This window comes from bacterium (assembly GCA_021158245.1).
In the GTDB taxonomy this organism is placed as follows: domain Bacteria; phylum Zhuqueibacterota; class QNDG01; order QNDG01; family QNDG01; genus QNDG01.
Genome location: JAGGVB010000176.1, coordinates 1 through 57,671, shown reverse-complemented (window position 1 = coordinate 57,671; position 57,671 = coordinate 1). Strand labels below are relative to the sequence as shown.

The window sequence follows — 57,671 nt, the reverse complement described above, 5'->3', positions numbered from 1 at the left end:
GAATTAAAATCTTTAAATATGCTGCTGCAAATGGCAATACGTGAAGAACGCTACGAAGATGCCGCGCGGTACAGAGATGCCATAAACGAACTCAGGGAAAAACTGGACAAGGAAAACAACGATCAGCAAGAAAATGAATAAATTCTGCTTTTTCGGCAATCCTTCTATATCTTTCCTGTTGTTTATTTAATACTTTAAGTAAAATGTTCTGTATATTGTTTATTCTCTGTATCACAAAATATTTAAAGAATCCCGGCATTCAAAGAAAGGAAGGCTATGCAAGATCACATCCGCCCCATACCCCTTATAGTTGCCCTTATCCCTATAATATTTTTAATTATGACCCTTGTTTATGTAATTGCAATATTAAGGCTTGATGCTCACATACCCCTTATTCTTTCTACGGCTGTTGCGGCAACGATTGCAGCAATATTCGGCATGAAATGGATAGATATAAGGAATGGAATAGTGCACGGAATAACCCTTGCAATGGGGTCAATACTTATCCTGATGATTGTCGGTACAATGATCGGGACATGGATTCTCGGAGGAATCGTACCTTCAATGATTTATTACGGCCTTGAGATATTGTCTCCGAAAATTTTCCTTTTCGCAACCCTTCTTATCTGCTCCATCGTATCTCTCGGTACAGGCTCATCATGGTCCACAGCAGGAACTGTGGGCGTTGCTTTAATAGGAGTAGGGAAAGGCCTTGGAATACCTGTCGCAATGGTTGCAGGAGCAATTATTTCCGGTTCATACTTCGGTGATAAAATGTCTCCCCTCTCAGACACTACAAACCTTGCTCCTGCTGTAGCGGGAACTGATATATTTACTCACATAAGGCACATGGTTTACACAACTGTACCTGCCTATATTATTGCTGCTGTCCTGTACCTCTTGATCGGATTTCATCTTGCAGACGGCCAGATTGATGCCCACGGTATTGAATCAATAAAATCCGCACTTGGATCTAATTACACAATTAATCCTGTTCTCCTGATTCCACCCATACTTGTTATTGTTATGGTTATATTTAAAGTCCCGCCTCTCCCCGCTCTTCTCGGAGGTACTGTTTTAGGCGGAATTTTCGGAATGGCATTTCAATCATCAACCATGCCTCAAATAATTTCTGCCGCATTTCAGGGTACTACATCAGCCACAGGCATTGAGACAGTTGACAGCCTGCTTACAAGAGGCGGCCTGACAAGTATGATGAATACAGTCGCTCTGATTATGTGCGCCCTCTCATTTGGCGGAATTATGGAAAAAACAGGTATGCTGCAGACAATGGCTTTGTCTTTGCTGAAACGTGTAAAACGCCCGGGATCTCTGATTGCCACAACAATATTCAGCTGCATAAGTTCAAACATTATTACATGCGACCAGTATATGTCAATTGTTATTCCGGGAAGAATGTACAAAGACGCTTTTGATGCCTTTCATCTCCATCCGAAAAATCTTTCAAGATGTCTTGAAGACTCCGCAACTCTTTCATCATCGCTGATTCCATGGAACTCAGGCGGAGCTTACATGTACGCAACACTCGGAGTTTATCCCCTGCTCTATCTGCCATATGCTTTTCTTAACTATATAACTCCTATGATATCAATATTCTACGGATACACAGGAATTACAATTGAAAAAACAGACAATAAAGCCGATTCCGGAGTAAAAGAATGAACAGACAGAAAAAAGAAATTCCTCTGATCAGTACACTTATACCTGTACTATTTCTCGTTATAGCGCTTTTCTTTTCAATAGCAATATTCAAACAGCAGTCTCATATTCCCCTTATAATGGCCACTGCTGTTGCCGCAATAGTTGCCATAGCATATGGTTATAACTGGAATGAACTTCAGCGCGGAATGGTGCACAGTATTACCCTTGCACTCAATGCAATATTGATTTTAATGATCATAGGCACAATGATAGGAACTTGGGTAAAAGCGGGAATTGTTCCTTCTATGATATTCTACGGGTTAAAAATATTGTCTCCGAGATACTTTCTGACTGCAACCCTTCTAATCTGTTCTATTGTTTCTCTCGGTACAGGATCATCATGGGCAACTGCAGGAACAGTAGGAGTTGCATTTATAGGTATTGGGAAAGGCCTCGGAATCCCTGTTCAGATTGTTGCAGGAGCAATTATTTCTGGAGCATACTTCGGAGACAAGATGTCCCCTCTTTCAGATACTACAAATCTTGCTCCGGCTGTAGCAGGAACGGATATTTTCAGCCACATACGGCATATGATCTTTACAACAACACCAGGGTACATTATCTCAATTATTTTATACACCATTATCGGATTCAAATTCAGCACAAACGAGCTGGCTTACGGCAACATTGACGTCATGCTCTCTACACTAAAGGGTAATTTTGTCATTCACCCTCTTCTTCTTGCTCCTCCTCTGCTTGTAATAATTATGGTTGTAAAAAAAATACCTGCTCTGCCTGCTCTGTTCACCGGATCAATCCTCGGAGGAATTATTGCCGCATTTGTACAATCTACTCCCCTTCCTGACATAATTACTGCTGCATATTCGGGAGTTGTTTCACAATCCGGCAATGCTATGGTTGATGAACTTTTAAACAGAGGCGGGCTCTTGAGTATGATGCAGACAATCACACTTGTTATGTGTGCGCTGTCTCTCGGCGGTATTATGGAAGTGACAGGTATGCTCGGCACTCTTGCAAATTCAATGTTGAAAAGAGTAAAGCGTACCGGAGGGCTGATAGCTACAACAGTGTTCAGCTGTATAGGAATGAACGCTTTTGCATCTGACCAGTACCTTGCAATTGTAATTCCCGGCAGAATGTATAAAGATGCGTTCAGAAAGAGAGGGCTTCATCCTAAAAACTTATCGCGCTGCCTCGAAGATGCGGGCACTCTCACATCTGCTCTGATTCCATGGAATACAGGCGGAGCATTCATGCATGTAACTCTGACTGTAAGCCCTCTTGCATACCTACCTTATGCTTTTCTGAATTTAATTACTCCACTGGTGTCAATTATCTATGGATATACAGGATTTACCATCACAAAGCTTAAGAAAGCCAACTCTGATATAGAAGAAGATGATATTGAACTTTGATGAACAAGCCTGCTTTTAAAACCTTTATTCTATTTGCCCTTGGAATACTATTAGCCCACTCGGTAAAGCTCCCTTTCTTTCCTGTTCTTTTAACAGTAACAGGACTTGCTATTTTATCAATAATTTTAATAAACAGAAAGAAACCGGCCGGCAAGCTGCTCAATATCATTATATTTTTTTCTATAATACTATCCGGTTCTGCTGCATTTATTATTAAAAGTACCTGCATCCCTGCATCAGATATAGCCTTTAAAAACAATCCCAATACAAGAGTAACTCTTAAAGCGTGGCTGAAAAGGGATCCGGTATATAAATCAGGGCGCAAAGAACTGTATGCAGAAGCAGAAGCAGTGACTGCGGGAGACACAACTTACACTTGTACGGGAACAGTACTGATATCATATTACAGGCATATTACATCAAGAATAAAATACGGCGATGAGTTTCTTGTTGATATCCGGCTTGTACTTCCTGATTCAGGAAGAAATCCCGGAGGATTCGATTACAGGGCATTTCTTGCGGCAAAAAAGATATACACCCTTGGAAAAAGCGGTAATAATCTGCATCTCACAGGAATAAACAGAGGCTCATGGCTGAATTTAAAAATCATATACCCTTCAAGAAGATTTGTAAAACGATCCCTTAAAAAACATATTGAAAAACCTGCTCTGCCCCTTGTACTTGCTCTTCTCACAGGAGACAGGGGTATGCTTTCAGAAGATGTAACAAAACATTTTGCCAATGCCGGAGCCCTGCACATTCTTGCTGTAAGCGGGCTCCATGTAGGGTTTGTACTGCTTTTCCTGGAAATTCTCCTCGGCCTGATGCGTATTCCTGTCAGAATTCGCATACCGGCTGAAATTGCAGGACTGCTGTTTTTCACAATGATCACAGAAACAAGGGCGTCAATTGTCAGAGCATTTGTCATGGCAACACTCTTTCTTACAGGGCGTTTATTTAAAAGGAGAGCAGATGCCGTTAATATTATCGGTATTTCAGGAATTATTCTTCTTGCAGTAAATCCCGGGTGGCTTTTTGATGTGGGATTTTTACTCTCATTCTCTGCAGTCTTTTCCATTGTATATTTCTATCCCAGGTTTAAAAAATTTCTTGTTTATAAACATATTTTCCCGAAAAAGAAATACCTTGCGAATCTTGCTGACGTTATAATCGTATCTATCTGTGCTCAAATAGGCACTCTTCCGATTTCATTAACATCATTTAACAACCTTCCACTGCTCGCCCCTCTTGTTAATATAATCGCAATTCCCGTTGCAGGAATCATCGTGAGCCTTGGGCTCCTGACTATTCTATTCTCTCTTATAAGCTCTTTTATTGCCGATATTTACGGTATCTGCACCAGCTTTGTAATCTACTTCCTGAACTGGTTTACTTCTGCAGTGTCCGGCCTGAAATTTTCTGCTGCTGCAGTCCCTTCTCCTGGAACAGGGCTGATAATAATTTATATAAATATAATATTATCAATCTTCTCTACAGATAAACGGATACGAAAAATTCTAATTTTTACATCTCTGATTATTTCCAGCATTTTTATCTGGGACAAAGCTCTTTTCGGCAGCTTCTCTGATATTACCTATATACAATTCGATGTAGGACAGGGTGATTCGGCACTCATAATCTTTCCGGGAGGGAAAACCATGTTAATTGACGGGGGGAATAAAACTCCGTTTTTTGACAGCGGCAAGAGAATTATCGCCCCGTTTTTATTAAAAAACGGATTTAGAAAAATTGATGCGGTAATTTCAACTAATCCTGATAAGCATTACAGAGGCGGCCTGATATATATTTTAAAGCATTTTTCAATAGGAAGAATTTTTTACACGGGCGCTGATTATAATTCTCCCCTTAATCATGAATTTAATATGATTTTGAAAAATAAAAATATCCCGGGCACAATAATCACTGCACCGGACAGTATTGTCTCTTTTCCCGGAACTAAAATTTACTTTCTCTCTCCGTATTCTCTTTTAAAAAAAGGGACCGCACAAAATATAAACAATACATCACTTATAACGGAAATATGTTTTGGCTTCAAACGCTTTCTCTTTATGAGTGATGCGGAAAGCCCTGCTGAAAAGGTATTGATAGATAAATCTCTCATCTTTAAATCTGATATCTTAAAAGTCGGGCGTCACGGAAGCAAAAATTCCTGTTCGGCTAACTTCCTGAAAAGAATATCCCCTGAAATAGCAGTAATTTCAGCAGGCAGGAAAAATAAATACCGCCATCCTTCTACGCAATGCATATCAAGGCTTAAGAGCAATGCAATTTCCATAATCCGAACTGACTTAAATGGTGCAGTAATTATAAAAACTGACGGAAAGCGCATTTCAGTTCAATGATTTTAGACTCTTGACATTAATAGTGCATATCATTATATTTTTAACCTGAATATTACAGTGAATTAAAAAAACAGGACTTTTTATGACCAGAAAAAAATCCATCATTACAATCATTATCATATTATCTGCAGCACTTTTTATTATATCCGGCACTACAGGTAAAATGTACTCGACAAGTAAATTATTTTATAAAAAAATCGAACTTTTCAGTGCAATATTAAAAAAAATCGAAAATGATTATGTTGAAAAAAAAGACCCTGTTAATCTTGTAGACAGTGCAATAAAAGGTATGGTATCGGATCTGGACCCGCATACAACATATATGACTGCAGAAGAGTATAAAAAATGGAATCAGAGCTTCAGCGGATATTCCGGCATAGGCATAACATTCGATATTGTCCAAAATAAGATAACAGTCATGTCTGTTATTAAAGGCGGGCCGTCGGCCAAGGCAGGGCTTCTGCCGGGAGACAGAATAGTTAAGATTAACAGCTGCCCTGCAACAGGGCTTAAACGTGACGAAGTGCCTTTAAAACTTATGGGCCCAAAGGGGACAAAAGTAAAAGTTTCAGTTGAAAGACACGGTTATAATAAATTATTGGATTTTACGCTAATCCGGAATGAAGTGCACCTTGAGAGCATACCTTATGCTTTCATGATTAAACCGTCAATCGGCTACATTGCAATTATCCGTTTTTCTGCAACAACAGGATCAGAACTGAAAAAGCATCTTGCACAACTTATAAATGATGGAATGAAATATCTGATAATTGATCTCAGGGATAACGGAGGAGGATATCTTGGAGCGGCTTTTGATGTTTCAGAAACCTTTCTTAAGAGAGGTAAATTGGTTGTTTACACAAAGGGCCGGATAAAACGTTCTTTCAGGGAGTTTAAAGCCTCATATCACAGGCCCTTTGACAACCTGCCTGTAACTATAATGATAAATCACAGATCAGCTTCAGCATCTGAAATTGTAGCTGGTGCAATGCAGGACTGGGACAGGGCAGTGATCATAGGCGAAACAAGCTTTGGGAAAGGCCTTGTTCAAAGCCAGTACACATTCAGAGACGGTTCCGCACTGTTAATGACTACAGCTCGTTATTACACTCCTTCAGGCAGATTGATACAGCGCCCTTACGAAAACAAATCAAAATTAGAATATTTTACAGAAGCCGCACCCAAAAAGCCTGATGCTAAAACAACAAACCGGCCTGTTTTCCGGACAAAAATCCTCGGACGGACTGTCTACGGCGGCGGAGGTATCACTCCTGATTATTTCTTAACGGAAAGCCAGGATACTGTAAGTGCAGTCGTGCGGAAACTGGTGCTGTCAAAAGACAGGCTTCTGTTTACATTTACCGAAAAATATGTAAACACACACCCCCAGAAAAAATTGTCATTCTACTCCTTCCTGCATAATTACAATCCGTCACCTTCAGTGCTCCGGGAATTTTTCAGTTACCTGCAGGTCAAAGGGTTTAAAATTACAAAAACCCAATTTAATACCAATAAAAAAGATATCAGTTTCTTTTTAAAACAGAATATAGCAGAAAAACTTTGGGGCGATGAAGCACGTTACAAAGTACAGCTTTTAAGAGACAAATGGTTCCAGCAGTCTTTGAAATATATTGATAAATCAAAAGAAATGCTTGCACGCTCTTCAAGTATAAAAAAAGCGGGGTGATGAAATACCCCGCATATTTTTAACGTGCCAAATTCTATGATGAACAGCAAAATTATTTTATCTACACTTTTTTATTTTTAAATTCTGCAATACGCTTTTTACGCGCAGCAAGCCCCCTCTCAATTAAATCTATTATAACAGGGACATCTACAGGTTTGGAAATGTAGGTAAACCCGTCATCTTCAATAGTTTCAATAATAGTTTCTGCTGTAGGAAAGCCTGTCATCATTATTACTATTGAAGCAGGATCCTCTTTTTTTACTTTATCGAGAAAACCAATGCCATCCATCTCAGGCATATTTACATCAACTAAGCAAATATCTATCTTCTCTTTTTGGTAGATATCCCACGCTACTCTTCCGTTTTCAGCCTCTACAGCTTGATGTTTAATCCTCTTGATAACATCGGACAAAAATGACCTGAACGGAGCTTCATCATCAACCACAAGAATTTTTGCCACGATTAACCTCCCTGATCTCATCTGTTTTTTGTACTATACTATTAATTTAACAGTGAGATACTTGTTATGCAAATACTTTCTTTAATATCTGGTTCTACATACCAGGACATTGTACTGCAACTTCAGGGGCAATATTCTTGTTGCCATATGCTTTTTTAAAATGAGCTGCAAAATCACTTGCAAGTTTTTTTGCCCTTTCCAGATACTTTTCTTCATTGCTCCATGACTGCCTCGGATTAAGAACTCTACTGTCAGACACCCCGGGACAGCTTTTCGGAATTAAAACTTTAAAAATCTCATCCTCTTCATAATCTACATTATCAAGGCCGCCTGTCAGCGCAGCATTAACCATAGCGCGGGTCAAAGTGATATCCATTCTTTTTCCCTCACCATAAGGAGCACCGCTCCATCCTGTATTAATGAGAAACACCTGTGAGTTGTGTTTCTCCATATTTTCTCCCAGCATCCTTGCATAAACATCAGGATTTCTCGGCATAAAGGGCTCTCCGAAAAATCGGCTGAAAGTTGATTTGGGCTCAACGATTCCTGTCTCGGTTCCTGCCAGTTTACTTGTATATCCCATAAGAAACCACAGCATTGCCTGTTCCCGTGTTAATTTCGAAACAGGAGGCAGTACTCCGTTCGCATCTGCAGTCAGGAACAGAATTGTTTTCGGATGAACAGATACAGACTCTTCTTTTATATTTGCCAAATATTTTAAAGGATAACTTGCTCTTGAATTCGGTGTAAACCTGTCATCAAAAAAATCAAAGCTGCCATTAGGATAAATCATGGCATTTTCCACAATTGCCCCATGATTCAAGTATTCATCTTTATGCATCACAGCATTATAAATTTCCGGTTCTTTTTTTGAATCAAGATCAATAAACTTTGCATAACAGCCGTTTTCAAAATTTGCAATACCTCTGTCAGACCATCCGTGCTCATCATCTCCTAATAAAGCCCGTCTCGGATCAGCGGAAAGTGTTGTTTTTCCAGTACCCGAAAGACCGAGAAGTAAAGCACAGTCACCGTCTTTGCCTTCATTTGCAGAACAGTGAAGAGGTAAAATATTTTCTCCGGGAAGGAGATAATTCATAACTGTAAACATCAGTTTTTTTATACTGCCTCCGTAAGCAGAACCTACAATCACACCAAGCATTCTGTCCATATCCATTGCAACAATCATATCCGATGTTGTTCCATCATCTTTTTTGCGAAGCCTTCCTTCGTAGCGTTTGGAATTCAGTTTGTCGTAAGGGACAACAACAATTGTAAAAGGTTTTTCAGCATAAATGCTTTTATGAATATCATTCGGCACAGGACGGAACATGTTATCAGTGAAAAGTACGGAAAGAGCCTTGTCCGTTACAAGTTTAACAGGAAGAGCATAATTGGAATCCGCTCCGATTACCCTGTCTGTAACAAAGATACTCTCTTTGGTTGAAAGTATTGAAAGTGCATCCTCCATTGCCATATCAAATGTGTCTTCAGAAACAGGAATATTGTTCGGGCTGTCCCAGTCAATTGTGTCCTCGCTCTCAGTACGACGTACAATAACTGTATCCTTCGGGCTTCTTCCTGTAGATTCAGGAGGGGTCCATGTTGCAAGTGCCCCGCTTTCAGAAATAATAGCTTCCTTATTCTCAACGCACAGTTTTATCATTTCCTCACGAAGTATATTATCATAACATTTTTTATGCTCTGAAATAAATTTCTCAACTCTATCTTTCCATTCCATTTGACACTCCTATAATTATTATAATCAATTAATTACATTGAATTTAAAGTTTGTAATGCTTTTTTAAATTCAGGGTTAAGTTTCAAAGCTTCCTGATACTCATATCTTGCACTATCTTTCTTATCAAGGTGTTCATACAGTATGAGAAGGAACAAACCCATTCAGCAAAACAGCACAAATAAAAACAAACACAACTGTTTTAAATCTCATATTTTCTCCACAGCAACCTAAAAGGGTTCCGCTTCATCAATAAGCATTACAGGGATGTTATCCTCAACCCTGTATTTCAATCTGCATGAATGGCAATAAAAAGCATCCTCTTTCTGTCTGTATTCCAGTTTGCCCTTACACTTGGGGCAAACCAATATATCCAACAATTTCTGCTCTAACATTGGCTACTCCGTTATTCCATGTTTTCCGGAACTTGAAAAGATTTAAAAAATAATAAAAGGTCCCTCGGCGCTCTTATTGCACGAGCCTGACGATTCATATAGCAATGTACAGTAACGCCTTTTACCCTTGCTGTTTCATCACCTTCACAGTACAGTTCATACTTAATTTTTAATCTTGAACGCGTAACATCTTCAATTTCTGCAATAATATTTACAATATCATCATACTTAAATGCCCTGATGTACCTGCATGAAGCTTCTATTACAGGAAGAGAAATCCCTCGCGCTTCAAGAGTATTGTAGGACATTCCATGAATACGCATAAGTTCAGTACGCGCAGCTTCCAGCCACTCAAAATATCTTCCATGATACACAATTCCCATTTGGTCCGTATCAGCATATATCACTCTGTGAGTATAGATATTAGTATTGTTTTTAACATTCATTCCTTAAAAAATCCCATTTTACCATACTTTTCCAGCCTCTGTTCTATCAATTCATCAGGAGGTATTAAAAGAAGATCATTCAAGGCATCTATTATGTTGATTTTTACAAGCCTTGCTGCTTCATCGTAATTTCTATGAGCACCTCCAACGGGTTCTTTTATTATATCATCAATTACACCGAGTTCAATTAAATCCTGAGCCGCAAGTTTTAAAGCCTCCGCAGCTTTGGAAGCCTTGGCTGAATCCCGCCATAAAATTGCTGCACAGCCTTCAGGTGAAATAACAGAGTACCAGCTGTTTTCCATCATGAGTACTCTGTCGCCTACTCCTATTCCCAAAGCACCTCCGGAAGCTCCCTCTGCGATTATCACAACTATAATAGGAACTTTGAGGCGTGACATCTCAAACAGATTTCTTGCAATTGCTTCTCCCTGTCCCCTCTCTTCCGCTCCTATTCCAGGGTATGCCCCGGGTGTATCTACAAATACGATTATCGGTTTATTAAATTTTGCTGCCAGCCTCATAATACGCATTGCTTTACGATACCCTTCCGGATGCATCATACCAAAATTTCTGTATAATTTCTCCTTTGTTGTACGTCCCTTCTGCTGTCCCAATACAACTACGGACCTTCCGTCAAGCTTTGCCATGCCGCTGACAAGCGCAGGATCATCTCTGAACTGCCTGTCCCCGTGAAGTTCGATAAAATCAGTAAATATTCTCGGGATATAATCAAGCGAATAAGGCCTCAAAGGATGCCTCGCAAGCTGAACCCGCTGCCATCTGTTAAGTTTGGAATATGTATCTTCCATTAATTTATAAAGTTTCAATTCAAGCCGCGAGATTTCATCCGATAAAACGCCATTTTCATTGGCAGAAATGGCCTTCATCTCACCTATCTTTTCCTCCAGCTCAACAATTGGTTTTTCAAAATCAAGAATAAAATCCATAATAAACTACTCCCTTCGCACCACAATATATCAATCAGGAGAAAATTGATTTCAGCATTATTTCTATATCCAATAAAACCGAATAATTCCGAATATAATAAAAATAGTATCTCAGTCTTTCTTCCTGCGTGTCCTGTTCTTCTCCCGAAACCTTAAAAAGGCTTGTTATTCCCGGCCTGCACCATACTGTTTCTTTCAATACATCGGATTCATTATCAAGGCCTACAATACTCATTTTACCCTTCAGAACATATACCATGCTGAAAATTGTACGAAAAATACCGTAAACCTTTTTGTCATGCAAAAAAAGCTCTCTGATCAAAATGTTCCCGCCCGGACAGGGGAATATCACTTTCACTAACTTGTAATCCGGTAAAATAAGGACTATGAACCAAAGAAGCAAGGAAATGGGGGAAAAAATTAATGCAATACTTAAATCAAGCGCTCTTTTTAATACCCGGTTATGCCACAAAAATACTCTGTATTCCAGATCAACAAACGGAATCTCATCAATGGATTCAACAACTGATCTGCCGATTAACACATCAAGGTCCTTTGGTATAATTTTAATATCAAGGCCTGTATCACGAGTACGGCCGACAATCGAAAGCATCTGTTTGTACGACAGAGTTCCGGGAGGAATAATTAATTCATCAATTTTATGAACCTTAACAAGCCGGACTATCTCCTTTATGGTCCCAAGAATCGGTATCTCGCAATCAGCCGCATTATTAAAATCATCTTCTTTTACTGCAAGCCTCCCTGCAATCTCTCCGCTCTTTTCAATCCTTTTATTAAGCCGTGTGATTATGTCTGTTGTTACAGCTCCCGTACCAACAACAATAAGCCTTCGCTTGGCAAGAGTTATCCCAATATTTCTGAGAAATGGAATCTTTTCTATTCTTGGCAAAAACTGTATCAGAATGCGCCAGCCTGATAGAAGTACAAGATTTATGGCCCCGGATACAAGAATAACCTGTCTGGAGTAAGCATACTGTGGAAAAAAGAAAGTCAGCGATGTATTAGCAATCAGCCCTGTTATTACTCCTGTAAATGTTCTTGAGATATTATAATTCTTTTTTCTGTAAAGGCCTGTTATTGCAAGAGATATCAGCCATACAGCAGAATAAACCGGAATTACCAAACTATAAGCGGAAACGTAGAAACCAGCTCTTCCTGCAGCAGAAAATCTTATAAAAATCGAAATTATCATTCCTGCGGAAAGCAGAAGAGCATCAATGATCGGTACAAAAAGCCTCTTTCCCCATTGCGCTGCTATTGATATCGAACCTCTTATCCAGATTCCGAGAATTAGTATCCACTGGGGAATAAGAGACAGGCCTCCACCCATATGTTTCTTTACAAATAGAAGCATTGCATTGTAAAAAACCCTGAGACTGTCAAATGGGGCCTCTTTTGCAGACTGTCCCTTGTAATGAATAATTTCCGTGCCCGGCAGGTAAACTATCTTCCACCCGTTCTTATGAATTCTGTAGCACCAGTCAAGGTCTTCCCCGTACATAAAAAAACGTTCATCAAGCATGCCTGTCTGATCAATAACTTCTCTTTTGACTGCCATAAATGATCCTGATATTGCTTCCACTTCTGTTATTATTTCAGGATCCAGATACGTAAGATTGTATCTTCCGAAAATTTTACTTTTAGGAAAAATTGCGTTCAGGCCGACAATTTTTGTAAAAGCTACCCATGGAGAAGGAAAACTTCGTCTGCATGCTAATTGTAAAGTGCCATCAGGATTGAGAATTTTACACCCAACAGCGCCGACATCGTTATGGGATTCCAAATAATCAAGGCATACATTAAATGTATCTTCTCTTATGAGCGTATCAGGATTAACGAGTGCTATAACTTCACCGTCTGCAATTTTTATTGCCTGATTATTTGCCTTTGCAAATCCCGCATTCTCCTGATTCCGTATGATATTTACATCAGGAAATTCTCTCTGTACAAGCTGCACACTTCCATCGCCTGACCCGTTATCAACAACAATAATCTCGGAATCCATACCTTTTAAAGCCCTGGATACAGAAGCAAGAGCTTGCTGCAAAAAGGGCTTTACATTATAATTAACAATTATAACTGAAAGTTTTTTCATTTTGAGCTGCTGATTGATTTCATTAAATTCTTTTGAAAATTCCCATTATTCTTAATTTCCATACAAGTAATGCAGCTTCATTAATAATACCTGTATTCATTTTGGATATCCCCACACGGCGATCAACAAATACAATCGGAATCTCTTTTATCTTGAATCCTTTTTTCCAAACTCTGTAATGAATCTCTATCTGAAATCCATATCCGTCAGACTGCATATTGCCTAGATCAATATCTTCTATGACTTTTCTGCGAAAACATTTAAAACCGCTTGTAGCATCCTTTAAAGGCAGTCCGGTCACTACTCTTGTATAAACATTTGCAAGCCACGAAAGAAGAAGGCGTGACATAGGCCAATTTATAACATTAACTCCGCTGACATATCTTGACCCCACAACAAGATCATACTCTTTTGACGCTTCGATAAATCGTGGTATCTCATTTGGGTCGTGGGAAAAATCCGCATCCATCTCAAATATTAAATCATAATCATGATCCAATGCATATCTAAAGCCCTCAACATATGCCGTACCGAGGCCCATCTTTTTTTCACGTGAAATCAAATGTACACGGGGATCTGAAGCACATAGTTCCTCAACAGTGTTACCTGTACCGTCCGGAGAATTATCGTCAACAACAAGCACATCAATTGAAGGATATGTGCCGAGTATTTGAGGAATTATAAGACGTATGTTATCGTTCTCATTGTACGTCGGTATTATAACAAGAATTTTCATTAATCCCATTGCATATCCTGTTTAATAATATCATACTAAAAATAAAATTTAAATTTTTGAACCTTTTTTTCTAAACTCTTTAAGTTTCTTATTAACCTCTTTATCTGAAAGAGCAATAATTTCAGCAGCAAGAATTGCTGCATTCTTCGCTCCTGCAGAACCAATTGCTACAGTAGCAACAGGAATTCCTGGAGGCATTTGAACAATTGAATATAACGCATCCTGCCCTCCGAGAGGCGATCCTTCAAGGGGGATTCCTATAACCGGAATGATTGTTCTTGCAGCAATAACTCCAGGTAAAGCTGCTGCCATACCTGCTCCGGCAATAATAACTTTCAGGCCGCGTTCCTCAGCGGTTGACGCATATTTATCAACCTCTTCGGCATTTCGGTGAGCCGAAAGCACATCAATTGTATACGGAATATTAAAATATTTAAGATAATCAATACATTTTCCCATAACCTTTTCATCGGAAGTGCTTCCCATTATTACTCCTGCAAGAGGCAATTGAGCCATAACCTAGTCCTCCATCTCAAATATTGTCTTAAATGTATGAGCAATAATATCAAGCCTTCGTAAATAGGGCATTTTATCTTCACCAGGCGCAAATACCGCAATATCAATCATATAGATTCTTTTGGAAAGCGCATCGTAAAATGTGTAATTTTTAAACGGCCCTCCTGCAACCTTGCTGTCGTTCTCCCACAGCCCTGTAGTTATCTGAGCAGGCCTGCCAAGAAATTGAGACCGCATCGAAAAAAGGTATTTATCTGCTACACTGTCGCCTCCATAATACTTTGAGCCTATCCTGTTTCTCTCTTTTACTACCCAAAGTGGGTCAAGCATTGTAGTATCACCGCCGTCAATCCAGCGTACGAATATCCAGCGTTCAGGATACATTCTTCTGAACCAGATGAACCCATCCTTCGTCAGTTCCTGAGCTAAAAAATAATCATGCTGAACTCTGATTTTAAAACCGTCATTCACAATCATACGTTGCTCCAGATCTTTCTGCTCCCTGTGCTTGTACATTATTTGTAACAAATGTTCCTTCAGGTTAGAAGCAAAGATATCATAAAGAAACGATTGATTTGCAGCAATTTTCTGTTTAAGGGTCGGGATATCTTTACTTACAAGTATAACCATCAATTGGTCCCTGCTCCACTGGTCTCTCTCAATAAACATGTAATTATTACCGCTCTCCACTTTCTTGCGAACAGCAGGGTCAGAGCATACTCTGTTTACAATTTTACCTACCCGCCCTGTAGATTCAAGCGTTGCAGCAAGCACGAGGTATCGAGCTTTTGTATATCTCATAAATTCTTTCTTCGTAACATATCTGATTTCAAATGCTTTTTCCATCTGAGGGGTACGGGTTACTCTTTCAAAAGTCATTCTCAAATCGCCCTGCAGCGGTTCCCAATCTGTTGTATCTGCCATAACACCTATAACAGGCTCCTGCCACCATGATTGTTTTTTCATAGAACAGGATGTTGATAAAAAAGTCAATCCTGTCAAAACAAAAATATAAATACTTAACCTTCTCATTATTATCCTCCCTTGCTTTTTACCATGAACATTCATATTTTGTCAACTCCACGGCGGACTGCAAAAATTACTCCCCCTGGGAGACTTGTTATAACTGCAACTATATACGCAATAAATTCAATTGAAAACGCTCTTATCGCTGATACCCCGATCATACCAAAAAGAATCACTCCTGCCTGCTCTCTTATTCCAATACCTCCAAAACTTACAGGAAGGCTGGCCGCAATTGCAATAACCGGCACAATAAGAAAGAAATTCACAGGTGATACAGATATCCCGAAAGATCTTGCAATCATGTAGTGAGTCAGAATTCTAAGGCTCTGAATTATGCATGAAATTACAAGTATTTTCCCGACAACATCTTTTGCTCTGCCAAAAGAGTGTATTTTTTGATATATCTCCTGAGCCTTTAACGAAAATCTGTCAGGAACTATCTTTGTAAAAACTGCTGCAAAAGGCCGTGCAAAATTCTTATTAAAAAGAATAAAAAGCAGAAGTATCCAGGAGCAGACGAGCATGAAAATTAAAAACGTAAGTTTTGAATGTAATCCTCTCTGAATTATTATCCACGGGCCGGAAATAACCGCAAGAGTCGAAAGCAGGAAAAACCCTGCCAACCTGTCCAGAAATACAGTAGCTACAGCGCCTGAAAAATTTTCCGAATAACGCTTTACATCAGCCATTCTGAACAGATCCCCGCCAAGGCTGCTTAACAAAAAATTGTTTAGAAACAACCCTACAAAATAGAATGAAAGAACTTTCGGCCATTTAATATCAACACCTTCATGTTTAAGCAGAAGGTGCCACTGAACGCTTCCCATTAGATGGCTTGTCAGGAAAAGAACTATTGCAGCAGAAAGCCAGTACAGATCAGCAGATATTAACAGATTTGCAATTTTGTTAATTCCGATCTTGTAGAGCAGGAAACCTATCAGGAAACCGCTGAATAAAATTTTCGATAGCTGAATTAGACCTTTATTTACCAATAATCCACCATAAATTTATAACAATTCAGATGTTGTACGCTTCCCTTTTATAAAATGTTCCTTTACAATACTTCCCCTGAACATCTTATTTCTTATCATTTTATCAGAAACAGACCGAATTGCACTTACCTTTTTTCTCTCTCTTAATATATGAGGAATAAAACCTATAACACTGAATAAACCGTAAAATGCTGCGAAGGAACGCTTGAAATCCAGTAATATTACACCAAAACCAACTGTTATAATCTCCAGCAGCACTCTTACAGGCATTAACCAGACAATAGTTTCCATTTGATAATTTTTCAGCAGCATAACAAGATTATTTCTGTGGTTCAAAATCATCTTCCGTACATTTTCTTTACCAAGAGTAGCGCCTGCACGGTGATATACAACTGCCCGGGGGCAGTTAACTACTTTAAATCCTGCAATATGAAAACGCCATTGAAGGTCTATCTCCTCCATATGAGCAAAAAAAGCCTCATCTAACAGGCCTGTATAATTCAGTACTGACCTGCGAATAACAACAGCAGCTCCCGAAGCCCAAAAAATCTCTCTCTGGGTATCGTACTGGCCAATGTCCTGTTCAATAAATTCAAAAACACGGCCGAGAGTAAACGGGTATCCGAAAATATCAATTTCTCCGCCTGCTCCACCGCTGTAATCAAAAGTATTCCGGTTATAAAACCAGAGCAATTTAGGCTGTACTGCAGCTATCTCAGAATCTTTTTCCAATACATCTACAAGATAAGCAAGCCACATGGGTGTAACCTCAGTGTCATTGTTTAAAAGAGCAACATACTTTGTACTTGCTTCTCTGATGCCAAGATTACATCCTGCAGCAAAGCCCAAATTAATTTCCGAATCAACAACCCTTACTTCAGGAAAATCCCTGTGAACTACTTCGATACTTTTATCAGGCGAATTATTGTTTACAACAATAACATTAAAATTGCTGTATTCTGTGTTCCGCAATGACTCCAGTGTATGACGAAGAATATCCTCCCCTTTCCAGTGGGGAATAACAACAGATACTTCCGGTTTTTTCCCTTCGCCCATTGTGTGCAGCCTTCCATATCAAAATCACAAGTCTTTCCTGTTTAAAAATATATTTTTCAGCTTACACTTATCTGCCATTTGTCGAATCTTTTGCAGCAAGTTTCTTAAGATTATCCAGCTCCTGCTGTGCACCTTTGTCTCCCGGATGCCTCATAATCCAATCCTCAAGAAGTGAGGCAGCTTTATTGTACTGCCCGGACATTTTGTAAACCTGGAAAAGCCCTGCAAAAGCATCTGGAGAGTTGGGGTTATAATTGATTATCTCCTGATAAATTTCCTCTGCTTTTTGCCAATTCTGCATAACCTGTGCATAGTAGCCTGCAAGCCAGGTCTGCTCTGCAATGGAAGGTAAGTGGCCTTTTACTATCCTTTCACTCCGGGCATTAAACGCAGGGTCCAATCCTGCACGTTTGTATATATCTGAAACAATAAGCGCCTGCCTTTTATCAGAATAAGGCACATGAGTATCAGGAATAATCTCCCCCATCTTTGTCAGAATTTCAGCTGCTTTCTTTTTATTGTCATTTTCTATATAGTAACGTGCAAGCTCCATAAAAGTAGACCTGTAATTCTGAAGCAAATTCTGAATATTTGTGTTGTAATACACCTTGGGGTCATTCAGCCCTTTATACTCGAATTTATCAAGCAAATTGTTTTCCAATATTTCAGGATCAACCTCTTCCGCAGGATAGGGCAGAATTTTGAAAGCCAGGCCGTCAAGACGAAGATATCTGTCAAGGCCTATTTTATTCTGCCTGGAAACTGTCATTGCAAAATAAACAGGACGCCTCCATTGAACAGACTGAAGAATTCTTAGAATCATAAGATCCTGAACCCTTACACCTTTCCCGCCTCCTGTATTAAAGGTAGGTCTAAAGTTAAAAATAAAATTGCTTTTTACTTTAGATGCAAGCTCAGGTTTTAAGGAAGCCTTTAATTTCTTAACAACATCAGAAGGAACAGGTATTTCAACCTTCTGTGCTTTCCACGGCATTGCATAAAGAGTGTTTATAACTTCGTCTTTTAAACCAATCGGTATTTTAGGATCATAATCTCTTAGCTGTTTAATATACCAGTGAGTATTTAAAAGAGATAAATTAACTACCCGAACATCCTTTCTGACACCGTAAACTTCCTGTAAAAACCACAAGGGGAACGTGTCATTATCTCCGTTTGTAAAGATAATTGCATTGGGTTCACAAGTCTGCAATATGTTATAGGAATAATCATGAGCAACATAATTGCCGGCTCTTGAATGTTCCCTATGATTAAATGCATACATATTGAGAGGCACTGCAATAAAAAGAACAATTGAAACCGCAACATAGACTATTTTTTTAAGTCGTTTCTTATCCTTTAAGAACTCTGCTATCCACTCCATTATACCAGCAAAACCTATTCCTATCCACAATGCAAAAGCAAAAAAGGAACCAACATATGAGTAATCTCTCTCCCTTGGCTGCGGATCAGGCTGATTTAGATAGATAATAATTGCCAGGCCTGTAAGAAAAAACAGAACGCTTACAGCAAGAGCTCTTTTCCAGTCACGGAAAAAATGGTGCACTGCTCCCCATAATCCGATTAAAAACGGAATACCGTAAAGGCCCCGCAGGCTTATAATTTTGATTATTCTATCGTGGCTGTCAAGCAGTACTCCTTTACCGATAAACTGCCATGCAAAATATCTTGTATACATTTTATTTATCTGGTACGTCCAAAAACTGGCTTTTCGATAAAAGAAGGTGAGGAGCATATCCTCTTCTCCATACTGCTTTCTCTCGAGATAGCTTCGCATCTGCTCCAGAGTGGACGGATTATTTTCATTAATCGGAGGGGCCAGATGGGCTCTTATATAGATCAGCGAGTATGTCGAATAGCCTATAAGAATCAAAGCAGGTACAATCCACCATAGCTTAAATACATCCCTGTCTTTAATATAAACATAGACAAGAGTCACAACTACCCATATCAGGCCGAATATTTTCATAAAACTGCCTGCTTTTGCCTGATGAGCAATCATCTCTCTGTAGTTCATGGTTTCAGGATTATACTGAAAGAATAAAACGTAAAGGATTAGCGGGACTGCTGCCTGAATAGTAAGCAGGAGAAGGAGATTTTTTACCGTCTTATTGTCATGGAAATAGGCAATAAGAAGCATAAACGGAAAAGTAAGTATGTTTAAAAGATGCACTCCTGCTGCCAGGCTGAAAAGATAGAATATAAAAAATACGAGAAGAAGGCCCGAAGTTTGTAACGAATACTCTTCCCACTTAAGAGCAAGCCATACAACCAAAGCAGTAAAAAAAAGAGAAAAAGCATAAACCTCAGCTTCAACGGAATTAAACCATACACTGTCACTGAAAGTTAAGGCAAGTGCACCGAATACAGCTCCTCCGAACATGATAATTCTGTCCTCAAAACTGCGTGGCTCTCCTCTCCATCTTTTAATAAGCTTGATAATAATAAGAAAAGTAAGCAGCATTGTTGAAGCACTTATAAATACTGAAAACATATTAATCCTGAGGCCAATATCTTTTACAAACGGCAGCATAGTTAATATCCTGCCGATTAGAAGATACAGGGGGGATCCGGGCGGATGCATCACACCAAGAATTCTGGAGCATGCAATAAATTCTCCGCAATCCCAAAAAGATGTTGTAGGCGCCACTGAAGCTGCATAAGTAATAAATGCAATAAAAAATACAATACCGCCAAAAATATACTGCAGCCGCAGATCAATATTATTGTGTTTAACAGACTTCATTTATATCCTCCGCTCTTGGAATAATCATAATTATTAAGAAGTTAGAAAAAGATACAGCGAAATTTATTTTAAATCAAGTATTATGTATTTCCGCCTTATAAAAACTATTATTATTGGTTTTTCTTGTTCTCCTCTGAAATTAGTGTAAGCTGAAGCCCGCTTACTACATCATCAAGGAATTTCTCTTCTTTTTCATTTAAATTTCCTATTGTCTTTGTTCTCAGCATATCAAGAATATCTATGGAAAATCTGGCCTGTTCCAGATTCAATTCGGCCTTTTCCGAAGAGGGGTTCATCATTCTGCCCATCTGCTGAAGAGCTGCTGTTTGAAATACAACTATGAGTTGATAGAATAATGCATCATACTTATTTTGCTCCGATTCCATGTATATCTCCATTTTTTAATTCTGTGAGTAAACCCGGCAGTGCTGAATAATCAACCGACCTGAATTAAGCCGAATCTGCTTTTGTATATCTCAAAATATTTATCTTTTAAAAGTGAAAATTCATCACCGTTAAGATCAGGATTTTCCATAACAAGCTTAAATGCCGCTTTTCTCGCCTTGTTAAGGATTTCACCGTCTGTAACGAGGTCTGCGATTCTCAGGCCGAGATCTCCGTGCTGTTTTGTCCCATACAGCTCTCCGGGCCCTCTGAGTTTTAAATCAGCCTCTGCTATTTTAAACCCGTCATTTGTCTGCGTAAGGGCCTCAACTCTCTTTACGCCCTCTTCTGTAATTTTTCCGCTTGTAATAAGTATACAATAAGATTTTTTCGGGCCTCTGCCTACTCTTCCTCTCAATTGATGCAGCTGCGTAAGGCCAAAGCGCTCTGCGTGCTCAATCAGCATTACAGTTGCGTTAGGGACATCTACTCCTACCTCAATAACAGTTGTACTTACAAGGATACTGATTTCTCCTGATTTAAAAGCATTCATAACACTCTCTTTTTCATCGGATTTCATGCGCCCGTGTATAAGGCCGACGTTAAAATCAGTAAAAACACTATTTGAGAGCTTTTCATATTCCTGAGTAGCTGCAGCAAGATCAATCTTTTCAGATTCTTCAAGAAGAGGATAAACAATGTAAACCTGCTCTCCTCGTCTTACGGCATCTTTAATATAAGTGTATATCTTGCTTCTCTCTTTTGCCTTTCTCCACACTGTTGTTACAGGTTGTCTGCCTGACGGAAGTTCATCTATCACAGATACGTCCAAATCCCCGTAAAACGTGAGTGCAAGAGTCCTGGGAATCGGTGTTGCAGTCATAAGCAGGACATCGGGATTCATACCCTTTTCCATAAGTTTTGCACGCTGCATTACTCCGAACCTGTGCTGTTCATCTATTACAACAAGTCCGAGATTCTTAAATCCCACATCATCCTGTACAAGTGCATGTGTGCCAACAACAATATTAATATCTCCCGACCGTATGGATTCGTACATCTCTTTTCGTCGGGAAACAGTATGCCCGCCTCTCAGCAGCATAGTTTTAACACCGAGTTTCTCAAGCTGGCTGTGAATTACCAGAAAGTGCTGTTCAGCAAGTATTTCAGTAGGTGCCATCAATGCAGCCTGATAACCGTTTTCAACTGCAATAAGCATTGCAATCAGGCTTACAACTGTCTTGCCGGAACCAACATCACCCTGGATCAGCCGGTTCATCACTTTCCGGGATTTCATATCATTATGAATTTCCCTTAAAACACGTTTCTGTGCATTGGTCAACTCAAAATCAAGTTCGGAAATGAATTCTCTCGTCAGGCTTCCGGCCTTTTGAAATGAAATACCATTGTGCTCTTTTATCCGCTTATTTCTTTCAAGAGCTAAAAACAGCTGCAAAAAGAACAACTCCTCAAACTTAAAGCGGTACCTTGCCCTGTATAATTTATCCCAGTTATCCGGAAAATGTACCTGCTGAAATGCTTCAGAAAGGACCATAAGCCTGAAAGAAGATAAAATGGAATCAGGAAAAATCTCCTGTATTCCGCTGCACACAAGAGAAATTGCAGTTTTGATTACTTTTCTGAATCCCCTGCTGTCCAGGCCAAGCCGCGACAATTTTTCAGTTGACGGATAGAGGGGAATTATTCTTCCGGTATTTATTCCGTCCGGTTCACCCTCTTCAAATATTTTATCAAAATCCGGATGCACAAGCTGAAGAGATCTGTAAAAAGTAGCTTTTCCACTGAATGCAACAGTATCTCCCTGGTTAAAAGCTTTGGCAATATATGAAATCCCCTGAAACCAGACACACTGTAAAAGCCCTGTGCCGTCTTCAATCTGCACAACAAAGCGCGGCCGCCTGCCTTTAATTGTCTGACATACAATTACACGGCCGACAACAGTAATTTCTTTACCCGGTTCAATTCTGTTTATTGAAGTTATGCTGCTTCTGTCGAGGTAACGCCTCGGGAAATAGGCCAGCAATTCTCCCGCTGTATTAATACCAACGCTCTTTAAAACAGTAGCACGTTTGGGCCCTATACCTTTCAGGTACTGAACAGGAGTGTCCGGAGAAATATTTTCTTTCTTTTCCAAAGGATTATAAACGTGTTATTCTTCTACCATGAAAGACGCGAAGTATAAGATACTGTTTCGCTGCTTTCAGGTTTTACTGTAACAACAAACTTAATTGTGGATACATCTTTTTTAGTATAAGGATGAGAACTCTTCATAATTTTCCAATCTCCCCATAAATGTTCCAGAACAACTATCTGTACAGGAACATCCTTATGATTTCGCAGGGAAATCTCATACGTCTCCTCTCTTACACGCTTGCTTATTTTCTTTTGTGATACTGATTTTCTTTTACCTGTAATGTCAAAGGCGTTTCCTAAAAGCACATTTATCTCTTCGCCTTTCGGGGTATGGTCAATATAATCTTCACCGATAAATTCCTGTGCACCATCTTCATCCTGTTTATAAACTCTAATCTTTCCTTTTGGCAGAGGTAATCCCAGCCCTGATGATTTTTTATTCTTAAAAACAAGCTTTACAGCCACTTTATTCCCTGATTTCACAGAATCAAACGTATACACCTTTTTTGTGTCGACTTTTGCAGCCGGAAACAGTGTAATCTGTTTGATTTGATTATTTTTGAGTGTTGCAGGTCTGTTTAAAGTATAAAGATGATATTCAAAGAAGCTCTTTTCCTCAAATTGAGGTGCCTGTTTGGCCATGTAGAGAGCACCTGCTTCCGATCTCGGGGCAGGGTTGGTTTTTTTCGCAACATTTACATCACCTGCAACAAGTTTAATTTTTGCATTGCTGAATGCTGTACCTGAAGAGTTTTTGATTGAAACCCAGCCGTTGAGACTCAGCTTCTTATCGTCATTTGACACAACAGCAATATATTCTGCATGCCAGGTCATTCCGCCTGTTAAATAGCTTACCTCAACATCCTGATTTACGGGGCCCAGGTTATTTACCTGCCACACAAGAGTAGGCTTTGTAATAAGCCCTGAGGGCAGTTCGGGCAAGTCATATCTTTCAAGCACATCCTGACGGATAATTTTAATTCCTCTGTTAGTTGATAAAACAATATTACCTCCTCCTCTGCTTAGGAGAATTCCTTTAAAGACATCTCCGTCTTTTGAAACAAGAGTAATATTTTTATCAATATACTTATTTAATATTTTATCGGAATTAACAAGATCATACTCATAATTCTGCTCTATAACTGTCAGCTTGTCAGGTGATGTTTGTGAGATAAAGTAAACAGACGTGGGATCAATCCTCGACGCAACATCTTTAAAAGAGAGTATACCGGTTCCCTTCACTATGTTCATAGAGCGTATTTCTCTTACAAGCGCCCTGTTTTGATTATAAATAGTAACTGCTACATGATCTCTCGCTGCAAGGGCTGCAGCAGAAAGCAAAATAACTGCTATAAGAGTTCCCTTCTTCATAAGACACCTCCTTAAATTTAACATCTCCGAAACCGGCAAAGCTCTTCTCTCTTTATCCGGTTTATAAACATATTTTTTATCTATATCAGAAAATCCAGATTTTTTCTCAATGTTTCCAGTTTTTCATGAGCATCAGCTTGTTTCTGTTTCTCCTTGTTGACTACTTCTTTCGGAGCCCTCTCAATAAAATCACGATTGATCAGCTTTCGTTCAATACCTGTAATAAAATTCTCAAGCCGTTCAATCTCCTGAGCAATTCTCTTTTTCTCCACATCAATATCTATCAGCCCTCCAAGAGGGATAAATATCTCAACCCCTTTAGCAAAGCCCATTGCCGAACCTGCAGGCCTCTCAAGATCAACACCAGCTGTAATTTTATCAACTGAACCGAGGCTCTTTATATAGACATCACCTGACTTTATAATATCAACAAGATATTCTCTGCCCTTTAAAAATACCTCTGCTTTTTTTCCGGGCGGAACATTCATTTCGCTTCTTATATTTCTTATTACAGTAATTGTTCCCTGAATAAGCCCGAGACGTTTTTCAGCTTCGTCATCAATAAAATTTTCATCCATAACAGGATACCGGACTGCCATAAGTGAAAGATCCACATCTTCTTTCCCTACTCTGCTGAGAAGTGCATGATAAATCTCTTCCGTAATAAAGGGAATAAACGGATGCAGCAGTTTAAGTATATCACTGAGAACCGTGAAAAGAACTTCTTGTGCTCTGTGCTTCATTTCCGTATCTTCATTTTGATAAAGCGCAGGTTTAACCATTTCCAGATACCAGTCACAGAACTCATTCCACGTAAAGCTGTAAAGAGAACGCACAGCATCATTGAATCTATACGTTTCAAGGCTCTGCCTTGCACTTTCAATAACCTTCTGCAGCCTGCTCAAAATCCATCTGTTAATAAGAGCGTCATCATGTTTGTATTCTTTAACAGAATTTATTGCCCTGTCAGTTTCAAGATTCATCAATACAAAACGCGCAGCATTCCATATCTTATTGCAGAATTTCTGCCCGAACTCTACAAGAGTATGATCAAAATGGATATCTCCGCCGAGAGGAGTAAGATAAACCATTGTAAGGCGTATTGCATCTGCACCGTAAGCAGGTATTCCCTTTTTATAAGACGGGTTTCTTGATGCAAATTCTTTTACGGTATTCTTATCCGCACCATTTATAAGCCACAGCGGATCAGGAGAATTTCCAAGAGATTTGGACATCTTGCGCCCTGAAAGATCACGGATCATTCCGTTAAAATATACATCTGTAAAAGGAATATCGCCCATAAACTCAAGAGATGCCATTATCATTCGGGCAACCCAGAAAAATATAATATCCGGGCCTGTTGCAAGAGTGTCAGTAGGGAAAAAAGCTTTAAGATCATCAGTTTTATCCGGCCATCCGAGTGTACTGAAAGGCCAAAGCCAGGATGAGAACCACGTATCCAGCACATCAGGATCCTGAGTCAGTTCAGTACTTCCGCACTCTCTGCAGGCATTTGGCGTGTCCCGTGATACTGTTACATGCCCTTCGGGACAGGTCCATGCCGGAATTCTGTGTCCCCACCATATCTGTCTGCTTATACACCAGTCCTTTATGTTTTCCATCCAGTGAAAGTATGTTTCTTCCCAGTGTTTCGGGTAGAACTTTATCCTCCCTTTACGGACAGCTTCTATCGACGGCTCTGCAAGGGGCCCCATCTTTACAAACCATTGATCGGAAAGAAAGGGCTCTACTACTGTACCGCATCTGTAACATTTAGGTATTGGTATGACCCTCGGTTCTGTGCCTTTTAAAAGCCCAAGGCCTTTTAAATCATCCACTATTTTTCTGCGTGCTTCGAATCTGTCAAGCCCCCTGTACGAGCCTGCATTTTCATTCATAAATCCATTCTCATCAATAACCTGTATCAGATCAAGGCCGTTTCTCTGCCCCACTTCAAAATCATCAAAATCGTGGGCAGGTGTTATTTTAACAGCACCGCTTCCTTTTTGAGGATCTGCATGTTCATCTGCAATTATGGGAATTTCTCTGTTTGTTAAAGGCAGTTTAACTGTTTCGCCTATTAATTTTTTATATCTCTTATCATCAGGATGAACTGCAACTGCAGTATCTCCAAGCATTGTTTCAGGCCTTGTTGTAAATACTACAATTTCTCCTTCCCCGTTTGTAAGAGGATAAGCAATGTGCCAGAACTGACCGTCTTTTTCAGAAGAAGGAGCCTCTTCATCTGCAAGTGCAGTATGACATCTCGGACACCAGTTTATAAGACGCCTGCCCCGATATATGAGGCCTTTTTCGTATAACCTTACAAAAACTTCTCTGACTGCTCTTGACAGCCCCTCATCCATTGTAAAGCGTTCTCTTTCCCAGTCACAGGATGCGCCTAATTTTTTTAACTGCTGCAGAATGATTCCGCCGTATTTCTCCTTCCACTCCCATATCCTTTTGACCAATTTTTCGCGGCCGAGGTCATGCCTTGACAAGCCCTCTGTTTTAAGCATTGCCTCCACTTTATTCTGAGTAGCTATTCCTGCATGATCTGTGCCCGGCATCCAGAGTGTTTCATATCCGTCCATATGCTTCCAGCGGATTAAAATATCCTGAACAGTGTTATTAAGAACGTGCCCCATTGTCAGCATACCGGTTACATTCGGAGGAGGAATCATAATAGTGTATCGTGGTTTCTTAGTAACAGCATCAGCGTGGAAAAGCCCTTTTTCAAGCCATCTTTGATACCACTTGTCTTCCACTTTCAGAGGTGAATAAATTTTATCCAACTGATCAAAAGCCATGTACAACTCCTAAATCTTAATAAAAAAACGCTTTGAATTCAATTATAAAAGGTAAATAAATCCGCTTCCTTTGTCAACTATAATAATATTTAAAATATCCGGCCTTCTATTTTCTTTTTGCAAGTACTGTGTAAATATTATTCTATTTTGAAAATTTTTAACTGATATCCGACAAACAAAATATGACAGTTATCATCCTGTTTATCCTATAGTTATACCTTATTATTTAAAATGGCACAATGATTGCTATACTCAATACTGAAGGAAAAGAACCTTCTTTCCTCTCTCTACCCCTTGAAGAAGTCCGTGCTTCGCTAAAAAAAGCACGGACTTTTATATTATAATCAAGCTTTATTACTGATCTTCTGAATTTTCCGAACAGGCCTTAATAATATTAGTTTGATATTTTACTTGACTTTTCAGCAGAAATTATTTACAATATTTTAAAGATAGTCTGTTTTAATTTAACTTTTATACCTGCAAGCATAAAAAAATATAAACAATAGTGTTTATCCTGCCAAGGAGTGAAAAATTTGAGTATTCTATTCGCAGGGCTTGATGTCTCAACTCAGAGCTGCAAGCTGGTCATCCTCGACTGGCAATTAAAAGAAGTGGTTTATGTGGACTCAGTAAATTACGATACGGATTTGCCTCAATATCATACTCACAGCGGAGTACTGCCTGACAGGGGAGAAGGAGTATCTGAGTCCAATCCTGAAATGTGGATAGAGGCTGTGAACATGGTTTTCGCTAACCTGAAAAAAAGCAATGTGGATGCCGGACAGGTTCGGTCCATTTCAGTTTCAGGCCAGCAGCATGGATTAGTAGCTCTTGACAAGGAAGGTAATTTAACTCTACCATTCAGCAAACTCTGGAATGATTTTTCCACCCAGGAAGAGTGTGACATCCTCACTGATAAACTGGGCGGTCCCGAGGCAATGATTAAAGAAGTGGGCAATTCTCAGCGCACAGGATACACAGCTGCGAAAATATTCCATATGGTTCGGCATGACCCTGAACAGTATCTTCGCACGAATACCTTGTTCCTGGTTCACAATTACATCAACTGGTTTCTTACCGGCGGAGTACGTGTTATGGAACCGGGAGACACTTCAGGGACAGCCCTCTGGAATCCTGCCACCGGCTCGTGGTCTGAAAAAGTGATAAAAGCGATTGATCCCTGCTTATCAGAGAAGCTGCCTGAAGTTCTTCCTTCTGATCAATCAATCGGCAGGATGTCCGGATTTCTGGTTAACAGATTCGGTTTTTCATCCGAGTGTACAGTTGATGCGGGCTGCGGTGATAATATGTACAGCGCTGTTGGTACGGGAAATGTAATGCCGGGAATAGTTACAATAAGCCTTGGTACAAGCGGAACTGCCTTTTCCTTCAGCGAAGAACCCTTTATTGACCCTGACGGTGAAATCGCATCCTTCTGCGATAGTACTGGGCATTATCTTCCGCTGCTTTGCGTGTCGAATATGGCAGGCGGATATAATGAAACACTACGGAAATATGACATTAATCATGATGCGTTTAACCGGATCATAGGAGAAACTAAAGCAGGAAACGGCGGCCGCCTCATCATCCCCTGGTATGGGGGAGAAAGGACTCCCGACCTGCCTCAGGCTGCTCCTCTCTATTTTGGTTTCGGGTTGGATGATTTTACTCCGCAGTTTCTCTGCCGCGGGGTTCTGGAAGGCCATGTACTTAATATTTTTGACGGTTTTCAGAAAATGGAAATTGAAGCAACAGAGATTCGGCTAACCGGCGGGCTTTCTCAATCACCAGCCTGGTGCCAAACCATCGCAGATGTGTTTGATACCGAAGTTCTGCCGGTTAAAGGTGAAGGGGCCGCCCTGGGTGCTGCTCTGCATGCGGCCTGGGTCTGGATAAAAGAGAAGGGGGAATCTAAACCCATTGAAGAAGTTGTTACACCTTTCCTGGAGCTGGATGAGGCAGGCCGCAGAAGGCCGATTCCTGAAAATGTTTCTATCTATAAAAAACAGAAAAAACTGTTTCATGCCCTTAGTGCCCGTGTGCGCGGTTTGAATGGAGATGATCCTTTCAGGGCACGGGCGGAATTGTTATAAAAAAATTTTATTAGACAGAATTTACAGGATACGGTTTAAGAAAATCATGAACTATTCTGATTTTTTTTATGGTAAAATTTATTTATTTCTGAACATTCCTCTTAAATACAATATCACCCAAATTTACACCCAGGGCATCAGCTACCACTTCACATTTGGCCTTCAGGAGAAAATAGATGTTTTCAGAGCGATGCTCACATGATTCAAAATTACCGTGACCTTTAGAGATGATGACATCAGCAGATTCAAAGGCTTCTATAAATGATCCGGATGCATTATTAAAATTTACTCCTATGTCGCTGGAGCCTGTTTTGATGACAGGAACCAGTGAGGTTATACCGGCCTCTTCAGCATCTTCCATGAGTACATCATTAATAATCGGTCCTGACTTAACAACATAGGTAATTTTAAGATCAAACTGCAGAAGATATTCAATCAGCAAGCGGTCAAATACGATCTCACCGGAATTGTCTCCCAGATAGAGCAGTTTTCGACCGGCAGTCAGTTCCTCGCGGAAGTCGGTCTCATTGTTGACTGCAAAGGGTACGTGGAGGATGCTCTTTATATCTACGGCAATATTAAATTCGTGTCCGATACCAAGATCAATAATGTTGCCGGCCACGGCCAAATGGAGGGCTGCATCAAGTGGATCAGCAGCAGCGTCGATGAGGGGATGTAGTTGAGGAATCAATGCCATTGCCTCCCGATTTGTCTGTCGTTTGATTTGATAATAGGGATCAGGAATCCCGGTCACTTCTGAGACAAGGCTGTAAACAGGTGTTGAGAGAACAGCCGGAGATTCAGACAGGTCGGCCTGAGGAATCTTGTCAGCCATCAGGTTTAATATCCTGCGTTGGATACTCTTGTCAGATGTGGCAATACGGGCTGTATTATATGCCTGTTTGATTAGACAGTAAAGGCATTGGATGTCGGATTTCATTTTTTATGGCTCTCTAATTAATAGTATTTCCGGCTGACGACAATATACAATGTACAGGAATAAAAGTCAAAAAATAGTGCTGCCCCTAAGTTATTTATATAAAATACTTGACTTTTGATCTTTGTTTCTCTACTTTTCTGTGTACGTTAACAGTTTTACGGTTCATACAGGAAAAATTTAATGGCAACTATAAAAGAGATCGCTGATCAAGCAGATGTTTCCATTGGTACTGTTGACCGTGTGCTCCACAAACGGGGGAATGTGTCGCATAATGCAGAGGTCCGGGTTCTCAAGGCTATTGATAAACTCAAATACACGCCCAATATTTTTGCCCGTCAGCTAAAACTATCCAGAACATTTACATTCGGCGTCATAATGCCTGAGTATGAACAAGACAGCGGTTATTGGAAACTGCCTTCTATCGGTATAAACAAGGCTGCAAAGGAGCTTGAGGCACATCGTATATCAATCCGTTATTTCCAATATGACCGTTATTCTAACATGTCTTTTTCTAAATCTTGTGAAGAGGCTCTTCAGGCAAAACTGGATGGTTATTTAATGGCGCCTTCTTCATCAGCAATTGCCAGAGAATTCGCCGACCGGCTGTCTGATAATATCCCCTGTGTATTCTTTGATTCGCCGGTGCCGGATAGTAACGGATTATGCAGTATCGTCCAGGATTCTTATGCCAGCGGATATTTAGCCGGCCGCCTGATGAGTCTGCTGACTGACAGCCAGTCCACTATTGTTGCCATTCGCGGGCTCTCCTGTGATTATCATATTAAGCAGAGAATTAACGGTTTTGCCGAGTATTATTCAGAAAATAATCTGACTGCACCGGTAATCATAGATACTCCGCCTGAAGGCAGTGTCCAATATCTCAGTAAAGGAATCGAATCAATATTGACAGAGTATACAGGTGTAAAGGGGCTCTTTATATCTCATGCTCTTACATATTGTGCTGCACAGGTAATTGAGAAGCAGAATAAATCCGATAAAATCCATGTGATTGGTTACGATCTCATCAGGGAAAATATTACTTATTTAAAACGGGGCTTAATTGATTTTCTTATAAGTCAGCAATCACGCCAACAAGGGTATCGCGGTATTTATTTGCTGTTCAGAAAAGTGGTTTTAAATGAGGCGGTGACTCCGACTGTGATGATGCCTATTGATATCATAACCAGGGAAAATGTAGATTTTTACCAAAAAGATTAAAGGATGACGGTCATGGATAATCGTTATGTGATAGGTGCTGATTTCGGAACAGATTCCGTACGTATATTGATTGTTGATTCTGATAACGGCAGGGAAATTACGTCCGCAGTCTGCGAATATGCACGCTGGAAAGAGGGTCGTTACTGTGATCCTGCCGCTAATCAGTTTCGGCAGCATCCTATGGATTATATAGAAGCATTTGAGACTGCAGTTAAAACTGCTTTATCACAAGCACCTGAAAGTACAGCTTCCGCTGTTAAGGCAATCGGCATTGACACTACCGGCTCTACGCCTTGTGCAGTTGATAAAAAAGGAGTTCCTCTGGCTTTATATGAAAGATTCCGCAACAATCCCAATGCCATGTTTATATTATGGAAAGACCATACTGCAGTCGCTGAAGCAGAAGAGATAAATGCTGCCTGCAGCAGCAGTACGGGGAATAATTATATAAAGTATGTCGGGGGAATCTATTCTTCCGAATGGTTCTGGGCCAAAATCCTGCACGTTCTTCGGGAAGATAACCAAGTAAAAGATGCCGCCTATTCCTGGATGGAGCATTGTGATTGGATGCCTGCGCTTCTTACAGGAAACAGTGATGCAGCAGCTATTAAGCGCAGCAGATGTGCAGCAGGGCATAAAGCTTTATGGCATACTGCATGGAAGGGCTTGCCTCCTGAAACATTCCTTTCATCTCTGGACAATCGATTATCAGGGCTTCGGGAGAGGCTTTATTCTGAAACCTTTACTGCAGATGTGTCTGCCGGTAATTTAAGCAGGGAATGGTCTGAACGATTGGGACTTGGAACAGACGTCCAAGTAGCGGTCGGAGCTTTTGATGCACATCTTGGTGCGGTAGGAGCACAGATAGAACCATATCATCTATGCAAAGTTATGGGTACCTCTACTTGTGATATTCTGGTAGCGCCTATGAAAGATGTCGAAAACAGGCTGGTACATGGTATTTGCGGCCAGGTGGACGGATCGGTATTGCCAGGGATGCTGGGTATGGAAGCAGGGCAATCATCATTTGGCGATGTTTATGCCTGGTTTCGCGATATACTGATGTTTCCTTTTCCCCGGCAGGAAATCCACGGAAGTAATGGTATCGGATTTGGGGAATTAGAAGATAAAATTATTCCTGCCCTGTCAAAAGCAGCAGAAGTCTTACCAGTAGATCCTTCGGGCCCTATTGCAGTAGACTGGCTTAACGGCAGGCGTAGTCCGGATGCCAACCAGAGGCTTAAAATGGGTATAACAGGCTTAAATTTATCAACTGATGCATCCAGAATATTCAAAACTCTAGTTGAGGCTACCGCTTTTGGAGCTAAAGCCATTGTTGATCGATTTATAAGTGAGGGTATACCCATTCATGGTATTATCGGAACGGGCGGAGTAGCTAAAAAAAATCCTTTTATTATGCAGACAATCTCTGATGTTTTGAATATGCCTATGCGAATCACTCGGTCTGAACAGACTGTCGCGTTAGGCAGTGCCATGGCAGGTGCAACTGCTGCTGGGATTTTCACATCTCTGCAGGACGCTCAAGAAAGAATGGGCCAGGGTTTTGAACAGACCTACATACCCCATGCCGGGAATGTGAAACTATATGATCGTCTATATGAAAAATATAAGGAGCTTGGTGCTTTTATTGAAAAAACAGCAGCAGGAGAATAGACATGAACAGTTATAAATCACTAAAAGAAGAAGCCTGGGAAGCGAATCAGGCTCTGGCAAAAAGCGGACTGGTTTTTGGTACTTTTGGTAATGTTAGCGCTGCTGACCGGGCAAAGGGGGTGTTTGCCATAAAACCCAGCGGCCTGGCTTATACTGATATGAAACAACAGGATATGGTTGTTGTAGATTTTAACGGTGCTGTTGTTGATAGTAAACTAATACCCTCTACTGATGCTCCTACACATCTGGTGCTTTATCAAAATATCCCTGGAATCGACGGGATAACTCATACTCATTCGACCTATGCGACTGCCTGGGCCCAGGCAATGAAACCAATCCCTGTCCTGGGGACGACTCATGCTGATTTTTTACCCCTGGAAGTGCCCTGTACAAAAATGTTGAGCGATGAACAGATCCGGGGTGATTATGAAATTGAAACGGGCAGACAGATCGTTAATCTGCTCCGTAACCTGTCTACTGAAGATGTAACGATGGTTTTGGCTGCCGGCCACGGTCCCTTTACCTGGGGCGCAACTGCCCTGGATTCAGTAAAGCATAGTCAGATTCTGGAATCAATTGCAAAAATAGCTGCGCTGACTCTGCAGATAAATCCTGAAGTATCTTATTTGAAAAATACACTCATCAATAAACATTTTCAAAGAAAACACGGCACGGATGCCTATTACGGACAAAAATGACATTTCATTATTAGGGAGGTCTTAAACATATGGACAATATTCCTGAAATTAAACTCGGAATTGTTGCAGTGAGCCGCGACTGCTTCCCGGTGGAGCTGTCCAGGGAACGACGGCGTAAAGTTACTGCTGTATGTACAAAAATGGGATTACCCGTAGTTGAAATTGAGACGATAGTAGAAAATGAGTCTCATGTTGCCAAGGCCATTATGCAGATGAATGAAGCTAAAGTAAACGGGCTGGTGATTTACCTCGGAAACTTCGGCCCGGAGACGCCGGAAACTATGCTGGCTCAGGAATTTGACGGACCGGTGATGTTTGCCGCTGCTGCTGAAGAGACCGGATCCAATTTGATTCAGGGCCGAGGAGATGCCTTTTGCGGCCTGCTTAATGCCTCTTATAATGTCGGACTTAGGAACTTGAGGCCGCATATTCCGGAATATCCGGTGGGCTTACCGGAAGAGGTTGCGCGAATGATCGGCGATTTTCTGCCTGTCGCCCGTACCTGGATCGGTTTGAAAAATTTGAAGATATTTTCCTTTGGCCCCAGGCCCCAGGATTTCTTAGCCTGCAATGCACCCATCAAGCCCCTTTATGATCTGGGTGTGGAGATTATGGAAAACAGTGAACTGGACCTGTATGATATTTATCGTTCCGCAGAGGGCAACCCGAAAATTCCGGAAGTGGCCCGGGAAATGGCTGCCGAGCTGGGCACCGGGAATAATTACCCTGATCTATTGAATAAACTGGCTCAGTATGAAGTGGCTCTGACAGAATTTATGACTGAAAATCTCGGATTGGCGTCTTTTGGTATATTTGCCAATAAATGCTGGCCTTCTTTTGAAAAATATTTCGGATTTGTCCCCTGTTTTGTAAACTCCCGTCTGGCGGCCCGCGGTATTCCAGTTGCTTGCGAAGTGGATATTTATGGAGCAATGTCTGAATATATGGCAGCTTGCGCCTCGCTTCTCCCACCGACTATTCTGGATATAAATAACACTGTACCTGCGGACCTTACAGATGGGCAATTAAAGAAATTCAAGTTATCTGATCTGTTCATGGGCTTCCACTGCGGTAATACATCATCTTCCTGTATGTTGAATTATAGCATGAAATATCAGTTAATTATGCATCGGCTCATGGAGTCTGGTAAAAACCCCGACATCACCAGAGGTACTTTGGAAGGACGCATTCGTCCAGGGGAGATTACTCTTTTCCGGCTGCAGTCTACCGCAGACACACAGCTCAGGTCTTATATCGCCCAGGGAGAGATTCTCGATATTGACCCAAAATCATTCGGCAGCATAGGTGTGTTTGCCATACCTGAGATGGGCCGTTTCTACCGCCATGTCCTTATTGAGAAACGTTTTCCGCATCACACTGCTGTCGCATTCTCCCATGTTGGCAAAGCCTTGTTCAGTACACTGCGCATGCTGGGGGTGGAAGATATAGGATTTAATTATCCCAAAACGATGATATATAAAACGGAAAATCCATTTGCCTGATTACAATGAAATTATGATGTAGAGGAAGGGGAATAGTTATGACAGCAGGATTAGCTTCATGGGATTGGCTGGTGATCGGAGCATATTTTTTCAGTATCGTCATTCTTGTCTGGTGGTCTGCCCGTAATCAGAAAACAACATCCGATTATTTTCTTGCCGGACGTAACATCGGCTGGTTTGTAATCGGTGCATCTATTTTTGCTTCTAATATCGGTTCTGAACATATTGTTGGCCTCGCAGGGAACGGTGCTGTCAGCGGTATGGGTATGGCCCATTGGGAACTTCATGCCTGGGTTCTGATAATGCTGGCCTGGGTTTTTGTCCCTTTTTATCAAAGAGCGGGCGTTTTTACGATGCCGGAGTTTTTAGAAAAACGATTTAATGCCAAAGCACGCTGGATTCTTTCGCTTGTCTCTTTAGTTGCCTACATTTTCACTAAGGTTTCGGTTACCGTTTATGCAGGAGGAATGGTTTTCGGAACGCTGCTTCCTGATACGTTCGGTTCGCCGGAAAATGCTTTCTGGGTAGGGGCACTGGCTACGGTTTTATTAACAGGGATATACACTGTACTTGGCGGCCTGCGGGCCGTTGTTTACACGGATACTGCCCAAACTTTTATTTTGATTATAGGATCGGCTTTAATTACACTGTTCGGTCTGCACAAATTGGGAGGCTGGAACGAGTTAGTAGAGATTTGCCGCCAAAATTCTGCAAATTTTGCCCTCTGGCGGCCCAGCTCAGATCCAAATTTCCCATGGCTGGGAGTATTGATTGCTTCACCCATTATTGGAATCTGGTACTGGTGTACCGATCAATATATTGTTCAGAGAACCCTAGCTGCAAAAAATTTACAGAATGCCCGCCGTGGAGCAATTTGGGGTGCCTTTTTAAAGCTCGGGCCGGTACTTCTTTTTCTGATTCCCGGTATGATTGGCTATGCTCTTAATCAAAAAGGCCTTATTACAATCCCCACAAAAATGGTAGATGGTCAAGCGGTACTTAACGGAGATAAGGTTTTTCCTATAATGGTTGCTACCCTGCTGCCTGTCGGACTGCGCGGTCTGGTTGTGGGCGGTCTCATGGCAGCTCTGATGAGCTCGTTGTCATCTTTATTTAATTCCTGCGCATCTCTTTTTACTATGGATGTCTATGAAAAAATACGTCCCGGTGCCTCGGAACGCCGTCTTGTAAATGTCGGGCGGATAGCCACCGGGGTTGTTGTAGCATTGGGGATACTATGGATTCCCGTGATGCCCATGATCTCCAAGGGCGGCCTCTATCAATATCTGCAGAGTGTGCAGGGTTATTTAGCTCCGCCCATTACAGCTGTATTCCTGCTGGGGCTGTTTGTAAAACGCATCAATGCCAATGGTGCGGTTGCCGGCCTTTCGGCAGGATTTATCCTTGGGATGGCAAAGCTTGGTATTCAAGCTCTCGTGGGCAGCAGCACTATCAGCGGACCTGTATGGCTGGTTGCAATTGGGAACTACAACTTCCTTTATGCTTCCGGCTGGTTAATGGCAATCAGTGTGATTATAATTGTATCTGTTTCCTTGATGACTAAGGCGCCTGATCCAAAGCAGATCGCGGGGCTGACCTTTACCACGACATCTGAAAGAGACAAAGCGGAAAACCGGGCCAGCTGGAACAAGTGGGATGTCATCGGCACAGCTGTTGTTTTAGTGCTTCTCGCTGCAATGTATACCTATTTTACAGTGTGGCTGAAGTAAAAAGATTGTCTCAAATGATAAATGTTGGGTCTATATCGAATTGCATGGATAATTATAATCAAGTTTTGCATATAAAAAGAGATTATGATAATAAAATGGTCTGATTCAGTTTAAAAAAAATTTTCACTTAATATTTATTCCCATTTCAGGAGATTTTTCTTCACTGGGGTTCTTTGAAGGGCTTTATTTACAAAAATTTTCGGGACATAAAAATTTTTGTATTAATTTACCTTGACATTTATTCTTTTTATATTTACCATATCACAATTTAAATTTTATAAATAATTATTATAAATTAAACTCAGGTAAGTTATGCAGCATAAAGTACTATATTTACCAGCATTCTTATATCTTCTATATGCAGAAATTGCAGCGGGGCAGAATCTCTTTTTCGGCGAACCTGTTACTATTACCGGATCCCGCATCTCAAGTACTCTGTCCGAAGGATACAGAAAAATCTACACTATTGACAATAAAGATATAAAAAACCTTCCGGTAAATACATTGACAGAGCTGCTGGAACTTATCGCCTCTGTTAATATCCGGACAAGAGGGTTGGGAAATTCACAGGCTGATATCTCAATACGGGGCTCATCATTTGAGCAAGTTCTGATTCTGGTCGACGGGATACGGATGAATGACCCTCAAACCGGACACCACAGCATGGATATACCTGTTCCGTTATCAGATATCAAACGTATTGAAGTCCTTGCAGGGCACGCATCATCAGTGTACGGCCCAGACGGATACGGCGGAGTTGTCAATATAATTACAAAGGCAGGCAGCAATAACGGAATCAGCTATTTTTTTAACTATGGCTCCTTTAGAACCGTTCATACCGGCATGAGCTGCTCTTTTAAACTTGGTAAACTGACTCATAAAATTTCTTTTGAAAATAACAGATCAGACGGGCATATTGAAGACACTGATTATCATAACATGGCTGCATCTTACGGAAATTCATGGATAAACAGAAAAAACCGGGTATCCTCATCTGCCGGCATTTCCATAAAAAACTTTGGTGCAAATAATTTTTATGCTCCTTTCCCTTCGAGGGAAAAGACTGGTGCAATATTCTCAAAAATCAACTTCCTCCACCAGTTCTCTTCTGCTCTGCGTCTTTTTTCCCGTGGATTCTTCCGTTTTCATAATGACGATTTCATACTTGACAGAACAAGGGAATCATGGTACTCAAACCATCATAAAACTTACATATTCGGTACAAATGTACAACTTAACTATACCAGAAACAGCAATGAATATGCTATTGGAGCTTCTCTTACACAGGAGAACCTCAACAGCTCTTCATTAGGCAAAAGATATCAGACAATTGCAGCTGTTTTTGCAGAGATGGCTGTCGGGATCTCTGATAAATCCGCTATTGACTGCGGAATAAGGCTTGATTATCACAACTCATGGGGAACACAGGCCAGCCCTTCTCTGAGTTTCAAAAGTTCTATATCTCCTCATTTAATGTTCAGAGCATCAGCAGGGAGAATATTCAGAATACCGACATTTACAGAACTCTTTTATCACTCTCCTGCAAACCAGGGGAATCCTCTTTTAAAACCTGAGACAGGATGGTCGGCAGAAACAGGGATAGACTTCTCTCAAGGAGGGCTTGCATTATCTCTTTCCATTTTTCAAAGGTGGGAAAAAGACAAAATCGACTGGATTAGATTTTCATCTGATGAAATATGGAAAGTTGTCAACAGAGGCAGGACTGAAGTCGCAGGATTATCAATAAGTGCGGATTACATGCATTCAGACAGGACAACATGGCGTATAAATTACACATATCTCTTGCGCAGGAATATTGCTGCAGAACCGTACATGTCAAAATATGATTTTACTGTCCCTCCCCACAATCTCACTTTATCTTTCACAGAAAACTGGAGCAGAAGAGTCGCTCAAACTCTTTTTATTCTGGTATGCAATAATCCTTCTATGAGTTCGTATACGCTTTTAAATTCAAAAATTTCTTTTAAGATCGGCAATAAAACATTCTATTTTTCTTTAAATAATATTCTTAATACAAGATATGAGACTATTCCCAATGTAATTATGCCGGGAAGACGCATTAATATGGGTATTAATTACACTCATTAATAAAAAACCTTCTATTTATTACCTCCCGATTTCATCGGGACGGTAAAGACAAATAAGTGACAACTTTTGTTCCCAAACAGGAGTTTGGGAACAAGCGGGGAACATACGGTTCTAATCTTCCTTCTTATAAAAACCCGGCTTGTAAATTATGCCTCTCTTCTCATGTCCGTTCATTTTTAATATTATTGGTTTTTTAAAAGTAATAAGCTTTGTATATTTCATCCCGCTGCCGGACTTGTTTGATTTTATCCAATCCCAGTCAAGAAAACTTTCCGGATCATTATCCTGTATTGTAAAATAGCTGACTGCAAATGAAATTAGATTCTCAAAAAAATGTGACCCTTGCGAGGGGCTTACTGAAAAATCTTTAAAACTGGACTCAACAATTGCCCTTGCACCTGATATCTGGTCCCATTTAACAGGTATACCAAGCCATGGGTCCATACTGCCCCACCTTCCTACGCCGATAAGCAGATACGGCCTTCCTTTTTTAATAAGCATACTGTTGAATTTACTCACTTCTAAAGCTACTTCCCTGCTTTTTGACCTGTCAAACAGATCCCTGTCTACAACAACAATGTCAAATACATCTTCTACAATCCCGTTTCCGAACACTTTATTAGACCTGCTTATCAGCTTTGAACTTTCCACATTGTCCACATCCAGCAATTCATCTTCCCGGTTTAAGGCCATTGGCCTTATCTGAAGGATACTGAATTCCTTCTTCTCTTTGGGATTTAGGGGAATATTTACAGCAAACTCAATTTCAACAGGAGTAGCCATGCTCCACGTACCAAGATCGAGAAACATTTCTATTATCTCGGGGAGGGGAAATATACCGCTTTTTAATACAGGTGAAAATGTGAGTACAGGGTAGCCGCCCGGACGAAGCCCATCGTACAATCTATCGTTTTCCGCAGAATAGGTCGAAGCTATGAACTGCAGCACCCCGTCTTTTTCTGCATCCTTTATGGAATAGCTTTTAATAAATTCATCTTCCTCGCCTTTAAATTCTCTGACACTTTGACTCAAATCAAGGGCAAAAAATTCATTCTGATTGTTTTTCAGGGCCAGGTCAATAGTGGAGAACTGCAGGATATGTTTCGGATGCTTTGGGCTGAATCTTACGGTTCTTCCTCCTTCCACAACCATCTTACCAAGTCCGAGAGAAACAGATACAGTGCCGTCTTCAGATTTTTGAGGATCCATAGCATAAAAATTATATGATTGCGCTGTTCCCGAAAATGTGGGATAGAATCTATCACCGTACTCTCTGCCGCTCAAAACCTGTATCACAATTGCCATTTTTTCTTCTTCAAGACGGAAAGAAGTAGCTTTTAAATAATCTCTGGGCCCGCGGAAAAATGTTGAGGCATAAACCCGCTTTACGGTATTTACCAGTTCTTTTAGACGTACTCGCAGATCCATATTGGAATTCGGAAGCATATATGTCTCATATACACCTGCAAAAGGATAATTATGAGAATCTTCAAGCAGACTTGAAGATCTTACAGCAAGAGGTTTTTTAATAAGTTTTAAAAATGATTTTAATGATTGAAGAACATCTTCAGGAAAATATTCGACCTGCAGAAATTTGTTTAATATTTTCTGATCATTTTTTGTCTTTAATGCAAAATTCTTCAAATTATTTTTTTCTATAAATTCATCAAATACATCTGTTGTAAGTACAACTGCCGGAGGGATGAATATTTTTACATCTTTAAATTTTCTTATAATATTATAATTATTCATCAATCTGTTAATAAAACTCAGCCCCCTTGCTTTACCGCCGAGAGAGCCTCCACCTATTCGGGAAATGCTGGTTTCAGTATCAAAATTCTCAGGATTAAATTCAGTAATAATCCCCCTGCGCCGAAGTCTTCTGTACTCCCGCAATGTACGTATAAGGTGTTTTCTCGTTGCATCAATTGACGGAAATTCTGCTATTCTTCTCGGCCTGAGTTTATGTGCCAGCCAGAATTCAGTTCTCGCCTTCAGCCAGTTTGAGAAATGATTCCTTTCTGCATGAAAAGCAAAACTCTCAGAAGGAATATTCTTTAATTCTTTTTCAAGGGATATGATATCATGAGCTCTTCCGATTACTGTGCCGTCAGGCATTTGAAAATTGAAATCTCCAAAGCCCAGTTTCTCTTCCATAAATTTTCCCAGATCTTTTAACAGAGAAGGCGAATCTTTTAAAAGGAAATCACAGCCGCACTCCCTTGCTTTCGATGAATTCTTCCCTCTTGACGAATGCAGCAAAATCGGAATATCAGGCGTCTCACTCTTTACTTTGCCTGCAAATAACAGGCCTGCTTCAGGATTGCGGGCTCCATCCATAGGAAAATCAATATCTGAAATAACACCGAGTACGGTTTCCTTATACATTTGATAATAGGAATCGGCATCCTCGTAATTTGTACATAGAAGAATTTTAGGCCTTGCCCTCTGGCGAAGGTTTTTATGAGAAAGGTTTAATCCCTCTTTGATTAGCCTCTGGGACTGTTTCATCACCTCAAGATAAATAGACGGCAGAAATGCAGAATAGTAGCGTATATTGTCTTCAATAAAAATTATGGATTGTACTCCCATAATACGGGTATCATGCTTTACATTATATTTATCTTCTATGCTTTTTATTATTGCCAGTAGAAGCCGGTAATTCCCAAGCCAGACAAATACTTCATCAAATAATTTATCTTCTTTTCTATTAATAATATCAGATAGTTCCCTGTTTTCCGATGCCAGAAGCACTATCGGAATATCAATATTCTCTTTTTTAACAAGCTTTGCAAATTCTACAGGGCTTAAATCTTCTATATGTAATGTTACAATAACAAAATCATATCTGTGCTCATGACGCAGATGTTCTATGGCATCAACTGCATTTGATACTCTTGTAAGCTCAGGTGTATGGCTTAAATTAAGGCCCTGATATTCGCTTCTCAATAATTCATAGAGCCTTCCCTCTTCTTCAAAAACATAAAAATCGTAAAGACTGGACACTATCAAAATATCCCTTATTCTGAACCTCATCAGATTCTGAAAATCATCAAAACGGGATTTATAGCCTTTTTCAATCCAGTCTCTCTCTGTTTTTGATTTGTAAATCACATCCATTCATAAGCCCTTTATTAAGAATATATTTAATTCACAAGTCTAAAATAATGATTTGTCATTCTATTAGCAAGTTTTTAAAATAGCGTAAATAAAAAACGGGACACATCAAAAACTGTATCCCGTTTAAGAACTGATTTAAAAATTACCAGCTTATGCAACACCCTGATCAAGCATTGCATTTGCAACTTTGATAAAACCGGCAATATTTGCACCATTAACATAATTTACAAAATCTTTATTTGTATCGTATGCTTTTGCAGCATCAACACACTGTTGATGAATGGATGCCATAATACCTTTCAACTTCTCATCAACTTCTTCTCTTGTCCAGGAAAGTCTCAGAGAGTTCTGAGACATCTCAAGGCCGGAAACAGCTACACCGCCTGCATTAGCAGCTTTTCCTGGGCCGTATAGGATTTTTTCCTGTAAGAAGATTTTTACACCGTCAAGATTTGTCGGCATGTTTGCACCTTCGGAAACAAGTATAACACCATTGTTAACCAGGTTCTGAGCATCTTTGCCGTTAATCTCATTCTGAGTTGCACTCGGGAATGCACAATCGGCTTTATGGTCCCAGAGAGGATTATGATCGCGATTGGGATCTGCCGGAGTGTACTGTGCTCCGAATTTATCAGCATACTCTTTGATTCTTCCACGACGTACATTCTTAAGTTCCATTATAAATGCTAATTTCTCAGCGTCAATACCAGCTTCATCATAAATATAACCGCTTGAATCGGAAAGAGTTACAACTTTACCGCCGAGCTGATTGATCTTCTCAACAGTGTACTGTGCAACATTTCCGCTTCCAGAAACAAGACAAATTTTACCATTAAGGCTTTCGCCTCTTGTCTTAAGCATTTCAGAAGCGAAATAAACCGAACCGTAACCAGTTGCCTCAGGACGAATCAGAGAGCCGCCCCAGCCAAGGCCTTTTCCTGTCAATACACCTGTAAACTCATGTCTCAGCCTTTTGTACTGACCGAACATATAACCGATCTCACGGCCGCCGGTTCCGATATCACCGGCAGGGACATCTGTAAACTGGCCGATGTATCTCTGCAGTTCTGTCATAAAACTCTGGCAGAAACGCATTACTTCATTGTCGCTCTTGCCTTTGGGATCAAAATCTGATCCGCCCTTGCCTCCTCCCATTGGAAGCGTTGTAAGGCTGTTTTTAAATACTTGTTCAAATGCTAAAAACTTGAGAATACCGAGATTTACAGAAGGATGAAGGCGAAGGCCGCCTTTATAAGGGCCGATAGCACTGTTCATCTGAATTCTGAAACCACGATTAACCTGGACATCTCCGTTATCATCCAACCATGGTACACGAAACATTATAACTCTCTCAGGTTCTACAATGCGTTCAAGTATCTTGGCTTTACGATACTCAGGATGCTTGTCAAGTACCAATTCGAGAGATTCAAAAACTTCTTCCACTGCCTGATGAAACTCAGGCTCTGCAGGGTTTTTGGCTTTTACCTGAGCCATCACCTCTTTTACATAATCAGACACACATACCTCCTACATTTATAAAATTAGCAGAACGGTTTCGACAGACTCAATTTATCACAGTAAATTAAAAAATCAAGTAAATTCTCTTATTTGTTTATTTTTTTTCACTTATTATTAATTTTTTTAATGCTTTAATTATCTCTTTTTCCTTTTTCATGCCTGCAGCACCAATAAAACCTTTTTCAGTCTCTATTAAGCCCACAATTCCCTGATAAGGAATTTTCTTAAAATAATATTTTTTGCCACTATTTTTCTTTATTTTCCATCCATTTGAAAATTTAGCAAGCAAAGCAGACACTCCGGCATCTATCCCCGGCAACACAAGAAACAGCTTGTACTTGCTTTTATTCTTTTTTCATAACCTATTCTTCCGGTTAATAATTAATTATTATTCCTTTATACAAGCATATTTAGGCGTAAAAGCAATAATATCCTGCAGCATCAGAATAATATCTACAGATTGCACTCTTGCCAACTTCACTCTATGATACTATGCTCCCAGGCTCAGGGCTGCCTTCAAATGTAACAATTGAAAGGCTGTCTTCTTCCCCGCCGCTTAAGACCATTGCTTCAGACACTCCAAATGACATTTTTCTTGGTGCAAGATTGGCAACTACTACAACACGCTTGCCAATAAGCTTTTCCGGTTCAGGATATGCCTTTTTAATACCGGAAAAAACCTGCCTGTCTTTTCCTTCACCAAGATCAATCATAAGTTTTATTAGTTTATCAGCTCCCGGAACCAGGGATGCATCCCTTACTATTCCAACTCTTAAATCCACTTTGGAAAAATCTTTAAAGGAGATAAACTCTCCACTGCCTTTCTTCGGGGCCTCTCCGGATTTTTTTCTGTCTATCTTTTGTGCTTTTTCAATTTTTGCCCATGAGTCCCGCAGAGGAACAGTCCTGTTAAAAACCAATCTTGAATTTGACGAATCAGGGTCAACACAGAAATATCCTTTTCTCTCAAACTGCATTCTTTGCCCTTTATTTGCAGTTGCAAGGCCAGGCTCTAATTTACATCCTTTCAGGACAACAAGAGAATCAGCATTTAAATACTCCTTAAAATCAACATCCTTATCTCCCAGAGGATTCGGAATTGAAAACAGCCTGTCATATAGCCGTACTTCAGCATCAATTGCATGTTTTGCAGAGACCCAGTGTATGGTGCCTTTTACTTTTCTGCCGTCAGGCGAATCACCTCCCCGGGTAGCAGGATCAAAAGTACACCTTATTTCAAGAATCTCTCCGCTTTTTTCATCTTTGATAAAATCCTTACAGGTTATATAATAACCATATCTCAATCTTACTTCTCTTCCCTGTGACAGCCTGTGGTATTTTTTAGGAGGATCCTCTCTGAAATCATCTCTCTCTATGTAGATTTCTTTTGAAAATGGAATCTCTCTTGATCCGCTATCGGGATCTTCGGGATTATTTATTGCACGGAGCATTTCAATTTTATCTTCGGGATAATTCTCAATTACAACTTTTACAGGATCAAGCACCGCCATAAATCTTGGAGCACTTTTGTTCAGGTCTTCCCTTATACAGTGTTCAAGAAGCGCAACATCAACAACGCTTTCCCGTTTCGCTACACCGATCCTGTCGCAAAATTCACGTATGGAACCGGGTGTATAGCCTCTGCGCCTCAGGCCGGAAATAGTTGGCATTCTCGGATCATCCCAGCCGGAAACTATTCCCTCTTTTACCAATTGCAGAAGTTTACGCTTGCTCATTACAGTATAACTCAAATTCAGTGGCGCAAACTCAATCTGCTGGGGGCGATAAACCTGAAGTTCCTCAAGAAACCAATCGTAAAGGGGCCTGTGGTCTTCAAACTCAAGCGTGCACAGGGAATGGGTTATATTTTCTATTGAATCTTCAAGGCCGTGAGCAAAATCATACATAGGATATATGCACCACTTATCTCCTGTTTTGTGATGGTCTGCATGAAGAATACGGTATATGATAGGATCTCTCATATTAAGATTTGGAGAGGCCATATCTATTTTTGCCCGTAAAACACACTGGCCGTCTTTAAATTCACCATCACGCATTTTATGAAAAAGTTCAAGGTTTTCCTCAATCGAACGATCTCTGTACGGGCTGTTTTTCCCTGGTTCTGTTAAAGTACCTCTGTATTTCCGAATTTCGTCTGAGGAAAGATCACACACATATGCCTTTCCTTTTTTTATCAGATCTTCTGCATATTCATACATTTTATCAAAATAAGCAGATGCAAAATAGAGCCTGTCATCCCAGTCAAAGCCGAGCCATTTCACATCTTCTTTTATGGATTCAACATACTCATCCTCTTCTTTTGCAGGATTTGTATCATCAAACCTTAAATTGCATAAACCATTATAATCACGGGCTATTCCAAAATTCAGGCATATGGATTTTGCATGCCCGATATGCAGATATCCGTTCGGTTCAGGCGGGAAACGTGTATGTACGCGTCCGTCAAATTTGCCGGTTCTCAAATCTTCATCAATAATTACACGGATAAAATTGGAATTCTTTTTCTCACCGTTCTCATTCATGATAACATCTTCCTCCTGGAAATAAAACTATCTTAAAAGTTTTGCAAGAGTGCTCATCTGCTGATAAATTGCCCCTTCAGGGCATGATTCATTGCAGCACAAACATCTTATACAAATATCATAATCAAATTCAGGATAACCATCAACCATTTTTATTGCATCAACAGGACAGTTTCTTTCACACTCGCTGCATCCGACACATTTTTCATGATCTGCAGCAGGCCTTATCCATACAAATTTCCCTGCAAATTTCATCATAAACTCAGGGATCATTCGTATCAGCCTGTTGGAAGGCAGAGAATAGTCATCAAAAGCAGCACTTTGGATTGATTGGCCGAGTACGGATATTTTTTCTATTCTGTTCTCTCCAAATCCCATATCTCCCGCAAAATTAAGCATCTCCACTTCACCGGGTTTAAAACCCATAACTCTGCTTGCAATTGTATCAAGAGCCACACCATCACTGCTGGCAAAAATGAGCCCTGCTTTTCTTGCATCTCCTGTTGACGGCCCGTTGCCCTCCATACCGAGGACACCGTCCATAATGTGAATATCCGCATTTACAATACCATACAACAGTGCAAGCATTCTGCTGAATGAACCGGGATGAGGAAATTCACGGTGCATGTTTGTCTTCTGGAATCCTGGCAGAGTCCCGAAAAGATTCTTAACTGCTCCGGTGTAAAGAGTAAGACCGTGGGTTTTAAATTTGGGTAAATTAATTATAACATCTGCTTCTACAACTGACTTTGCAAGATGGAATTTAATACCTTCAGCCTCTTTCTCAATAGTCCCGCCTGCTTCAAAATTTATTAAAACAGCCCCTGTTTTTTCTGCAACATCAAGAAAGCCTGTATTCTGCCAGTACCTTTTAACTCCCTTTATTGCACCTGCAGGACTGTCACCTATCCATGCTTCAGCCCCTGCTGACTGAACTTCGCGCACAACAGCTTCCACAAATTTGGGATGAGTTGTAATTCCTCTTTCCGGTTCCTTTGCAGAAAGCATATTCGGCTTTAAAAGTACCTTGTCACCCTTTTTAACATATTTATTAATACCGCCTGCAAGTTCCAAAGCTTCATGTACTTTTTTGAAAACCAGAGATTCCTCGTATGAGGAGCATTTTATAATTGCTACATCAGTCATATCTTATACCTTAATAAACATCATTCCCGAAAGTTGTTTAACCAATCCTTTTAATTCCATGGAAAGGAGAAGTGCAAGAAGATATGAAGTGCTTTTACCGGCAGAGGAAACAAGTGTATCAATATGAACTGGCTCATAACTCATAGAATCCCATACAATTTTTTCTTCTCCTGTCAGCATCTCACGTCTTTCTTCTTCATTATACACTACCTTTGTCTCATCCCATCCCGGTATTTCTTCTAATATCTGGTGTACATTCTCCACTAGAACAGCTCCCTGACGGATCAAATGGTGGCTGCCCTGCGATCTTTTATTATAAATTGAGCCGGGTACTGCAAAAACCTCCCTGCCCTGGTCAAGGCACATCTGTGCCGTTATAAGCGCTCCGCTTTTCAACCCTCCTTCCACAACAACAGTACCATAGGAAAGCCCGCTTATTATTCTGTTTCTTCTCGGAAAATTGTGGGCAAGCGGCTCTGTACCCATTGGATATTCGGAAACTATTAAGCCCTTCTCTTCGATTTCCTTTTTCAATTTTCCGTTCTCAGGCGGATATGTAATATCAAGCCCGCAGCCAATCACTGCAATAGTATGCCCTCCTGCATCAAGTACGCCTTTATGAGCGGCAGAGTCAATTCCCCTCGCCATACCGCTTACAACAGTCACACTATTCTCAACAAGGACTTTTGAAAAGTAATCTGCAGTCTTTATTCCGTAATCGGAAGCCAGTCTGTTACCTACAATTGCAATTGTTCTTTCGTCACAAAAAGAAAGATCACCTTTAAAAAAAAGGAGTGCAGGGGCATCATAAATTTCCTTTAAAAGTTTTGGATATCCCTTATCCATAAATGAGATTACAGAAACTCCATTCTTCTCAGCTATATCCAACTGCCTTTTTGCATATTCTACACTCTTGTTCAAATCCTCCTTCGAGAAACTTATATCCTGCCCGCCGATAAGGTGCAGAAGTTCATCTTTTTTTGAAAGGAACAGGTCATCACTCTTATTAAACTTTTCGAATATTTTTTTAATTGATACACTCCCAAGCCCTGGAATCGAATATAGCGATAATATGTCTATAATATCAGTCATGAGCGCTCTTTAAAAACCTCTTCTCCTATTTTTCTTATCAAATCTGACACACCCTCGCCTGTTGCTGATGAAATTAAAAGCGGCCTCTTTCCGTCAAGAGTATCAGGGAGCTCATTAAAATTTTCAGTATTAAAAAGATCCATCTTTGTTATTACAGGTATCCTCGGTTTGTCACCAAGTCCGTGTCCGAATTCATTTAATTCATTTACCAGTATTTCATACTCTTTTTCAGGATCATCACTGTCAGCGCTAATCATTACAATAAGGATTCTTGTTCTCTCAATGTGTCTTAAAAATCTTACACCAAGTCCCTTACCTTCATGAGCACCTCTTATCAGGCCAGGAATATCTGCTATTACAAACGATTTATAATCATAATATTTTACAATACCGAGGTTAGGAACCAATGTTGTAAAAGGATAATTTGCAATTTTCGGCCTTGCAGCAGACACTTTTGACAAAAAAGTTGATTTCCCAACATTAGGCAGGCCCACAAGTCCTGCATCCGCAAGAAGTTTAAGTTCCATACGGATAACTTTTTCTTCACCGGGGTTACCTTGTTTAGCAAAATCAGGTGTCTGTCTTGAAGGAGTTGCAAAGTGGCTGTTTCCCCAACCCCCTCTCCCGCCCTGCGCAATAATAAACTCAGCCTTAGGTTCTTTTAAATCCGCTATAAAATCATTTGATTCATGGTCAAATACAATAGTACCCGGAGGGACAGGAATAACAACTTCCTTTCCCCTCTTTCCATGCATCTTTTGTCCCCTGCCTTGAACACCGTTACCCGCTTTGTATAACTTCCTGTGTTTAAGATCAAACAGCGTGGATATGTTTCTGTCAACCTTTAATACAACATTACCGCCGTGGCCGCCGTCTCCTCCGTCAGGGCCTCCTTTGGCAACATACTTCTCCCTTCTGAAACTTACACAGCCGTCACCGCCTCTGCCTCCGCGGACTTTTAAAATAATTTCATCAATAAAATCCATAATCCCTGCAAAAATATAAAAAAGGCAGTGATAATATCACCGCCTTTAAAAAAAACAGTTCTTCTCAGCAATTATCTGAGAGTAAAATTCACCGGTACTGAAACCCAAACCTTTACAGGCATGTCTCTCTGCATTGCAGGTTTCCACTTCACAGCTCTTATTGCACTGATAGCCGCTTCATCACAGCCATTAGGCCCAAGAGTTTTAACAACCTTGGTTCTTACAACATTGCCTTTTTCATCCACAAGAGCATAGATAACAACTTGTCCCTCAATTCCAGCCTTTTTTGCTATCTCAGGATAAACAAGCCTCTTCTGAATTGCGCTATATCCTCCTATTGGAGAAGGCTGCTCATCAACAGCTACAAAGAAAGGAACGTCATCATCACTTTCAGGCGGCGGCGGCGGTGGTGGTGTTTCGTCATCAATCTGCCAGTCAGTATCATCAATTGTTGCATCATCAGGAAGATCTTCATCTTCCGATGCAATTGGTACTGTAGGCCTGGCAGGAGCCGGAGCACTCTTTTCCTGCTGTGTCTGCGGAATATCTTCCACCTGTATGGTCTCGAGCTTTACTTCTCTTTTTACACTACTGGCTTTAACCTTTTTATAGCCCTGCAGCAAAATTATATGCAAAGCAAGAGAAAGAACAAGCCCGAATTCAATTACCCTTTTGTACTGAGCCTTTAAATCATGCTCAGGATTCTTTTTAATTGTACTCATACTTTTCACCCCCTCATTCACCATATTTCGCACAGTAATTGACTCTGAGGGCATCTGCTTCCCTCAATTGTTGCTGGATATCTGTGACGAGACCCATTTTCACGTTCTGGTCAAACTTTAATGAAACAATGAGCTTGGGGTTAGCCGTACGTTTTGCATACATAATATTTGCAATATCTTTTATCTGAACAAGCTTGTCATCAACTGAAATATCTCCCTGCACATTGGCATAAATATTTGATACGTTTTTCTTTGCCTCAAGCTTCTCAATTCTTTTTGCTTTTGGCAGGTCAACAGGAAGACCTGAAAATTGACGAAAAACTGTCGTCACCATAAAAAACAGTAACAGCATGAATACAATATCAGGCATTGAAGCAGTGGGGATCTCAGTCTTAACGTTTGTTTTCTTTTTGAATTCCATATTACGCTATCTCCCACCAATTATTGTTCAGGCTCTGCAATTGATATTTTTGTCGCCTCTGCCATTTTCACCTGGTCAACAACCTTGATATACACCTTATAAGGAGTCTGTCTGGCAGTCTTGATTGAGACAATCAATTTATCATTTTCTGCGAGCCTTCGCTTGATAATGTCCCTGATACCCGGAATCGGAGTCTCTTTCTCATCAATGGCAACTTCACCTGCAGCATTAATGAGGATACTCGCAATATTCTTCTTTGGAATTGGCTTGGCCTCGCCCATAGGAGGAAGCCCAAGTTGAAGCCCCTTATCAAGGTCCAAACTTGTGGTCACCAGAAAGAAGCATAGAAGAAGAAATGCTATGTCTGCCATCGAACTAGTCGGGATGACAGCTTCCCGCGCTCTTTTCTTGTCGAGCAGCATAATCCTACCTCCTTCTCCGCCTATTTAGTCCCTGTTTCAGAGAGGTGATCAACTAATTCGATTGATGATTCTTCCATATCAATAACAAGAGCATCAATTCTTGAAATAAAATAGTTATAGAAAACCTGAAGAATGATGGCTGTTACAAGACCGAAAAGTGTGGTCAAAAGAGCAACAGAAATACCATCTGCAACAATTGAAGGTGAAATGTCATTTGCATTCTTGATATCATCAAATGCACCGATCATACCTGCAACTGTTCCGGTAAACCCAAGCATAGGTGCAACAGTAATGAATGTTGAAAGCCAGATCATACCCTTCTCAAGAAAAGCCATCTCAATAGTTCCGGCATTTGCAATAGCTTTTTCAACATGACTAAGTCCTCTTCCTACTCTGCTCAATCCTGCATGGAAAATAGATGCAACTGGTCCCTGAGTATTCTGACAAGTTTCAAGGGCTTTATTCGTATCACCCTTGCTCAAAGAAGCCATAATATCAGACAAAAAATTTCTCGTATTAACACCCGCACGAGTCAATGAAATAAAGCGTTCAATGCTGATAGCAATACCAAATACCAAACAGAAAAGTATGGGCCACATAAAGAGCCCGCCTCTTACAAAAAGCTCTACCATTTCCTATTACCCTCCTAAATTGCGATTGTGGAATGGATATCTTTCACTAATAAACAGTGATAAATCCTTATTCATTCTTATCATTATAACCAAATATTTAGAAAAAGTCAATACTTTTTTTACCAACAACACCATATGTACTTTATAATATCATTTCATCCCTTGTGCAACTGCCTCCGCTACTTCAAGGGTTGTGTTTGTACCGCCCATATCGTATGTCCTAACCTTTCCTTCGCTTATCACATCTGCAATGGCTTTCTCTAACTTTTCCGCTTTATCCTTTTCGCCAAGCCAGTTAAGCATAAGCTTTACAGATAGAAGCATTGCAGTAGGATTAACCTTGTACTGGCCTGCATACTTTGGTGCAGAACCGTGAGTCGGTTCAAAAACAGCATAATCATCTCCGATATTCCCGCTGCATGCAAACCCAAGGCCTCCGACAAGCTGTGCACTTAAGTCCGAAACAATATCACCGAACATATTGCTTGATACAAGAACACCGTAATTTTCCGGATTTTTTACAAGCCACATGCACATTGCATCAATATTAGTCTCCCACAGATCAATACCGGGATACTCTTTTGCAATTTTCCTCGCTTCCCTTACCATAAGGCCTGATGTTTCTCTGATGACATTCGGTTTCTCAACAACAGTAACTGTTTTGTATCCATGCTCTTTGGCATACTCAAAAGCGCCTCTTATGATATTCCGGCACCCTTGCCTGGTAAAAATTCTTAATGATATTGCGATATCTTCCGCAGGCACATTCTGAAACTTCTTTGCTTTTGGGTGCAGCTCTTCAAGAGTTGACTTTAATTTTTCCGGAACCGGATGAAACTCTACTCCTGAATATAGGCCTTCGGTATTTTCTCTGAAAATAACCAGGTCAATATTATCGCGATAATTAAGAGGATTGCCTGCATAAGCTTTACAAGGCCTCAGATTAGTACGGAGGTTAAACTCCTGCCTTAATCTTACAATAGGGCTGAAATAGTTAAGGCCCTTTTCCCTCAGTTCAGGTGCAAGCTCCTTAACAGCCTCTTCCTTTGGCTTTGATGTAATCGCTCCGAAAAGGCAGCAATCTGTATTTTTTAGGAGATCAATCGTTCGCTGAGGAAGAGGGTCACCCTCTTTTTTCCAGAATTCCCACCCGATATCGCCTTGAATATACTCTGCATCAAGCTCAAGTTTGTCAAGTACGACACGTGCAGCATCCATAACATCATTTCCTACACCGTCACCGGGAAGCAATGCTATACGATACTTTGCCATAAATAAACCCCTTTCTTCTACCATAATACTTCTACGGACAATCTATGCATATCATGCCATTGGTTGGAAAAAGGCACGTACGAATAGTTAAAAGAATAGCTTTTCCATCTGATTCCTGCTCCTGCTGTAAATCCTGAAATGTCCCTGCCTGTCTGATACCCGCATCGCAAAGAAAAGGTATTGTTCAAAATAAATTCAGCGCCTGAATGTAAACTTAACGGCAGTTCCTTCTCTTCAACAACATCAGCAGCTAAAATCAGCTTGTTATGCATTACAGGCACAGGCACAGCAGCTCCGATTTTTCCGAGAAGAGGCAAATCTATCTCTTCGTGGTTCAATGTTGAAGCCCTGCCTATGTTTTGTACTGCACACCCCAATATAAGGGGGAATTTTTTCATTTGCCACATAAGGCCCAAATCAAAACCAAAACCGGACGCCTCATGGATAAATATCTTTTCATAGTATCCTTTTAAACTTATGCCAATGCTCAGGCCTTCTGCAACAAGCCTTGAGTATGACACGCCACAGACAGCTTCATAAAAAGAAAAAGTTGAAACAGGCTCAGGGCTGGGGCCTGTTCTGTATTCTATATTATCAATACTTGTAAAAAGAGCAAAAACTCCAAACCCGCTTTGCCCGTTTCCCCTGCCCCAACCTGCAAAAGCACCTGACAGATTATCAATCCATTTATAAGTGGACAGAACAAGGGATGACCCATTCTCAAAAGCAAGTGCCGCCGGATTCCTGAATCCGGCAATTCCGCCTCTTGCAATTGCAGCAGAAGCATAACCCATAGCCGGAATTCTTGCCCCTCCTCCCATTCCGAGAGAAGCAAATCCCGCAGCTCTGACACTGCCGGATAAAACAGTTGTCATCAGAATGACAATCATTATTTTTTTCATATAAATTCCATTTTAAAAAATAAATGAACCTGTTAACACATTAACATTTCCGGGCCCTGCAGGATCAGCAACATAAGCATAATCAAAAACAGCTGTGTGCCCTTTTATTTTCATAAAAAACCCTGCGCCGAAAGTTACATCTCCTCTGAAAATTCCGCACCGTACAGCTATTCTGTCTGCAGGTTTGAGTTCCGCACCGGCACTGATTGTTCCCGGTATAAAATTGATCTTCTCATAATTTACAGACAGCCTGCCTCTGCCTGAATAGAGACGTACAGAAGCTCCTCCGCTGAACACAACGGGAAATTGATCACTCTTCTGAGTTCCTTTTTCCCATAGGGATTGTGTATTCCAGGTATAGCGAGAATGCAGGTCTTTGATAACAATTCCTGCTGAAACATTGTGCAGGGGCATAACCATAACTCCAAAATCAAACCCCACACCTTTTGCAGACAGACTTCCTCCGTCTGCAATACCCGGGAAACGGTAATAGAGTATTTTTGTACTAATTCCTACTGCCATGAATGATCCTACTGCATGTGCAAAGGAGAGGTAAAAACAATTTTCAGACGACGAATACATATCTGTATGATTTCCGTTGCTGTCTCTTCCGTCTATATCAGATACTCCTGCTCTTATCCAGCCAACACTAAATCCGGCATTTTGCCTGCCTGCTGGTTTTAAGGGTTTGGCATACCCGATAAAACTCATGCTTCTGCCAAGAGACATAGAAGAGACAGATGTTGTAGCCACTGCATGTTCAAGAAAAACAATACCTGCAGGATTGTAGTACGCAGCCGCAGCATCACCGTAATAGACCGCCGAACCTCCTCCGGATGCAAGTGCTCCTGCGCCCAATCCCATTCTGAGAAAACTGCCTGCATATCCGCCCCTGCCTGTTTCACCTGAATAGAGATTGTTAAACAGCAGAACAAGCAGCAGAAAACTGAATGTAAACCTGCTGAAATATTTTTTAAGACTAATCAGCAACAATAACTTTTCCCCACATTGTATTACTCCCTTGAACTTCAATGGAATAAAAATATACTCCGTTTGCAACAACATCGCCAAGGCTGTTTCTGCCGTTCCAGACTTCCGAGAAATCGCCCGGAGACATTCTGTAACGGTTATTACTTACTATACTGACAAGGTTCATTCCAAAATCATACACTTTTACAGTTACATAAGCGGGATTATCAAGGTGGTACTGAAACCTTACATGCCCGTCCCCATTTTGAAGATTATGGCGCATGGGAGAAAATGGATTGGGATAAGCATAGGTAGAAGGTTCATCAGGCAGGGCTGTACTCTTAAATGCCCTGAAAATCTTCCAGGTTAATCCGTTGTCTGAAGAGAATCCTGCACCGTCATTTGATCCGGCCCATATATCTTCATTGTTCACTGCAATTGAATAAAACTCTGTAGTGTACAGTTCTTCTCCTGAATCTGCATCTTTAATAGAAGGGAATAAAGCCCAGGTCTCTCCGAAATCAGAGCTTTTAAATATGCCGTTATCAGTAACAACATAAACATCATTTCCCCAAAAAGCAAAATTGTGTGCAAATTCCCCTTTTAAGGCTGTTGACCAGGTCAATCCCCCATCTTTTGTAAAAGATACTGCTCTGTACTCATCTACACCAAGCGCCTCCACAGTTGCAGCCCAGATAATCTCGCCGTATTCAGTTTTCTGGTTTGCTATTGCTACAACAAAATTGCCTGATATACCCTGTGCCTGATTCTGATGCTCAAAGGTTGTCCAGGTACGCCCGCCGTCTTCTGATTTGTGCACTCCTCCTGCAGAACCGGCCCATAATGAATTCCCGTCATATGTTACGGAAAAGACGCGATGGCTCAGGTATTTTACTGCACTAAAAGGATTGCCGTCAACTGTAACAACTTTCCATGTCCTGCCCATATCTGTTGATTTACGCAAACCTCCTGCAAAACTTGCAATCCATATTGCCGAATCTGTTATTGCAATATCATATGTCGGGTTGTTAATCACTGTTGTTGTAGGGGAATAATCAGTAACATAAGATGAATCAACAGGCTGCGGAATCCAGTTCCATGTATTCCCGTTATCAACTGACCATGAAAGGCCGCCTCCTGCGACCAAAGATCCGGCCGCTGCAGTCAGGCTGTCAAATGCAGTTGCAGCCCATAATGTATCTCCTCTTGCTGCAATTGCAGATACAGACCCTCTGCCAATATTTTCATCACTGCCATAAACCTTCCATTCGGTTCCGGTACTGTTTGCCCTGCAGAGCTTCCGCGCACCGATCCACACATAATCCTGATTTATGATAATTTCATTTATAACATTTCCTGCAGGGCCTGATTGTACATTCTTGTCAAGACAGAAATATCTTTTAAAAAGATTCTGGCTGCTGAGGGATGTTGAAACAAAAAATACCAATGAAATTATAATTTTTTTTACCATCTATTCCACAACTATAATTTTATGAATAACAGGTTCGCTTTGTAAACCGCTTTTATCTTCCGCTCTAAATATAAATTCGTAATCACCTGTTTCATTCTGCGCAGAGATTGAAATAGTCAAAGAAAAAATTCCATCCTGCGCTTGCTGGTCTCCGTCTTCTCCGTTATCTGACATTTTAAAAATAGTGCCCGTAGACGACCCGTCCGGCTTATTTACTGTAAACCAGACTTTACTAATATCTCCATATCCCTGGGGATCTTCAACCTGAATCTTTAATGTAAAAGGCCCTGAATTAGACCTGGATACTGTATCCGGTGCTGAAAGATTGGAAAGTACCGGAGGATTATTTTCAATCTGAAGATAAAAAGAGCCTGTGGCAGGCCAGCTTAAAAGGCCGCCCCTGTCTTTTGCCTGAAACCGTACTTTGTAAATTCCCGGGCCTGCTGCGTATTTTTTTATATCAGCTTTTACGGAAAAAATAGAATCAGATGCCAGGCTGTCGCCGGAGAGCCCGTCATTGTTTAATAGAAATGCGGCTAAAGGTTCATTCCCGAGAGGAAAATATAACTTGCAGAACAGAGAACATACATCAGCAATGCCCTGTTTATCGGAAATTTTGGCCCTGAGCAGAAGAGAATCCGCCTGAGAATCGGTTACAGCAGCAGGAACATATATTTTTAAAATTACAGGGCTTATGTTCTCTTGTCCGGAAAGAATATTTAAAGTATCTGCCGCAGAAGCGCTTTTATTATTTTCATCATCAATTGCTTCAACGGAAATGATATATTTACCCTCATTTCCCCGCAAAAGGCCTGCATCGAGAAAACAGTAATATGTGCCGTCTCCTGCAATTACATCGCCATTTTTCCCATCGTCTTTTAAAGTTCCCCGATCAATTTCTTCATTACTGTTAATCCGGAACAGATTGTAATTAACATCTTTGATGTTATTGATTCCCTGAGGGTCATTAACCTGCGCCCTGACCATTAGAGTATTTTGTGATTCTGTGTAGCTTTTTTCCGGTACAAACAGTTTTTCAATAACAGGATTAAAATCATTATCTGCCACAGGAGAACGTACATCACAAGAGAGGATCAGGCATGTTCCTGTTAATAAAGACAAGGATAGTAAAATTTTTACGGTGTTTTTTCTCATGAAAAATAAATTATCTTCCCTGAAGTAAAACTGCATTTTTTTATTTGAAATTGAAAATATTAATACTATGGTTAAATGTCAAGGTAAATCTTTCGGACATCATGGAAATGCAGGACTTGCTGACAGATATACTGTATACCCCGAACATATTCGGAGGAAGTGCTCAGTCTCTGATAAATTCATTATCTGCACTATTCACTTGGGAAAATGTTTCCATTTATAAATTTTTACGACTGTTTTTTTCAATATCCGACAGCAAAGATAATACAAATAG

General features: G+C 40.5%; 45 protein-coding genes (1 of these 45 running past the window's edge). 12 read left to right on the top strand and 33 right to left on the bottom strand.

Annotation, left to right across the window (positions count from 1 at the left end; all coding sequences use genetic code 11):
• The 5 genes from J7K93_09715 to J7K93_09695 form a co-directional block, all read left to right on the top strand.
• On the top strand, window positions 1-141 hold the final stretch of the coding sequence (locus J7K93_09715; GenBank protein ID MCD6117281.1) for a bifunctional nuclease family protein. It extends 432 nt beyond the left edge of the window; only the last 141 of its 573 coding nucleotides appear in the window; its start codon lies beyond the left edge, outside the window; it ends in the stop codon at window positions 139-141.
• 135 nt (window positions 142-276) lie between these two features.
• Window positions 277-1,683: a Na+/H+ antiporter NhaC gene (gene nhaC / locus J7K93_09710; GenBank protein MCD6117280.1), complete on the top strand. Its 1,407-nt coding sequence runs from the start codon at window positions 277-279 to the stop codon at window positions 1,681-1,683.
• On the top strand, window positions 1,680-3,098 hold the full coding sequence (gene nhaC, locus J7K93_09705) for a Na+/H+ antiporter NhaC (GenBank protein ID MCD6117279.1): 1,419 nt from the start codon (window positions 1,680-1,682) through the stop codon (window positions 3,096-3,098). The genes nhaC (J7K93_09710) and nhaC (J7K93_09705) overlap by 4 nt, the downstream gene beginning before the upstream one ends.
• Entirely contained in the window at window positions 3,098-5,461 is a 2,364-nt protein-coding gene (locus J7K93_09700) for a DNA internalization-related competence protein ComEC/Rec2 (protein MCD6117278.1), read from the top strand. Before nhaC (J7K93_09705) ends, J7K93_09700 begins: the two co-directional genes overlap by 1 nt.
• An 82-nt stretch (window positions 5,462-5,543) precedes the next feature.
• Window positions 5,544-7,148 carry a S41 family peptidase gene (locus J7K93_09695; protein MCD6117277.1) on the top strand — a complete coding sequence of 535 codons (1,605 nt, stop codon included), beginning with the start codon at window positions 5,544-5,546 and terminating at the stop codon, window positions 7,146-7,148.
• Between the two features lie 61 nt (window positions 7,149-7,209).
• Here J7K93_09695 and J7K93_09690 read toward each other — a convergent pair whose 3' ends face one another.
• From J7K93_09690 to J7K93_09615, 16 genes are all read right to left on the bottom strand, one after another.
• Window positions 7,210-7,608: a response regulator gene (locus tag J7K93_09690; GenBank protein ID MCD6117276.1), complete on the bottom strand. Its 399-nt coding sequence runs from the start codon at window positions 7,606-7,608 to the stop codon at window positions 7,210-7,212.
• 94 nt (window positions 7,609-7,702) lie between these two features.
• Window positions 7,703-9,349, bottom strand: coding sequence for a phosphoenolpyruvate carboxykinase (ATP) (locus tag J7K93_09685; GenBank protein ID MCD6117275.1), 1,647 nt, complete (start codon window positions 9,347-9,349; stop codon window positions 7,703-7,705).
• A gap of 227 nt (window positions 9,350-9,576) precedes the next feature.
• A complete protein-coding gene (locus J7K93_09680; protein MCD6117274.1) occupies window positions 9,577-9,741 on the bottom strand; it encodes a Trm112 family protein in 165 nt (54 codons plus the stop codon).
• 11 nt (window positions 9,742-9,752) lie between these two features.
• Window positions 9,753-10,187, bottom strand: coding sequence for an acyl-CoA thioesterase (locus J7K93_09675; GenBank protein ID MCD6117273.1), 435 nt, complete (start codon window positions 10,185-10,187; stop codon window positions 9,753-9,755).
• Window positions 10,184-11,137 carry an acetyl-CoA carboxylase carboxyltransferase subunit alpha gene (locus J7K93_09670; protein ID MCD6117272.1) on the bottom strand — a complete coding sequence of 318 codons (954 nt, stop codon included), beginning with the start codon at window positions 11,135-11,137 and terminating at the stop codon, window positions 10,184-10,186. Before J7K93_09670 ends, J7K93_09675 begins: the two co-directional genes overlap by 4 nt.
• Window positions 11,138-11,171: 34 nt before the next feature.
• Complete coding sequence (locus J7K93_09665) at window positions 11,172-13,253, bottom strand: glycosyltransferase (GenBank protein MCD6117271.1); 2,082 nt, start codon at window positions 13,251-13,253, stop codon at window positions 11,172-11,174.
• A gap of 22 nt (window positions 13,254-13,275) precedes the next feature.
• Window positions 13,276-13,989 (bottom strand): polyprenol monophosphomannose synthase, encoded by a 714-nt coding sequence (locus J7K93_09660; protein MCD6117270.1) that lies wholly within the window; start codon window positions 13,987-13,989, stop codon window positions 13,276-13,278.
• Window positions 13,990-14,037: 48 nt separating this feature from the next.
• Complete coding sequence (gene purE, locus J7K93_09655) at window positions 14,038-14,505, bottom strand: 5-(carboxyamino)imidazole ribonucleotide mutase (protein ID MCD6117269.1); 468 nt, start codon at window positions 14,503-14,505, stop codon at window positions 14,038-14,040.
• A 3-nt stretch (window positions 14,506-14,508) separates the two neighbouring features.
• Window positions 14,509-15,537 (bottom strand): DUF4837 family protein, encoded by a 1,029-nt coding sequence (locus tag J7K93_09650; protein MCD6117268.1) that lies wholly within the window; start codon window positions 15,535-15,537, stop codon window positions 14,509-14,511.
• A 32-nt stretch (window positions 15,538-15,569) separates the two neighbouring features.
• Complete coding sequence (locus J7K93_09645; protein ID MCD6117267.1) at window positions 15,570-16,523, bottom strand: flippase-like domain-containing protein; 954 nt, start codon at window positions 16,521-16,523, stop codon at window positions 15,570-15,572.
• A 15-nt stretch (window positions 16,524-16,538) separates the two neighbouring features.
• Entirely contained in the window at window positions 16,539-17,579 is a 1,041-nt protein-coding gene (locus tag J7K93_09640; GenBank protein MCD6117266.1) for a glycosyltransferase family 2 protein, read from the bottom strand.
• A gap of 67 nt (window positions 17,580-17,646) precedes the next feature.
• Window positions 17,647-20,343, bottom strand: coding sequence for a DUF2723 domain-containing protein (locus tag J7K93_09635; GenBank protein MCD6117265.1), 2,697 nt, complete (start codon window positions 20,341-20,343; stop codon window positions 17,647-17,649).
• Between the two features lie 110 nt (window positions 20,344-20,453).
• Window positions 20,454-20,729 carry a DUF1844 domain-containing protein gene (locus J7K93_09630; GenBank protein MCD6117264.1) on the bottom strand — a complete coding sequence of 92 codons (276 nt, stop codon included), beginning with the start codon at window positions 20,727-20,729 and terminating at the stop codon, window positions 20,454-20,456.
• 50 nt (window positions 20,730-20,779) lie between these two features.
• Window positions 20,780-22,864 (bottom strand): ATP-dependent DNA helicase RecG, encoded by a 2,085-nt coding sequence (gene recG / locus J7K93_09625; protein ID MCD6117263.1) that lies wholly within the window; start codon window positions 22,862-22,864, stop codon window positions 20,780-20,782.
• A gap of 41 nt (window positions 22,865-22,905) precedes the next feature.
• Window positions 22,906-24,252, bottom strand: coding sequence for a DUF4139 domain-containing protein (locus J7K93_09620; GenBank protein ID MCD6117262.1), 1,347 nt, complete (start codon window positions 24,250-24,252; stop codon window positions 22,906-22,908).
• 80 nt (window positions 24,253-24,332) lie between these two features.
• Window positions 24,333-27,062, bottom strand: coding sequence for a valine--tRNA ligase (locus J7K93_09615; protein ID MCD6117261.1), 2,730 nt, complete (start codon window positions 27,060-27,062; stop codon window positions 24,333-24,335).
• A 533-nt stretch (window positions 27,063-27,595) separates the two neighbouring features.
• Between J7K93_09615 and J7K93_09610 the strand changes: the two genes are divergently transcribed.
• A complete protein-coding gene (locus J7K93_09610; GenBank protein ID MCD6117260.1) occupies window positions 27,596-29,155 on the top strand; it encodes a hypothetical protein in 1,560 nt (519 codons plus the stop codon).
• An 82-nt stretch (window positions 29,156-29,237) separates the two neighbouring features.
• Here J7K93_09610 and J7K93_09605 read toward each other — a convergent pair whose 3' ends face one another.
• On the bottom strand, window positions 29,238-30,095 hold the full coding sequence (locus J7K93_09605; protein MCD6117259.1) for a DUF89 family protein: 858 nt from the start codon (window positions 30,093-30,095) through the stop codon (window positions 29,238-29,240).
• A gap of 180 nt (window positions 30,096-30,275) precedes the next feature.
• On the opposite strand from J7K93_09605, the gene J7K93_09600 reads away from it, so the two are divergent.
• The 6 genes from J7K93_09600 to J7K93_09575 all read left to right on the top strand — a co-directional run bounded on the left by J7K93_09600 (window position 30,276) and on the right by J7K93_09575 (window position 39,026).
• On the top strand, window positions 30,276-31,313 hold the full coding sequence (locus J7K93_09600) for a substrate-binding domain-containing protein (protein ID MCD6117258.1): 1,038 nt from the start codon (window positions 30,276-30,278) through the stop codon (window positions 31,311-31,313).
• Window positions 31,314-31,325: 12 nt separating this feature from the next.
• On the top strand, window positions 31,326-32,987 hold the full coding sequence (locus tag J7K93_09595) for a ribulokinase (GenBank protein ID MCD6117257.1): 1,662 nt from the start codon (window positions 31,326-31,328) through the stop codon (window positions 32,985-32,987).
• Between the two features lie 2 nt (window positions 32,988-32,989).
• Complete coding sequence (gene araD / locus J7K93_09590; protein MCD6117256.1) at window positions 32,990-33,685, top strand: L-ribulose-5-phosphate 4-epimerase AraD; 696 nt, start codon at window positions 32,990-32,992, stop codon at window positions 33,683-33,685.
• A 29-nt stretch (window positions 33,686-33,714) separates the two neighbouring features.
• Window positions 33,715-35,187, top strand: a complete 1,473-nt coding sequence (locus tag J7K93_09585; protein ID MCD6117255.1) for a fucose isomerase — start codon at window positions 33,715-33,717, stop codon at window positions 35,185-35,187.
• Between the two features lie 38 nt (window positions 35,188-35,225).
• Window positions 35,226-36,917: a sodium:solute symporter gene (locus tag J7K93_09580; protein ID MCD6117254.1), complete on the top strand. Its 1,692-nt coding sequence runs from the start codon at window positions 35,226-35,228 to the stop codon at window positions 36,915-36,917.
• A 312-nt stretch (window positions 36,918-37,229) separates the two neighbouring features.
• Window positions 37,230-39,026 carry a TonB-dependent receptor gene (locus tag J7K93_09575; GenBank protein MCD6117253.1) on the top strand — a complete coding sequence of 599 codons (1,797 nt, stop codon included), beginning with the start codon at window positions 37,230-37,232 and terminating at the stop codon, window positions 39,024-39,026.
• 111 nt (window positions 39,027-39,137) lie between these two features.
• Here J7K93_09575 and J7K93_09570 read toward each other — a convergent pair whose 3' ends face one another.
• The 16 genes from J7K93_09570 to J7K93_09495 all read right to left on the bottom strand — a co-directional run bounded on the left by J7K93_09570 (window position 39,138) and on the right by J7K93_09495 (window position 57,397).
• Window positions 39,138-42,062 (bottom strand): histidine kinase, encoded by a 2,925-nt coding sequence (locus J7K93_09570; protein MCD6117252.1) that lies wholly within the window; start codon window positions 42,060-42,062, stop codon window positions 39,138-39,140.
• A gap of 234 nt (window positions 42,063-42,296) precedes the next feature.
• Window positions 42,297-43,664 (bottom strand): NADP-specific glutamate dehydrogenase, encoded by a 1,368-nt coding sequence (gene gdhA / locus J7K93_09565; GenBank protein ID MCD6117251.1) that lies wholly within the window; start codon window positions 43,662-43,664, stop codon window positions 42,297-42,299.
• A 94-nt stretch (window positions 43,665-43,758) separates the two neighbouring features.
• Window positions 43,759-43,953 (bottom strand): hypothetical protein, encoded by a 195-nt coding sequence (locus J7K93_09560; GenBank protein ID MCD6117250.1) that lies wholly within the window; start codon window positions 43,951-43,953, stop codon window positions 43,759-43,761.
• 193 nt (window positions 43,954-44,146) lie between these two features.
• Window positions 44,147-46,207: a glutamine--tRNA ligase/YqeY domain fusion protein gene (locus J7K93_09555; protein ID MCD6117249.1), complete on the bottom strand. Its 2,061-nt coding sequence runs from the start codon at window positions 46,205-46,207 to the stop codon at window positions 44,147-44,149.
• Between the two features lie 27 nt (window positions 46,208-46,234).
• Window positions 46,235-47,353 carry a DUF362 domain-containing protein gene (locus J7K93_09550; GenBank protein ID MCD6117248.1) on the bottom strand — a complete coding sequence of 373 codons (1,119 nt, stop codon included), beginning with the start codon at window positions 47,351-47,353 and terminating at the stop codon, window positions 46,235-46,237.
• A 3-nt stretch (window positions 47,354-47,356) separates the two neighbouring features.
• Window positions 47,357-48,445, bottom strand: coding sequence for a DNA-processing protein DprA (gene dprA, locus J7K93_09545; protein ID MCD6117247.1), 1,089 nt, complete (start codon window positions 48,443-48,445; stop codon window positions 47,357-47,359).
• Window positions 48,442-49,431: a GTPase ObgE gene (gene obgE / locus J7K93_09540; protein ID MCD6117246.1), complete on the bottom strand. Its 990-nt coding sequence runs from the start codon at window positions 49,429-49,431 to the stop codon at window positions 48,442-48,444. The genes dprA and obgE overlap by 4 nt, the downstream gene beginning before the upstream one ends.
• A 71-nt stretch (window positions 49,432-49,502) precedes the next feature.
• The gene (locus J7K93_09535; protein ID MCD6117245.1) at window positions 49,503-50,153 is read right to left on the bottom strand and encodes an energy transducer TonB; all 651 of its coding nucleotides are present in this window, start codon (window positions 50,151-50,153) and stop codon (window positions 49,503-49,505) included.
• 13 nt (window positions 50,154-50,166) lie between these two features.
• Window positions 50,167-50,574 (bottom strand): biopolymer transporter ExbD, encoded by a 408-nt coding sequence (locus tag J7K93_09530; GenBank protein MCD6117244.1) that lies wholly within the window; start codon window positions 50,572-50,574, stop codon window positions 50,167-50,169.
• A gap of 20 nt (window positions 50,575-50,594) precedes the next feature.
• A complete protein-coding gene (locus J7K93_09525) occupies window positions 50,595-50,996 on the bottom strand; it encodes a biopolymer transporter ExbD (protein MCD6117243.1) in 402 nt (133 codons plus the stop codon).
• 20 nt (window positions 50,997-51,016) lie between these two features.
• On the bottom strand, window positions 51,017-51,628 hold the full coding sequence (locus tag J7K93_09520; protein MCD6117242.1) for a MotA/TolQ/ExbB proton channel family protein: 612 nt from the start codon (window positions 51,626-51,628) through the stop codon (window positions 51,017-51,019).
• A 150-nt stretch (window positions 51,629-51,778) separates the two neighbouring features.
• Window positions 51,779-52,900 carry an isocitrate/isopropylmalate dehydrogenase family protein gene (locus J7K93_09515; protein ID MCD6117241.1) on the bottom strand — a complete coding sequence of 374 codons (1,122 nt, stop codon included), beginning with the start codon at window positions 52,898-52,900 and terminating at the stop codon, window positions 51,779-51,781.
• 17 nt (window positions 52,901-52,917) lie between these two features.
• Window positions 52,918-53,802: a PorV/PorQ family protein gene (locus J7K93_09510; protein ID MCD6117240.1), complete on the bottom strand. Its 885-nt coding sequence runs from the start codon at window positions 53,800-53,802 to the stop codon at window positions 52,918-52,920.
• A gap of 12 nt (window positions 53,803-53,814) precedes the next feature.
• Window positions 53,815-54,795 carry a hypothetical protein gene (locus J7K93_09505; protein ID MCD6117239.1) on the bottom strand — a complete coding sequence of 327 codons (981 nt, stop codon included), beginning with the start codon at window positions 54,793-54,795 and terminating at the stop codon, window positions 53,815-53,817.
• Window positions 54,782-56,242 carry a hypothetical protein gene (locus J7K93_09500; protein ID MCD6117238.1) on the bottom strand — a complete coding sequence of 487 codons (1,461 nt, stop codon included), beginning with the start codon at window positions 56,240-56,242 and terminating at the stop codon, window positions 54,782-54,784. Before J7K93_09500 ends, J7K93_09505 begins: the two co-directional genes overlap by 14 nt.
• Complete coding sequence (locus J7K93_09495; protein ID MCD6117237.1) at window positions 56,243-57,397, bottom strand: hypothetical protein; 1,155 nt, start codon at window positions 57,395-57,397, stop codon at window positions 56,243-56,245.
• Between the last annotated feature and the right edge of the window lie 274 nt (window positions 57,398-57,671).

Coding starts and splice junctions, on each gene's coding strand:
- J7K93_09685 (MCD6117275.1), bottom strand. CDS start 9,349: ATGGAATGGAAAGATAGAGTTGAGAAATTTATTTCAGAGCATAAAAAA.
- nhaC (MCD6117279.1), top strand. CDS start 1,680: ATGAACAGACAGAAAAAAGAAATTCCTCTGATCAGTACACTTATACCT.
- J7K93_09585 (MCD6117255.1), top strand. CDS start 33,715: ATGGACAATATTCCTGAAATTAAACTCGGAATTGTTGCAGTGAGCCGC.
- araD (MCD6117256.1), top strand. CDS start 32,990: ATGAACAGTTATAAATCACTAAAAGAAGAAGCCTGGGAAGCGAATCAG.
- J7K93_09600 (MCD6117258.1), top strand. CDS start 30,276: ATGGCAACTATAAAAGAGATCGCTGATCAAGCAGATGTTTCCATTGGT.
- J7K93_09520 (MCD6117242.1), bottom strand. CDS start 51,628: ATGGTAGAGCTTTTTGTAAGAGGCGGGCTCTTTATGTGGCCCATACTT.
- J7K93_09635 (MCD6117265.1), bottom strand. CDS start 20,343: ATGAAGTCTGTTAAACACAATAATATTGATCTGCGGCTGCAGTATATT.
- J7K93_09575 (MCD6117253.1), top strand. CDS start 37,230: ATGCAGCATAAAGTACTATATTTACCAGCATTCTTATATCTTCTATAT.
- J7K93_09630 (MCD6117264.1), bottom strand. CDS start 20,729: ATGGAATCGGAGCAAAATAAGTATGATGCATTATTCTATCAACTCATA.
- J7K93_09550 (MCD6117248.1), bottom strand. CDS start 47,353: ATGACTGATGTAGCAATTATAAAATGCTCCTCATACGAGGAATCTCTG.
- J7K93_09660 (MCD6117270.1), bottom strand. CDS start 13,989: ATGAAAATTCTTGTTATAATACCGACGTACAATGAGAACGATAACATA.
- J7K93_09700 (MCD6117278.1), top strand. CDS start 3,098: ATGAACAAGCCTGCTTTTAAAACCTTTATTCTATTTGCCCTTGGAATA.
- J7K93_09515 (MCD6117241.1), bottom strand. CDS start 52,900: ATGGCAAAGTATCGTATAGCATTGCTTCCCGGTGACGGTGTAGGAAAT.
- J7K93_09525 (MCD6117243.1), bottom strand. CDS start 50,996: ATGCTGCTCGACAAGAAAAGAGCGCGGGAAGCTGTCATCCCGACTAGT.
- J7K93_09670 (MCD6117272.1), bottom strand. CDS start 11,137: ATGGATTTTATTCTTGATTTTGAAAAACCAATTGTTGAGCTGGAGGAA.
- J7K93_09605 (MCD6117259.1), bottom strand. CDS start 30,095: ATGAAATCCGACATCCAATGCCTTTACTGTCTAATCAAACAGGCATAT.
- J7K93_09555 (MCD6117249.1), bottom strand. CDS start 46,207: ATGAATGAGAACGGTGAGAAAAAGAATTCCAATTTTATCCGTGTAATT.
- J7K93_09535 (MCD6117245.1), bottom strand. CDS start 50,153: ATGAGTACAATTAAAAAGAATCCTGAGCATGATTTAAAGGCTCAGTAC.
- J7K93_09615 (MCD6117261.1), bottom strand. CDS start 27,062: ATGGCTTTTGATCAGTTGGATAAAATTTATTCACCTCTGAAAGTGGAA.
- J7K93_09595 (MCD6117257.1), top strand. CDS start 31,326: ATGGATAATCGTTATGTGATAGGTGCTGATTTCGGAACAGATTCCGTA.
- J7K93_09650 (MCD6117268.1), bottom strand. CDS start 15,537: ATGAGAAGGTTAAGTATTTATATTTTTGTTTTGACAGGATTGACTTTT.
- J7K93_09665 (MCD6117271.1), bottom strand. CDS start 13,253: ATGAAAAAACTTTCAGTTATAATTGTTAATTATAATGTAAAGCCCTTT.
- J7K93_09510 (MCD6117240.1), bottom strand. CDS start 53,802: ATGAAAAAAATAATGATTGTCATTCTGATGACAACTGTTTTATCCGGC.
- purE (MCD6117269.1), bottom strand. CDS start 14,505: ATGGCTCAATTGCCTCTTGCAGGAGTAATAATGGGAAGCACTTCCGAT.
- nhaC (MCD6117280.1), top strand. CDS start 277: ATGCAAGATCACATCCGCCCCATACCCCTTATAGTTGCCCTTATCCCT.
- J7K93_09495 (MCD6117237.1), bottom strand. CDS start 57,397: ATGAGAAAAAACACCGTAAAAATTTTACTATCCTTGTCTTTATTAACA.
- J7K93_09580 (MCD6117254.1), top strand. CDS start 35,226: ATGACAGCAGGATTAGCTTCATGGGATTGGCTGGTGATCGGAGCATAT.
- J7K93_09675 (MCD6117273.1), bottom strand. CDS start 10,187: ATGAATGTTAAAAACAATACTAATATCTATACTCACAGAGTGATATAT.
- J7K93_09640 (MCD6117266.1), bottom strand. CDS start 17,579: ATGGGCGAAGGGAAAAAACCGGAAGTATCTGTTGTTATTCCCCACTGG.
- dprA (MCD6117247.1), bottom strand. CDS start 48,445: ATGACTGATATTATAGACATATTATCGCTATATTCGATTCCAGGGCTT.
- J7K93_09530 (MCD6117244.1), bottom strand. CDS start 50,574: ATGGAATTCAAAAAGAAAACAAACGTTAAGACTGAGATCCCCACTGCT.
- obgE (MCD6117246.1), bottom strand. CDS start 49,431: ATGGATTTTATTGATGAAATTATTTTAAAAGTCCGCGGAGGCAGAGGC.
- J7K93_09620 (MCD6117262.1), bottom strand. CDS start 24,252: ATGAAGAAGGGAACTCTTATAGCAGTTATTTTGCTTTCTGCTGCAGCC.
- J7K93_09500 (MCD6117238.1), bottom strand. CDS start 56,242: ATGGTAAAAAAAATTATAATTTCATTGGTATTTTTTGTTTCAACATCC.
- J7K93_09680 (MCD6117274.1), bottom strand. CDS start 9,741: ATGTTAGAGCAGAAATTGTTGGATATATTGGTTTGCCCCAAGTGTAAG.
- J7K93_09695 (MCD6117277.1), top strand. CDS start 5,544: ATGACCAGAAAAAAATCCATCATTACAATCATTATCATATTATCTGCA.
- J7K93_09570 (MCD6117252.1), bottom strand. CDS start 42,062: ATGAGGTTCAGAATAAGGGATATTTTGATAGTGTCCAGTCTTTACGAT.